This window comes from Rhizobium sp. Pop5 (assembly GCF_024721175.1).
Classification (GTDB): Bacteria; Pseudomonadota; Alphaproteobacteria; order Rhizobiales; family Rhizobiaceae; genus Rhizobium.
Genome location: NZ_CP099402.1, coordinates 743,045 through 799,103, shown reverse-complemented (window position 1 = coordinate 799,103; position 56,059 = coordinate 743,045). Strand labels below are relative to the sequence as shown.

Sequence of the window (56,059 nt, the reverse complement as noted above, 5' to 3'; positions counted from 1 at the left end):
ACTGAAATCTTCAGCTTCGACGTATCCAAGCCGATGAAAGTTACGCTATTCTCTTCCATGGTTCGCCCTCGCTTAAGCGTGGGGCTCGGCTCCGGCCTATCCAGAGCAATCCCCGAATTCAGCTTAGCGCGGGGGCGGGCCACCTTCACCCCACGAACATACGGTCTAGGCACTGTTTATCTACCATGACGTCGAGGGCTGGGGATCTTCAACGATGATCAACCAGTGAAGCATCTTGATCGGCCAGCGCGTGCCCCTAGTGGGGCGCGCGCCGGTGATCTTCTAGAGCCGATAGCGACTGCGCTCGCGCTCAATTTGCTCGGGGCCATAGGGATCGAGCGTGTCATCGAACCTGGTCCAACCTTCCTTCGTATAGGCGGCGCGACGTGCTGCGGGGTCGACCCAGTTGGAACGCTTGAGGATTGCTTCTGCTTCCGCAACACGGGCGTCCGGAACCTTGGCGGTAACGAGTGAACCGCCCCTGCGAACGCCTTCGGCATATACGTTCGCGTCCTCGTCAGAGACGCCGGAACTCGTCATCGCGCCGATGATGCCGCCCGTCGCACCGCCAGCGACCGCACCAGCGGCGGTGCCAGCGGCCGTTGCCGCCAGCCACCCGGCAGCGACGACCGGACCAACGCCCGGGATTGCCATCAGGCCTAGGCCCGTCAGAAGGCCGCCGGCGCCGCCGACGACTGCGCCAATGCCGGCACCTACGCCGGCGCCTTCGCCTGCATTCGAATCCTCACCGTGGCGATTGTCTGCATTGTTGGAAACGATGCTGATGTCATTGGAAGGGATGCCGGCGGCTTCAAGCGCGCTTACTGCAGAGCTTGCGTCGGTATAATCATCGAAAAGTCCAGTTACGGTTCTCATTGTCATTTCTCCTGAAGGAATTGTCGCGTCACTTGGCGACGATGTTGCCTTGATAGTCGAGAGCGATCACGACGGCCTTGCCGTCCTTCATGCCAGATGCCATCCAGATGCCCTTGTCATCCTTCTTGAGGTCTTTGACGTCGGTATAACCAGCCTTTTCGATGCGGTCCTTCGCTTGACCCTCGGTGAAGCTGTTGGCGCCTTCCACCGGGGCCGTTGGATTGTTTGATCCAGGCGTTGCGATGGCCGGCGTCTTGCCGTCGCTTGTCGTTGCGGGCGCCGTCTGGGCCATGGCTGACAATGCCGAAGCGCCCAGGAGCGCTGCAGCTAAAATGAACTTGTTCATGGGAATTTCCTCTCGTGCCGAACCTCTTTGATCCGTGATCACCAAACCCCATGCGACCCTATTCGTTCCACGTTCCAGAACTTAAAGCGCAACTGGGTATTCTGAGTGTTTTGCGTGATTTGCTGTCGAACTCGGCGGAGGCTGGCAAAAAATCGACTGTGCCGCCGACAAGACCGACTGCCGCCGACATGATGAGTGTTTAACGACAGTTCCCTGGCGGCTATTTCGGGAAGAGCAGGCGGCGCCAGCAGCGATCTCGCTCCGTGGGCCGAGGGAACTTCGTGCGAGGAGTGAAGTTTGAGCGGCATCAGCAAAGAGGCGCCGAATGTCCCCAAATCCGTTCATTAGAGAACCCGTCGGGGACTTTGCCTCTCGCTTGGAGGCGATGAACGACGACGAATTGTTCTCAACCATGAGCAACCTCGAAAGGGCCAGCGAAGCAGCCGAGGATGTAGAAGAGATCCTTGCTCGGATCGCATTGACCGAAACCGAGATCGAGCGTCGCTATCCCGGCGAACTGCTCGCGCCTTATCGCAATTGGAAGCAAAGACAACCAATGTTGTGACCGCTTTGGTCACGGATGTTTTAGATGACTATCGATGAACGGAGGTATCAATGACCAGTTCTGAGACAACGACGGACCACAAGACGATCCAGAAATGGGCGGAAAAGAGAGATGGTAAGCCGGCAGTTATCCGCACCGGCGGCAAAGGCGGTGTGCTGCGCATCGATTTCGGGGAAAAGGAAGAGGAGTTCGACGAGATTAGTTGGGACGAATTCTTCAAGATCTTCGACGAAAACAGGCTGGCTTTTCTCTACCAGGACAAGACCAAGGACGGGAAGGCCAGCCGATTCAACAAATTCGTGGAGCGCAACTAACGGTCGGATGGCGACGGACCAGATCAACCGCGTCGCCTGCGCAGCCGCTCTATTTGTTTCCGGAACCGGGCTCTGCCATTTTCGAATGCTGGTTGGCCAGAATGCTTGCCGACGTGACGAGCTGCGAATCCCAGCTGGCGGCGGCCTCGGCTTCGGTTCCGACGGTATCGATGCAAGCGTCGGCACCACGACCATCCCGCCAAGCCTGTCGGCAATGGCTGCTGCGGCAAGTCGAGCAGGCGAGGTGGGATGGCAGGAATTGGCCGGACAGTTAAAACGTCGGAACAGCCGACGAAGGAAGAAGGTTTTGAGTTCTGTCACGCGAGTTCCGATGCAAAAGGACTCATAATCGAGACGTGCTCTGTGTGAAGTGGATATCAGTTCAGGATTGAAAGCCGTCGTTTGGCCATCGAGATAAACGCCTTGAAGTGGGTTTCAATCCTGCCTTCGCGGCTAGCGTCCTCCACTTCCCAACCGAACTTCCACGCGTCGTGACGCGCAAGCCAATCCCCAAGAGCACTGGTATCGCCGGTAGGTATTCGGTGGGGTGCAAGATATGGGTTCTCGTAAGCCTTTAGCCCGAGCACCCGTGCCCTTGAGCCCGCTTCCTGTAAATCGATCAGCTCTTCAATTGTCATACGCGCCCCAACGATGTCGGGCGACGCTAACATCGTGGCTCGCGCATGCAAGTGATTGCTAAATTATGGGTTAATTTGGGACAGTCGTGAGGCGAGAGCGCGTGGTTTCCTGACGCGATGGCGAGGATTGCCGCGTCTCCGGCAGCGCTGTAAAGCATCAGCGCACTCAACCCGCCCGCAGTCGCGGCTTTCGACAAACGTGTCGGCGGAAATCAACTTTGCAGGCCGAGGCGCCATCAACATGTACGATATTATTCTTCTTTTGCTGGCTGGCTTGTTGGCAGGCAGCATGAATGCGTTGGCCGGTGGCGGGTCGTTCGTATCCCTGCCGGCGCTGATATCGGTCGGAGTGCCGTCGGTTGCCGCAAACGCGACGAGCACCTTGGCGTTGTTTCCAGGCGGTATGACGAGCTCGTGGGTCTACCGTGACGGGGTCAGGAGTGTGTGCGGCATCAATGTCATGGCCATTGCTATCGTGACAGTGGTGGGTGGTGTGGCCGGAAGCGTGTTATTGCTTCTCACCCCATCCAGGATTTTCGATGGGATCCTGCCATGGCTCTTGCTGGTGGCGACATTGATGCTGGCTGCAGGTCCGCGGCTCAGCGCAAAGCTCCAAACGCAGGCACGTCCGAATTTTCTGGCCTTCGCAACGGTTCAATTCTTTCTCGGTCTCTATGGCGGTTATTTTGGCGGCGCAGTGGGTCTCATGATGCTTGCGGCGTGGAGCGCGCTCGGGGGCGGGGAGATCAAGAGCCTGAATCCGACAAGAATGGTGATGGTAACTGCCGCAAACGCGGTCGCCGTCGTCGTCTTCGTACTGGCCGGCGCGATCGTATGGCAGGAGTGCATCCCGATGACGATTGGAGCCGTTATCGGCGGGTGGATCGGAGCGCATGTCGGACGTAGGCTGCCGGCATCGATCGTCCGGATGCTAACGCTTGCGGTCGCCGTTTTGACGACAGCGGTATTCTTTTCCCGAGCTTACCTTTGAACGGAGATCCGGCACCCTCGACAAATCTGAGGAACTTTAATCCAACCGACTGAAGCATTCGGGCTGGTCGTTGCGCGGTTCGGGGCGTCAAACGGACCGGCGTCGATCGACTTGGAACCGATTGCCTTTCGGCTGGAACAATCGGCTGGAAAGTGCGTTTGGCGCGCATGAAGCAGCCCTGTGGAAACGTCCCCCGCGTTGGCGAGGTTCTCCGACGGAACCACGACCAGGGGGTCTTCAAAACGCTCCCGGGCGTGGGCCATATGCCGCATCATGTTCGAGCCGAGGTATGCGTCGAACTGCTGAAGCAACTCATCGAAGGCACCGTGTCGACGATGGATAATGAGGGGACACTGGTGGCCTGAGAATGATCGTCTTCAGAAAACTTTCCCCAAGCCCCAAAGTCGCATCAGCTCAAGGGGTAGGGAGATGTCGGAGGGAATGACATAAGGATCGCTCGTTTCAGCCAGTGGTCCCTTGCGGACCGGAAGTCCGTGGCCAAGGTCCTGGACGGAGTATAGAGACACTGATTTTCCTTGAGGCGCCTTCCATGTCTGCAGCCTTCCCCACGCTTTCCGTTCCTCCTTACCGCCGTCTCTCGCGATGCGTAGCACCTCCAGCCATTGATCTACGCAGGCGTGTGCGTTCAACGGATTGACCGTCCGATCCTTGTCACCATGCCAGACGGTTATCCGAGGCCATGATGTGGTATCACCAGAAATCTCCGCGACCGGTCGTCCCCAGCCGCCGGCGGGTTCACGAGCACCCGACTTCATTGCACGCAGCGCCGACATCGCATCGCGAGATGATCCGAACGGCATGCCAGCAATCATGGCGGCGCCTGCAAACAACATCGGATAGTTCGCGACGAGGGCCGCCGTCATTGCACCGCCAGCCGATAGACCCGCGATGAAGATGCGCGATCGATCGATCCGGTGCCGTCGACAGGCCTCGTCGATCATCTGGCGGATGGAGAGCACCTCGCCCCGGTCGCGGGCGACAGCACTCGGTCTGAACCAACTGAAGCACCGATGACCGTTGTTAGCATTTCTCTGTTCCGGATAGAGAAGAACGAAGCCTCTGTCGCTCGCCAGCTTCGAGAAGCTAGACGCAGAATCCAAGCTCTCCGGAGTTTGCCGGCAACCGTGGAGCACGACGACCAAAGCCGGGTTCTTCGGCAGCCGCCGGGACGGAACGAAGGTTTTCATCAACAATCGGCCAGGATTGCTGCCGAACGTGCTGATCTCGGCAAGCTGCGGTCTCTCCGCTACCGGGCGCGTCTTGGAGCGCTTTGGCCTTCTTGCCTTCGGATTGATGACCTTCTCGACGAGCTTGGCAAGTCGTTTCTGGGACTTGAAAGCCCGGGACAGTGCTCTCGCCAGGCCTAACTTCATCGTATGAACCTGATGACGTTATCCCGGCTGGCTTGGAACCGAGAAGCTGCAGGCCGCATGAACAGGGTGAGACATACGTCGAGGCCGCACTCGGCAAACTCATCATCATCGAACAGCATGCGCCACGCCCCGCGGGTAACCCGTTAATCTTCAAATCCAATGGACTTCACTTCTCATTCGTCTGTCGCCCGCCGCACTCTCGGATATCGTGACAACTCGACGTATAGCTCCCCCCGATGACGGCATGGAAACGCGCACATCTGCGGACGGTTCCAGATTTCAGGGTTCGGCTTCGGAGTCCAGCCAGTCCGCGAGCATCATCCTACGTGGATAGTTTCGTCAGGACGCAGATATCTGAACTCGGTCGCTCCTTCGCTCGCCCTGATAATATCTAAGCGTTCGAAGTCTTTTCGCCGCGCGCAGGACAGGGCAATCTCGAGATTGCGGTTGCTATTTCATCGCGGGATGCCCAGCACTTTTAGTTGGCGCGTCTGCTCCAACGGTTTGCCAGGACTGGGGTAAGGCGAGATTTCGCACCGGACTTGCGGAGATTCTTGGACGGGATACAGCGGGTCGATACCGGTCTCGCCCTGAGAGGGGACAAGCGGAGATCGGGGCTACAATCGCCGGCGAGGCGTGCGGCGTCGGAAGAGGTGGCTTTAATCGAGCGTCTGCAGGGTGCTCCCCCGGCAAGTCACTTGCAAGTGCTCGAGATCACGCATGTCAAGCTTGTCCCATGGAACCGCCTTTTTACTGCCGGATCTTGCCGCTCCTATCGCGGTCAACACTGCGCGACCAATGGCAAGGGCGGAAAGCCTCTCGAAAAGACTATAGGCGCCGAGGTGATATTCGACGACGTAGAGATCTGCGCCGCGTGCTTCCGCCCTGATCTCTTCCACCCGGCCAACGGCCTTGCCGTCAACGTCGAAGACCTGTTTGCCCAACAGCAGTTCGAGCCGAACCTCGTTCATGATCATCCTCCCGGGATCCACTTGATCACGTGCCGCCTTAGCCAATCCTGACACCGCTCCAATGGCGTCTCGCGACGATCCACGCTCACTTCGATGTTAATCCCAACGTCTTTCACTTTTGCCCAGGGCACACGGAAAACCTTGGCCGTATCATCCGTGACAGCCCCTCGGTAAAGCCAGAGCAGGAAGCGATGCGGCCGGCGGCCCAGCCGTCGCGATAGCGTTAAACTCCCCATTTCGATGAACGCGACTTTAGGAGCGTCGCCGGCAGAAAGACTGAGGACAACGCCATCTGCCTTGCCGATACGATTTTGCTCCTTGTCGACCATTTGCTTGTCAAGGACGTCGCGGACCAAAAGCATATCATCCTCCGAAGATTTGCAGGGGAAGGGTTATGAGGGCGACGATGAACGACAGGCCGATAATGATCAGGACGGCGGTATTGCTGATCCATCCATTCCGGTGCTTTCCAACGAAATTGCGATCGTTCATTAAAAACAAAAAGGGAACCACGCCGAAGGGCAAGGCTAACGCCGTGATCGCCATTGAAAAAATCGTCAACTGAAGGGGATCGACGCCAAATGCGATCGGCAGAAACGCGATGCCGATGAAGCCTGTATAGACAAGCGCGAAGGCCGGATCGGTTCTGGGCTTGGCATCTTCCGACCAATTCCAACCGAAACCCTGGGCAACCAGGTACGCTTGGCCAAGGCTTGCTTCGAGCGCTGCGCCGAAGCAGGTGATTCCAAGCGATGCCGCGAAAAGGTAAAAGCCCCATTTGCCGAACGCTGGGGTCAATAATGGCGCAATCTGGTCATATCCTTCGATGTCGGTGATGCCTCGCGGCGGAAAGACAACCGCCGCCACAATCAGGATTGAGGCGGCGATGACGGCGCCAAAACTCATCCCCACCGTAGAGATCACGCGATTGGCGCCAAGGAAGCTCTTATCCCACTTTTCCTCGATCGCGCCTGACGAGTAAAACAAGAACAGAAACGGGGCTATGACGGCTCCGAGAATGCTGACGGCAATGAAACCATAGTGCAGCGGCTCTTTGTCCGGCAGCATCGGCACCAGCCCTTTTGCCACCTCCAGCCAAGGAGGTTCCATGACAAACACGCCCACCACGAAACACACCGCCACCAGGCCCATGATGGCTACGCCATCCTCGATCATGCCGAACGTGCCCTTCCAGAGCAGAAGCCATACGATGAAGGCGACTGGCAAGGCCCACCACTGAAAACCGACACCGCTGACGAATTGCAATGCCAGAGTAATACCGCCGATCTCAGACGCGAGGACGAGCAAATTGACGATCGAAATGATCAATAAAGTGAACAGGAAGTAATTCGCTCCGAAGCGTTCCCTCATCCCATCCGCGACGGTGTGCTGGCTCGCAATGGCAAACCGCCCCGACATTTCAATCAGGAAGATGAGACAGACAGTGCCGATGACAATGGGCCAGAGCAGGCTGAATCCATAGGCTGCTCCAGCCTGACTGGACGTTGCGATCTGGCCGGTTTCGATAAATCCCCCGACGCTGGTGACGATCCCCAGCGAAATCTGAAGCATCTTTTTCATCCGGCTGCACCGGAGGTCATACGCTGCTCGGCCTCGTATCGGTGAAGCTCGACAAGATGCTGATGCGCCTGTTCAAAACGGCCAAGACCGATCTCGTCGTGAGCCGCGGCGATCAATCCATTGAGCCTGACGACAGCCGTTCTCGCTTTATCATATCTGGAGGTCTGCGGCAGCTGCGATGAAAGTTCCGACATCTCCTTATCGCATCGCTGCACGGCAAGATCGGTGAAGCGTTCTGGAACACGTCCGCCAAGGCGGGCATCGAGGATCATCTCGGCGCTGGCGCTCCACAGGAGGATTTCCTGCATTCGCTTTTGAGACTTCTCGTCCTCGTTCGAACAGGAAACGAGTGACAGCAGCAGAAGCGCAGATAAGGCTGTTTTCGAAGGCCGTTTCGCCCTTCCTGAAATGATCCGAACGTGGCATTGGCCTGCATGTGCGCGCGGCACCGAGACGTCGTGAGATGTCGATGCTTGTCCGTCAGGGGTAGAGGAGGTGCGGGCCGGAAAACTCTGGGTCAAAATGCGCTCCCTGCGAAGAACGCGCCGAAATGACGGTTTGGGTACCAATCAACCGTTTACCACCAACTTAGTTCCGCCTTCATGCGAAGGCACATGGCGGTCACCCTCGGCGCAGAGCAGCCGTGTCTAACGCCACGGGCATCATTCAAACCGGCAAATTTGACCTTGAGCGCCATCCTGTTCGCGCCAATCCAAAAACCCCAAAGCTTTTCGATCAGCGGCTGAAGCCCTGGCTATTGGCGAAGGAAAGGGTGCCCATCTAGAATCTCTCAAGCAGAGCCTGCCACCGGCTCGGAACGGTCGAGGATGCCATGGTCTTTGATCAAATCTTGGATGAACGAAGCCGTCCTAATCTCGACGACGGCTCCCGTCTCGTCTGATTTAGGATGTCGCCATGCCCAGACTTTTTGCGTAAGCACTCCTCTGAGTTGGAATGGATGGCCAGCGGAACTCGTAGCGCTTTCGCGCATTATCGCGGCACCAAAACCCTCTGGGCGGACCGATGGACGCGCCGACACCTCTTCGTGCGAAGACCCCGAACTTACTCAAGGCCCTAGGGCCTGGTCTCGTCACCGGAGCCGCTGACGACGATCCGAGCGGCATCGCGACCTACAGTCGGGTTGGCGCCCAGTTCGGCTACACTCTCGGCTGGACCATGCTGTTCAGTTATCCTCTGATGACGGCCGTGCAAGGATTGAGCGCGGGCATCGGGGCGGTATCGGGCAAGGGGCTCGCCAAGAACCTGAAGTTCTATTACCACCCATGGCTCGCTTACGCCGCGATGGCGCTTCTGTTTGCCGCCAATTTCATCAACATCGGTGCCGATCTCGCCGCCATGGGAGCCGCGGTCCGTCTCCTCGTCGGTGGTCCAGAAGTCGCCTACGCGCTGTTGTTCGGCATACTTTGCGCCACCATCCAGGTTATCGTGCCTTATCCGGCTTACGTCTCCGTCCTGAAGTGGCTGACATTGTCGCTCTTTGCTTATGTCGCAGTCGTCCTCGTGGCAGGTGTAGCGTGGGGCGAGGCGCTCAGAGCGATTTTGATGCCGACCGTTGCGTTCTCCGGTGACCACTTTACCGCGATCGTCGCGATACTCGGCACCACGATAAGCCCTTACCTCTTCTTCTGGCAGGCTGGAGAAGAGGTTGAGGAGCTGAGACGTAGGAAGCTCGCGCGCCTCCGGCGAAACCCAGACGAGGCAGCGCCTGAACTCGGCCGAATACGCATGGACACGCTCGTCGGTATGGGCTTCTCCAACGTCGTGGCGCTCTGTATCGTCGTTGCGGCGGCCGCCACTCTTCATGTGAACGGCATTGAGAAGATTGAAACGTCCGCCCAGGCAGCCGAAGCCCTCAAGCCGGTGGCTGGCGAATTCGCTTTCGCGGTATTCGCTGTGGGTATGATCGGGACGGGGCTGCTCGCAGTTCCCGTTCTCGCCGGCTCTGCCGCCTATGCCGTCGCCGAAAGCTTTGGATGGCCCGAGGGCCTAGACAAGAAGCTTAGGGAAGCCAAGGCCTTTTATGCCACAATTGTGGTTGCGACGGTCGCAAGTGTCGCGGTTATCATGCTAGGGTTTGACCCTATGCGGGCCCTGTACTGGAGCGCGGTCGTGAACGGGGTGCTCGCCACGCCGATTATCATTCTGATGGTTATGATGGCGCGCAACCCCGCCATCATGGGCGGGCTGAAAGCGCCGCGCTGGATGATCTTTATCTGCGGCTTCACCGCGATTGTGATGGGCCTGAGCACCATCGGCATGTTCGTGTCCTGACCAGCGGCCGGATATATGATCGATCGTTGAATTTGTGGGGCTGCGAGACGAGGCATTCCTGCGGCATAGGTTTTTGGACCTGAGCGGAACAGCGCCAGACTTGTCACTGAAGAGGAAATCCTGCAGCGCTGCCGGCCGGGACAGCCGATGCTGGCGGTCTAAAGCGCCAACCGCAACTGCGGCTCCGTCCGGACGCTGCGCCTCTCTAGCGAAGATAGCGAGACGCCGAGCAGGCGAATGCCCTTTCGAGGCGGAAAGATCGGCGCTAGCAACAGGCTGACGATGTTCTCCAGATCGGTGATCGCTGCCAGAAATGCGGGAACCGTCTTGCTGCGGGTGATCTGGTTGAAGTCGGCATATTTGACCTTGAGCGTCACGGTCTTGGCGCCGATGCCATTGGCCTCGCAATAGCCCCACACCTTTTCGATCAGCGGCTGAAGCCCTTCACTTGCGGGCTCATAGGCATGAAGGTCTTGTGGAAAGGTATCCTCGGCGCCGACGCTTCGGCATCTGGACGTGCGCGCCGAAACAAAAAGAGAACTTAGCAGGCTTCCGAGCGTGACCTTGCCCCCAAGTTTTATCCAGTTTTGAGTTCGCTCCGGCGGTTTTGGGTTGCCGTATTTGGGGCGGTAGCGGCGGGTTGCGGTGCGGAGCCATTCCGGCTGCGCAGCACCGCATCACGTCGCGGGTTGATTGTCTGAGCGAACTCGGCAGGTGTCATCCAGCCGAGTCCAGAGTGTGGTCGATGATCGTTGTAATCGCTGCGCCAGTTTGAAAGCGCTGATCGAGCATGGGGCAGTGACGAGAAGAGAGTTTCGTTCAGGAACTCGTCGCGCAGCCGCCCATTGATGGGGAAGACGGCCCCGCTCCGAACCGGTTGGTCGTATGATGATGCGCCAACTCAAACAGGAGCCACTGATATGATCGCCAGCACGATAGGCCTTGATCTGGCCAAACATAACTTTCACGTCCATGCGGTGGATGCCGACGGTTCAGTGATCAAAACCGCGGCGCTCCGGCGAAGCGAGATGATCAAGTTCTTTCAGCGTGCAAGGCCATGCGTTGTTGGTGTCGAAGCTTGTGCCACGGCGCACTACTGGGCTCGGGAGCTGATGAAGCTCGGTCACGAGGTTAGGTTGATACCGCCTTCGTATGTGAAGCCGTTTGTACGGCGCGGCGCGAAGAATGACGCCGCGGACGCTGCAGCCATCTGTGAGGCTGTTCGGCGACCCGATATGCGCTTCGTTCCGGTAAAGTCTGAGGCTAACCAGAGCTTCCTGATGCTACATCGAGCTAGAGGTCTGCTGGTACGGCAACGGACCATGACGGTATGTGCGATCCGCGCTCATCTCGCCGAATTCGGAATCATCTTCGGCCAAGGTCGACAACGCATCGAGACCATAATGCCGATGATAGAGGAAGTTGCGGCCTCGTTGCCAGAACATGCTCGGTATGCGTTGACCAGCTTGATCGGATCTGTTGGCGAGTTGAACAAGCAGATCGACGGGATTGAGACGAAGCTAGCGGAAATCGGTCGTTCAGATCCGGTCTCAAATCTGCTTTCGTCGATCCCAGGGGTCGGCCCAATCACGTCTACGGCCATCGCCGCCACCATTCCGGACGCTAGGATGTTCCGCTCCGGTCGAGAGTTTGCAGCTTGGCTGGGCCTGACGCCGCGTCAAAACTCCAGTGGCGGCACCACTCGATTGGGAGGGATTACGAAACAAGGAGATGCCTACCTGCGTCATCTGCTCGTAATCGGCGCCAGGAATATAGTTCGGTATCCGAAAGCTCGAGCGAAGGTCGGGGGAGCTTGGATCGAAGCTTTACTACAACGACGACGTCCTATGATCGTGGCCGTCGCCGTGGCTAACAAACTTGCTCGGATCATCTGGGCGATGATGACAAGTGGAGAGATGTTCAGGGAGGCACGCGTCAAGACAGCATAGACAGGAAACCTCAGCGAACCGGCGTAAGGTGCAGAAGCAACAGATGGTCATCCAGCGGAGCTGGGGATCGAGCAAACCCGGAGAGCTTTAGGCGCCGCATTCAAGCGCGACCCGTTGATGAGGCCTCGATCCGCGTACTCCATCAGGGCCAGCGACCATGGTCTCGGTCGCAGACAAAGGCCGAATACATGAACGCACCCGAATGATGACCTAAACTTGCAGAAAGCCTCTTGCGCCCGCGGGGCCGTCTATACATGAAGCTTTCGATGAAGGCATTCTGGATCGGTTTGCCCGGTGCGATGTAGTGCCATTCCACCTTGGTCCGATCTGTCCATTGCAGGATCGCGTTGCTGGTGAACTCGCTGCCATTGTCGCTGACGATCATCTTCGGCTTGCCTCGTCCCTCGATGATCCGGTCCAGCTCACGGGCAACCCGCAGGCCGGAAAGGGACGTATCGGCGACGAGGCCCAGGCATTCCCTGGTGCAATCGTCGACGACGGTCAGCACCCGGAACCTGCGCCCATCGGTGAGCTGATCCGACACGAAGTCCAGCGACCAGCGATCATTGGCGGCAAGCGGGATCAGCATCGGTGCTCGTGTGCCTATCGCTCGTTTCCGACCGCCGCGCTTGCGCACCGTCAGCTTCTCTTCCCGATAGAGCCGGAAGAGCCGCTTGTGGTTCACAAGGTGACCCTCACGCCTGAGCAGCACATGAAGGCGTCGATATCCAAAGCGGCGGCGTTCATCAGCGCCTTCATCCGCTCGCGAAGGTCATGGTCATCGCTGCGCCTGGTTTCGTAACGGATCGTCATCCGGCAAAAGCCGATGGCTTTACACGCCCGCCGTTCGCTCATCTGGTGGTGATCCATCAGATGAGCGACAGCTTTCCGCCTTGTTGCGGGCGTCACCACTTCTTTCCCAAAAGGTCTTTCAAAGCGGCATTGTCGAGCATGGCGTCTGCCAAGAGCCGTTTCAGCTTCGTGTTCTCGTCTTCCAGCGTCTTCAGCCGCTTGGCCTCGGATACATCCATGCCGCCGAATTTGGCCTTCCATTTATAGATGCTGGCATCGCTGACGCCGTGCTTGCGGCAAAGCTCCGAGACCGGCGTGCCAGCCTCGTGCTCCTTCAGAATGCCGATAATCTGTTCGTCCGTAAAACGGTTGCGCTTCATTCTCTGGTCCTCTCAATGGGCCAGAGCTTACTTCAAAATGGATTATTTCAACGGGGCAAGGTCAAGCGATATCAACCATTTCAACGCTTGCGTTGCCACGCCTGCGAAACTACCGGCCGCCGGCAGCGTTCTCACACTGTGAACCGCGATCAGGAGACAACGCCGCTCCTGGTGCTGTGGGAAAAGGACCCGCAAAGCGATGCCCGACAATCTCTCGAAATACCGCGCCAAGCGCGACTTCAAGCAGACTAGTGAACCCAGCGGTGAGGCGCGCGTCAAACCGTGGAACCGCCGGCGGTTCGTGATTCAGAAGCACGACGCCACGCGGCTGCATTATGACCTCAGGCTCGAGCTCGACGGTGTGTTCAAGTCTTGGGCAGTGACTAAGGGGCCCTCGCTCGATCCGCACGACAAGCGATTGGCCGTCGAGGTCGAGGATCATCCGCTCGACTACGGCGACTTCGAAGGCACGATCCCGAAGGGCCAATATGGCGGCGGCACGGTGATGTTGTGGGACCGTGGCTATTGGGAGCCGGAAGGCCGTAAGTCTCCGGAAGAGGCTTTGAGGAAAGGCGACTTCAAGTTTACGCTCGAGGGCAAGCGGCTGCACGGCAGCTTCGTCCTGGTCCGGATGCGCAATGACCGCGACGACGGCAAGCGCACGAATTGGCTGCTGATCAAACATCATGACGAACATTCGGTTGACGAAAACGGTGCAGCGGTCCTGGAAGAAAACGCGACGTCCGTCGCCTCCGGCCGCAGCATGGACGAGATCGCCAAGGGCAAGGGGCGCAAGCCGCGACCGTTCATGATGGTGAGCGCGGATGTCGAGGCAGACGCCGTCTGGGACAGCAAGCATGGTCTGGCCGCCGACGAGCGCACGAAGACGGCTCGCAAGGATATCGCGACCTCCGCTGCGGCCGACCTGCCGGATTTCGTCGAGCCGCAGCTTTGCGACAGGCTCGATCGCCCACCCGCCGGCGATGATTGGCTGCACGAAATCAAGTTCGACGGTTATCGGATCCAGATGCGGATCGCCGACGGAACGGTGACGCTAAAGACGCGCAAGGGCCTCGACTGGACCGCAAAGTATCCGGAGATCGCGGACGCGGCGTCCGGACTGCCCGACGGCATTATCGATGGCGAGATCTGCGCGCTCGATGAGAATGGCGCACCGGATTTTGCCGCACTTCAGGCGGCTCTGTCGGAAGGCAAGAGCGGGGAGCTGGTCTACTTCGCGTTCGACCTGCTGTTCGACGGCGGTGAGGACTTGCGATCGATTCGCCTGGTCGAACGGAAGGAGCGGCTGCAAAACCTGCTTGCTGAGGCGGGCGACGATCCCCGCATCCGCTACGTCGAACATTTTCAATCCGGTGGCGACGCGGTGCTCCGCTCCGCCTGCAAGCTGCATCTCGAGGGCGTCATCTCCAAGCAGATGGATGCACCCTATCAGTCCGGCCGCACCGACACCTGGGCAAAGTCGAAATGCCGTGCCGGGCATGAGGTGGTGATCGGTGGTTACGCCAAGACCAACGGCAGGTTCCGATCCCTTCTGGTCGGCGTTCATCGTGGCGATCATTTTGTCTATGTCGGCCGTGTCGGAACCGGATACGGTGCCAAAAAAGTCGAGACGCTGCTGTCGAAACTGAAGGCGCTCGAGTTAGCAAGATCGCCGTTCACCGGTATCGATGCTCCAAAGAAGCAGGCCGAAGTGGTCTGGGTGAAGCCCGAGCTTGTCGCCGAAATAGAATTTGAAGGCTGGACCGCCGATGGCCTCGTCCGTCAGGCTGCCTTCAAGGGCCTGCGCGAGGATAAGCCGGCGAAAGAGGTCGAGGCCGAAAAGCCGGCGCCGCCGGCCAAGACAGAAACCGCTGAACCTGCCGCGGCTGCCAAACATAAGCCCGTCCGCCGCAAAGGTGCGAAGGCGGAAGTTATGGGTGTACTGATTTCCCATCCCGACAAGCCGCTCTGGCCGGATGCCGGCGACGGCGAACCGGTCACAAAGGAAGATCTGGCGCGGTACCATGAGGCCGTCGGCGCCTGGCTCATCGAGCATATAAGGGGCCGGCCATGTTCGATCATTCGTGCGCCGGATGGCATTAGCGGCGAGCAGTTCTTTCAGCGCCATGCAATGCCTGGCACGTCGAACCTGCTCGAACTGGTGAAGGTCTTCGGCGACAGGAAGCCTTATCTGCAGGTCGATCGGATCGAAGGGCTCGCGGCGATCGCCCAGATCGGCGGTGTGGAACTGCATCCGTGGAATTGCCAGCCCGGCAAGCCGGAAGTGCCCGGCCGTCTGGTGTTCGACCTTGACCCCGGGCCGGACGTGCCCTTTTCGACCGTGGTCGCGGCGGCCCGCGAGATGCGCGACCGTCTCGACGAACTCGGCCTCGTCAGCTTCTGCAAGACCACCGGGGGCAAGGGCCTGCATGTCGTGACGCCGCTCGCCGTCAACAAACGCAAAGCCCTGTCATGGGCCGAAGCCAAGGGGTTTGCGCATGACGTCTGCCAGCAGATGGCGCGTGACTATCCCGACCTCTATCTGATCAACATGACCAAGAGCCTTCGCGGCGGCAGGATTTTCCTCGACTATCTCCGCAGCGATCGCATGGCTACTGCTGTGGCGCCGCTGTCGCCACGCGCGCGCGCCGGTGCGACCGTATCCATGCCGCTTACCTGGACCCAGGTGAAGTCCGACCTCGATCCGAAGCGGTTTACCGTCCGCACCGTGCCGGCGTTGCTTGCGAAAACCCCCGCCTGGCAGGACTATTGTGACGGCGAGCGACCGCTGGAACAGGCGATAAAGCGGCTCCGAAAACCAAGACGCGCAGCGTGATCTTCCGGCCATTCTTGTGACCAGGACGCGAGCAAATCGGTGCTGCCTGTCCCTATGCTGTAAGCCAAGCAATCGTCAACTGTGGAGGGTACTTCTCATCCTGCAGCAGCACAGGAGCGTGCCAAGCGAGAAGCGCAACAATTGTGGTTTGCGACGACCACCAAGGCGACGGACTGGGGCGCCTGTTGGCGGTTACGTCTCTTTCCAGCTAGCAGAGCGCTCGCAGCGGAATACGAGCAACTGCGGGAGGATTTCAACACGTCGCTCAAATAGCTCGATACGGCGATCGGCGCTCTACTGTAAACGGTGCAAAGCATCGACAAAGGAACGCGCGAAATCGCGTCCGGTGCGCAAGACCTTCCAAGCGAACGGAGCAGCAGGCCGCCTCTCTGGAGAAGACGGCAGCAGCTCTCGATGAGATTACCGCCAACGTTGCGACCGCGTCTGAGCGAGGCTCGCAGTGCCGCACTGAATTAAGATCTATTCTCTCGAGAGCAACGCTTTGATTAAAGAATAGGTCGCCTTCACGCGCGCTTCGTTTGGGTAATTCTTATTAGCTAGCACGACCACGCCGATGTCTTCGCTCGGCACTATAGCGATGTAGCCGCCAAACCCGTTCGTTGACCCGGTCTTGTTAAGGATCACATCCTTCTGGGGAGGAAGTGATGGGCTGATCTTTTCGATCGGTTGAGGCTTCATGATGAAATCATAGCCATTGCCAGACACCATTGTCTGCAGGTCGGCGGGCCAGGGGTACTGTTCCCAGATCATATCCTGAGTGAAAAAGGCAGTTTTGTAATGCCCTTCCTGGGTCCGCTCGACCGCCTTGCGCAATTCATCGGAAGCGTTTCCGTGTCCCAACTCCACATCAAGTACCTTGAGCATGTCACGGACGCTCGACTTCACGCCGTACGCTTCCGCATCCAGGACTCCAGGGTTTACCCGAATTGGCGCATTGGTCTTGCGGTCATAGCCGAAAGCATATTGGTTCAGTTCACTCTTTGGAACGTCGATCCAAGTATGGCGTAGGCCAAACGCAGGAAAGAGTACGTCTTGCGCAACCTGCTTGTAGTCGGAGCCCGTAGCCTTGCCAGATATATAGCCGAGCATTCCGATGCTGACGTTAGAGTAGCTACGCGTTCCCGGTTGCGGCGGGTGCCAATCCTTCAGCCAGTTCACCAACCCATTTATGTTTGAGACGCCGTCCGGCACTTGCAACGGCAGCCCGCCCGAGTGATGAGTTGCCAAATCCAGGAGTGTGAGCTTGTCGCCAATGGAACATGCGTCGGCACAGATGTGGCGTGCTACCGTGTCACCGAGGCTGAGGTTTCCGCGTTCCTCAGCCAATGCCGCCAGCGTCACGTTGAAAATCTTGCTTATTGAGCCAAGCTCAAAGAGCGTATCGGGCGTGACCGGGCGGTTGTCGGCACGCGACGCCAACCCGAGCGCATAAAACTCATGTTTCCCGTTCCTTGTTACTCCGACCACGAGTCCAGGAATATCGTATTCCTTCACTAAGGGTTCGAACGAAGTTTGCGCCTTCTCACCAAATTCGTCGGCCCTTGCAATTGAGGCATTTGAGGAAAGCGCCGATATGAAAAGTGCCACCAGATACCAACACTTGTTCATTCTATATGCTCCACATTCCCAAACAGCGTGTCGCGCTAGGATACCGTGATTCTTGGGGCAACGTTGTGGCTATGACTGAGTTGGCGCTTGGCAGGCTGGTAGCGTCTAGCCCGGCGCGTGGGCGTGGTTCGTTCCGTGTTACCCCTCGCGAAAGATCGGAGGTGCCCTCCTGTTGCGACGGCGACAGCATTTGCCAAATCCCCACAAGCTCAGAGGCGCATCCCTATCTGGACTGCTGTTAGCGACAGGATAAGTCCCCCGCAGGTCAGATTGGCACAACGGCCAGTTCGCGTGGCCTCGATAATGACGGCCCGAACTTGGTCGCGGCGACCCGGTTCTCACCCGCGACGGCCGCCGCCGATTTCTTCACCGTCGCCCCGGTCGGCTCGGATAGAGAAATCCGGTTCACATGTCGAGCGCGCTTCTCAAGCCCGCGACTAAGACATCACGAATTTCGGTGGCCGGCATTTGGATCCTCCTTGTTGGGGAGGCCTAACTGCGATCACCCACCTGGGTCCCATGGTTTGGGCCGCAAAATGAAACAAAGTCGAGGATGTTGCCCAGCGCCGGGAACAGTCTGTCGATTTCATTGTTGGAATGCCGCCTGTCGACAATCTGGTGCTTTTTAAGTGCCTACAGCGCGGCGGCGAGCGGATTTCGGTACAGGAGGATTATGGTTTCTCTGCATGGGCTGTTTTCGACCGTTGTTCTTCATCGAGAAGCGCTATCGCGATCCAAATGCGGCGGTCGAGGGGACACTGCACGGTTTCGGTTTTGTGGTGGAGACTCAATTCTGAGCGAGATGTTTATCTTTGCCGAAGAGGCCGACGGTCGTGCATGGTCGCGCTGCCGGCGTCATGAGGCGCCGGTCAAACAATCTGCGGGTTCAAGATGTTGAAAGGCGCCTGGCTATTTTCGATCGCCATCGCTGCGATCCTCATTGTCTTCTCGACGACCTGGCTGCTGACCAGGCCGCATGTTCCCTTCGCTGCCGACGATCCGGGGCTGACACCAGGAGATGCCGAGCGCGGCCGGCTGGTATTTGCTGCGGGCGATTGCGCCTCCTGCCATGCGTCTCCGGGCCAGCCGGATCGCCTGAAACTAGGGGGCGATCTCGCGCTGGCCTCGCCCTACGGAACCTTCAGGACCCCCAATATCTCGCCCGACCGCCAAGCCGGCATCGGATCGTGGTCGGTGGCTGATTTGGCCAACGCTTTGATTGCCGGGGTATCGCCGGCGGGGCAGCATTATTACCCGGTCTTTCCCTACGCCAGCTATACCGGAATGAAACTCGACGACGTCAGGGATCTTTACGCCTTTCTGCATACTCTTGGACCGGTTGCTGATCGGCCGCAACCGCATGACATCGCCCTGCTGTTCCGCATCCGGCGGTTCGTCGGCTTCTGGAAGATTCTGTTCTTTCACGAACGCCGATCCGAGGGGGTCTTGAACGGTGATCCCGTTCATGATCGCGGCGCTTATCTCGTGGAGGTGCTCGGTCATTGCGCCGAATGCCACGCCTCTCGCAACCTCTTTGGCGCAATAGAACCGAAAACTCGGTTTGCTGGCGGAGTGAGTTCTGAGGGCGTCGGTTTCAATCCGAACATCACGCCAGTGGGCATCGGCTCATGGTCGGAGGATGATATCGTGGAGATGCTCAAAAGCGGTAAGACGCCAGATCACGGCTATGTCGGCTGGTCGATGGCTGATGTCGTTAAGAATACGTCGGAACTCCCCGATGCCGACCGCATTGCCATCGCTCTATACCTGAAGTCGCTGCCGCCGCGCCCGACGCCCCATCCCTAAACCGGGGCTGGCTTCCCTGGACGATCGTTCGCGAGCCGGCTGGGCGTTGACGATGAATAGTTGCACGTGCGCAGGCGACCCTAGATTGGCGAATAGGGAAATACCCCTAGTGGGCAAAGAGATAGGCGGCGAGGTCGCGCGCCTCCTTGTCGGATATTCCGGTGGCCGGCATCGCGGTCTTTGGAGAATAGGCCTGCGGCGCGACGATCCAGCCGACGAGGTTGTCGGCGGAATTGTTGAGCACGCCCGCAATATAGACCCGCTCGCGCAGACCAGACAGATCGCCGCCCACCTTGCCGTCGGCACCTTCTATGCCGGGAATAGTATGACACCCGCTGCATCCGTATCGACGAAAAATCATCGGCGCGTGCGAAGGGTCGCCTTTTGTCATCGCGATCGCACTGGCTTGCCTTTCGGATCGCCCACGATAGATGTCGCTCAAAGCGAATGCCGCGGTCAGGCTCAGCGCACACGCGCCGATGATGATGATTGGGCGAAGCGATCTAACGGGCGACGATGCGTGTTCCACCTGCGCCTCCCTTTCCAGAATCCCTGATCCAAAGGGCTGTCAACGCTAGAGCCACAGCGGCGTAGATGATCCCTGCGGGTACCCACATCACCAGGCCTGCCATTTGCTGATCTTCCAGCGGTAAGAGCCCCCATTGCACCGAGGCTCGTGTCTGTAGGGCATAAAGCACCGTCGGTGAAAGCGCGATGAGGGCGCCGAGAATGCTCATGTGCAGCATGGTCAGGAAGAGATGCCAGGCGGCAAGCCCCCTGTTGGTCTTCCAGATGACCGACCACCAGAACAGGATGGCGCTTGCAAAAAAGCAAAGATGCTGCAGTCGATGGAGGGGAACACTTTCGACGGCAGCGTCGAACAGGACCGGCGCGTGCCATGCCCAGATCATCATGCCGTGCACCAACGTCGCAACCGTGCCGCTAGTGAGGAAGATCCATGCCCGGCGCACTGTCTTGTTGGCCAGGGCCTTTCCTGTCTGGAGCCTGATGGTTTTTGGAAGGCCCCAGAGCAGCATCGCTGACGGGCGCGCAAGCACAATGAGCGGTGCGGAAACCGCCATGACAAGTTCATGCTCGATCATATGGACACTAAAGAGCCGTTCTCCCAGCCAATGCAGCGGGGAGGCAAGCGCGCCGGCAAGAACGAGCCAGCCAGACCAGAAGGTCAGGGTCTGACGCACAACGGAACGGCGGCTTGCAGGTGATCGCGCCCGGAAGCGAAGGCTGCCCCAGCCGTAAAGGATTGCGCTGAAACCAAGCGGCGCGAGTATCCAGGGATCGGCAGTCCATGGGAGCGAACTCGAATGCGCATGGTCATGTGCGATTGCCGGTTGGCTTGCCGCAATGGCAGCAAGAAAAATGAATGCTGTCCCGGTTCTCATAGCCGCGGCACCCAGTAGATGCATCCGTAAATGGGAAGCCAGATCAGGACGACAAAGTTCCAGTAGAGCGCGTTGTCCTCGACGTCGCCATAGCGCCGCGCATTGTCTCCATGCTTTGAAAACATCAGGCAGGCAAGAACGATGGTATCGACGATGTCGGTGACGATGTGGGTCGTATGCAGGCCTAGAAGGGTCCAGACGATCGATCCATAGGCGTCGTCGTCCCAGCCGATATGGAGGGCCGAAAATTCGAAGGCACGGAGTACGAGGGGAAGAAGGCCGAGAATCGCCATGACGACCAGTCCCGCGCGTACCTTTCGGAGGTCCCTCTGCTTCGCCCATCGCGATATGAAAATGTTCGGTACCGCGCTGACAAGTAGCAGCAGGGTGAGGATCGTGCCGGCAAGAAGATCGGGAGGAGGGGCTTCGATCGGCCACTGGGGCGCCAGGCTCATCAGGTAAAAATAGACAGCGATCGCCAGAGCGAAGCCCGTACCTTCTATCAGCATGAAGGCACTGGTGCCCCAGAAGGTCAGGCTCGCAGTGCCCATACCATGCGGTGGAAGTTTCGACAGATCGAGCGCTATGCGTTCTTTCACGACTCGTCCTCCGGCGTCTGCTTTGGCCAGAACCACCCGGTCAGCGTAATGGCCACGGGGATAGCGCCCCAGATGACCGCCCAAGGGCTGAAGATCGAGGCGATCAGCATGATACTCGTGGCAATGGCTGCCAGAAATGGCCAAATGGAATCTGCTGGCGAGGATTCCCGGGCTTCCGGATCGCCTGACGTGACGCTACTGACGATCAGTTCGCGTCGGTCAAGTCGCAATCCGGTTGCCACCGGCAGCGTCTCACCCGGCGTCCAGAGCGGTTCCCGGGATTCGACCACGGGAATGTGCCGGAAATTATAAGGAGGCGGGGGCGAGGGCATTGCCCATTCCAGTGTTGAGGCATTCCAGGGATTTGCGCCCGCTGGCGGCCCATCCCGGAAACTGCGCAGAACGTCGATGAAAAAGACCAGAAAACCCGCCGCCAGGATGGCGGAACTAAGGCTGACGAAGAGGTTCAGGCCCGCCCAGGGCAATTCAGGCGGATAGGTATAGACACGCCGCGGCATGCCTTGCAGGCCGAGGATGTGCATTGGGAAGAAGGTCAGGTGGAAACCGATGAAGATTAGGCCGAAGGCCCAACGGCCGAGCCTTTCGCTCATCATCCGGCCGGTCATTTTCGGGAACCAGTAGTATATAGCGCCGATGAGAGGAAAGACGGATCCGCCGATCAGCACATAGTGGAAATGGGCGACTACGAAATAGGTGTCGTGAACCTGGGTATCGAAAGGCACCGACGCCACCATGACGCCAGTCAGCCCGCCGATGACAAAGGTAATCAGGAAGCCGATAATGAAAAGCATCGGTACTTTGAAGACGGGACGGCCATCCCACAGCGTTGCCAGCCAACAGAAGATCTGGGTCCCGGCCGGGATCGCGATCGCCATGCTCGATGCGGTGAAGAAACTGCTGCCTACGCGGGGCAGTCCGGCCACGAACATGTGGTGTACCCACAGACCGAAAGCGAGAACCCCTGTCGCAATCATCGCCAGCACCAGCGGCAAATAGCCGAAGGTCGGGCGCTGCGTGAATGTTGAGATCATTGCGGAGACCATGCCGACAGCAGGCAGGAAAATGATATAAACCTCGGGATGACCAAAGAACCAGAACAGATGTTGCCAGAGGAGGACATCTCCGCCTTCCGCCGGATTGAAGAATTGCGTGCCGACCAGCCGGTCGAGAATGAGCGACGAACTGGCAAGCATGATCGCCGGCATCGCCATGATGACCAGGAAGGCAGTGACGAGCATCGACCAGACGAAGATCGGAATGCGGTCGAGCCACATGCCAGGGGCGCGCAGCTTGAAGACGGTCACAACGATCTCGACGGCGACGGCAAGGGCGGAGACTTCCGTGAAAGTTATCATCTGTGCCCAGATGTCGGCCCGCTTACCCGGTCCGTATTGCGGGCCTGAAAGAGGCACGTAGGCGAACCATCCGACATCGGGGGCCGTATCGAGGGCTAGAGAAATCCACAGAAGCAGCCCGCCAGCGAGGAAGATCCAGTAGGAGAAGGCGTTCAGCCGAGGAAAGGCGATGTTGCGGGTTCCGACCATCAGCGGAACAAGATAGACCGCCATTGCCTCCATCACCGGTACGGCAAAGAGGAACATCATGTTGCTCCCATGCACGGTGAAGATCTCGTTATAGCGGTCCGCGCTGATGAAACGGGACTCAGGGAAGGCGAGTTGGATGCGCATTGCCAGCGCCAGCACCCCCCCAAGCATCATGAAGACGAAAGCTGTCGCGATATAGCGTCGCCCAATGATCTTGTGATCGACGGTGGAGAGTGCCGCCAGCAACCCTGATGGCGTCGCCCATGTGCGCCGGAGAACGGCTTCGGCCTCTTCATTGCCGGCAGCCAGATCGGCGGGGGAGGGACCTTTCCTGTCCCCGGTCATCGCAACGCACTCATATAGGCGCTCAGTTGCCGCAGCTCTTCGCTGGTGACGGGGACCAGCGGCATGTTGTTTCCTGGTTTCTGCGTCTGGGGATCGGCAATCCATGCGGCCATCGATCCGCGCGTATTCGCCATCAATCCCGCGCCGATCGTGCTTCGCCTGGCGACATGGGTAAGGTCAGGGCCTGACGTGCCCGATGCCGCGGTGCCGCGGATCGTGTGACAGGCGGCGCAGGGCTTGCTCATGAAGACGAGCTTTCCCGCCGCGGCATCACCTTCCATCGGGGCGGCTGCCGCGCCCCTTTGCGCTTCAATCCATCGGACATAGTCCTCCGGTTCCTCGGCGACGATCAGCAATGCCATATGGCTGTGCTGCAGGCCGCAGAATTCGGCGCACTGACCGCGGTAGACGCCGGGTTTGCTGGCATTCAGGGTCAGCGCATTTTCGCGTCCTGGAACAAGATCCTGCTTTCCTGTGAGGTTCGGCACCCAAAAGGAATGGATGACGTCGCTCGCCTCCAGCCGAAGGCGGACGTCGGTGCCGACGGGGATATGCAGCTCGTTGGCTGTCTGGAAGCTCTTTGTAGGATCGGGATCGAGGTAGGTGAACTGCCACCACCATTGCTGCCCGCGAACGACGATCGTCGGTGGATTGGCTTGCCCGCGTTCGAGGCTGGGCGTTGCATAGAAGCTGGCGGCGGTCAGGAAGGTTGTGACGACGACAGTTGCCACGATTGCGCCGGCTACGACCCACCCCATGGATCGCTCTGTCTGCGGCCTGCCAGGCGGGTGGTTCCTCCGACGAACCAAAGCCCATGCCATGACGCCCATGACAAGCACGAAGACGATGCCGCAGACGGTGACGAATAGAAACATGAGGTTCTCGAGCGCCAATGCGGACGGCCCGCCCGCATCCAGCGCCGATTGCCTACCGGCACAACCCGAGAGAAACAACATGCATGCCGGGACAATTTTCAAGGCTGGACACCCCGATCGGAGCGGAAGCCGGCCGGCCCCATCTCGAAAAGACTCGCGGCCGGTGCGCGGTTCTCCGACGGTCTCGTATGCTTATCGTCGTTCCGGCTCGGCGCCGTATAGAGAGCCGAATAAGCGCCGATCGTCCTGACATAACCGGCAAGCTGCCAGATCTGGTCGCTCGTCATCCTGGTCGCGAAAGACGGCATGCCGTGAGGCCGTCCGTCGCGAATAGATGCCACGACCGATACCATTTCGGAACCATAGAACCACCAGCCATCAAGAAACGAGGGACCAGTTCCACCGCGTCCATCTCCATGGCAACTAGAGCAGCCGAACCAGGAATAAAGCCGCTTGCCCTGGCTGAGGTCGAGGGCCGTCGTCTCGTAAGGTTTGCCGAGGGCAAAATAGACGTCCGGCGGCGTTCCCGCGATCCGGTCAGGCATCAGCCGGAACTGGTCGAGGGCTGATGTGACGGGCGGATCGGCGCGATATTGTCTGGGATGCCTTATCCAACCCAGTGCCGCCCCGATCCCAAGCATGCAGAGGAGCGCCCCCGCGATGAACCAGATGCTCGACTTCCTCTCGCTTATGCCAATAGGAGCTGTCAGCGGGAACTGCTCGACCGCCAAGGTGACGTGGCAATCTCGCTGCTGATGCGTTGCCCACCAGACGACGAGCATGCAGAAGAGCGTTCCTGCCGCAAACCAATTGAAATGTCTTGTCGCGCCCATCGCCGCCGCTCCTTGATCAGGATGGCGACGGGCCGCCGGAGAGGCGGAGGCTCACCGGCAACAGCTTGTAAGATGGAGTCTTGGCTTTGGCGTCATGGTGGGTCAGCGGAAAAAGCGGGTTGGCCTCGGGGTAATAGGCCGCGCAACATCCCTTTGGTATATCATGCCGGGCGACTCTGAAGCCGGCGATACGACGCCTTATGGAGACATCGATTGCGGTCGTCAGATCCACGAAGTCGCCGTCCTTCAAACCCAACCGTTGGATGTCCTCCTCGTTCATGAAGACGACCTTTCTCGTGCCGTCCACACCGCGGTAGCGGTCACCATAGCCGTAGATTGTCGTGTTGAACTGGTCATTCGAACGCAACGTGGCGAGGTTGAGAACCTCGTCGGCCGCCGGGTCGATGTCGAGCTCTGGAAAGAGCCGTGACGGCGTTATGAAATTGGCCTTCTTGTTGGACGTGGCAAATTTGCGCTGCCGCGCCGGAACCGGCCGTGGGAAGCCGCCAGGCTGGAACATGCGTTGGTTGAAATCTCTGAAGGTTTCGGGATAGGTCCTTTCAATCGCATCGCGGATTTTCGAATAATCGCCGACCCATTCGTCCCAGGGAACACTGCCTTTCGTCAGTGTTGCCTTGGCAATGCCGGCGATGATCGCGGGCTCCGAAAGGAGTTCCTTGCTGGCGGGCCTTGCCCTCCCGCGTGATCCGTGGAAATGCGCCACAGAGCTTTCGACAGAGACAGCTTGCGGACCGCTTGCTTGTTCGTCGATTTCTAGGCGGCCGAGACAGGGCAAGAGATAGGCGATCTCGCCATGAATGACATGGCTGCGGTTGAGCTTGGTGGCGATCTGGACGCTCAGGCGCATCTTTCGCCAACCCTCTTCCATTGCTTCCGTTTCGGGAACGGCGCGCAGGAAATTGCCGCCCAGGCTGACGAAGGCCTTCGCTTCGCCTTGTATGATCGCCTTGCAGGTATCGACGGTCGAGCGCCCCTCCCAGGTTGGCGGCTGGAACTGGAATAGCTCCGAGAGCTTGTCGAGGGGCGCCAGCCCCGGCTTTTCCGTTATCCCGACCGTGCGCTGCCCCTGAACGTTCGAGTGGCCTCGCACAGCGCAGATATTGGCGCCGGGTTTTCCGATATTGCCGCGCAAAAGGGCGAGGTTGACCACCATATGAACGTTCTGAACGCCCATCACATGCTGGGTCAGCCCCATACCGTAAATCATCAGTACGGCTTCGGCCTTGGCATAGGTGCTTGCCGCCTGGGCCATCTGTTCGCGAGTCAGACCCGACACCCGCTCCAGCTCGGCCCAGTCATGTCCGCGTGCTGCACTGGCGAATTCTTCGAAGCCGGATGTGTGTGTCTGGATGAAATCATGGTCCAGCACATGCCTGGTGTCGGCTGCCGCCAACGAGGCGGCAAAGGCGACCGCTGCAGCGTTCGACGGATCTTTTGGCACAGCGTCGGTGCCAGCGACCTTGCTCTTTCCCAATGCCTTCAGCGCATCGTCGGCTTCGATCAGCGCCTTACAGACGCCAAACAGCGCTGCAATGTCACCGCCGTTTCTCACCTGGTAATATTCCGAGGAGATCGGCGTCGAGCGGCCAGTCAGCATCTGCCCTGGCATTTGCGGATTGATGAAATGTTCGAGGCCGGGTTCACGCAACGGATTGAAGGTGACGATCTTCACGCCTCTGTTGACGGCATCCTGGAGGTCGTGAAGCATTCTCGGCGACGAGGTAGCAACGTTCTGGGCCATATAGAAAATGCAGTCGCAATTCTCGAAATCGGAAAGGATCGCCGTACCCACAGAGGAGCCGATACTTTCCGGCAGCGCGACCGAGGAGCTTTCGTGACACATGTTGGAAGAGTCGGGCAGGTTGTTGCTGCCGAAGATGCGGGCGAAAAGCTGATACATATAGGCCGCTTCCAGGGAGGCCCGCCCCGAGGTGTAAAAATCGACCTGCCGGGGAGCGACGGCCCGTAGCTCCTGGCCGATTTCCGCGAAGGCCTCCTGCCAGCTCACCAGTTCGTATTTATCGGTTTCGCTGTTCCAGCGCATAGGGTGGGTCAGACGGCCTTGCTCTTCAAGATCGTGATCGCTCCACTCTTCCAACTCCTGCAAGGTATGGGTGGCGAAAAAGGCGTGATCAGCCCGCCGGCTGGTGATTTCCCAGGCGGTTGCCTTCGCACCGTTTTCGCAGAATTCCATCGGATGAGGCTTGGCAGGCTTGGCCCAGGCGCAGCTGACACACATATAGCCGTCGGCCTTGTTTTGATGGGCAAGCAGCGACGGTCCGGATCGCGGCACGTGCTCGCGCAGCAGGATCTCTCCCGTGGACCTAGCTGCTCCCCATCCGCCTGCTACATCGCTGCCTTTGCCGATTTTGGGACGATTTTTCGATCTCGCTGACATTTTCGCGTCTCGACAATTTCTGCGTAGGAATTCCCGACCCAGTTTCCGTCATGCCGAACTCCGCGAGAGACCAAACTGTTCCATGTGGAGGCGTCAGAGCGCTATGCGCGTTGGCATGCCCGGCGGGGAGATGACGAGTGGAGGCGAGCGGCAGTAATTCTGGCGGCCGGTTGCTTCACGTCACAGTAGATGTCGGGAAACTTTCATGCGGCGCTACGGGTATTCTTCTACTGGCCGCCGGCCCAGGTCGATCAGTCGATGAAGTACTAATCACCAAACGAGGAGACCGCCATTACGCCTAGCCAGACTCTCCCTCTGTCAGGCGACGCTCCGTGGTATTCTGCAGTGGACATCAGGGGTTGGGCAACACGATCCAGCAACTGGCCCGCATTGGCGGCCGCCCAGATTGTCGACGTTACCCCCACTTAGCAAAGCTCACATGAGGATTTCACCGTCAAGATCAATCATGGTTTCATAGCGTGCCCTTTCGATTTTGTATCGAACCCATGGTCTGAGCCATCTTGCTTGACGCGGCACGTTTCCGTCACCGGTTCAAACTCACATACGGTCGCCGTCTTCCCGGCAGCACCACTATCCCGCTTGCGTAGCGGCAAGGCTCAGGAGAACGGGACCAATCTAAAGCGCGGCATTTCAAGCCCGACTTTGCGGCGGTTCGCTCACCTGGATCCGCCAGGAATGATCAGTCCTGGAAGATTTGTGTTCGACATTTCTTGGTCGTCAGATCGTCTTCATGACAGCCCCTTCGATGAGAACCCCCGCAGTAACAAACTTCCACAGCGCGATAAGAAGCTTGCGCGCCAGAGCAACTATCGCGGCTTTCTTTAAACGTCCCCCGTTCAACTGAACCCGATCCACAACCAACGACTGAGCGCTGACGCTGGCTGATTGCGCAGCCACAGCCACGACAGTTGAATCATCGTGGTGCGTAGCCGGGGATTCCCTGCCTTTGAGACACCTTGTTCGTGGTCAATCGTCCCGCTCATCCATGGGGTCGGTGTCAAACCTGCATAGGCGGCAATCTGCCGCCGATTATCAAAATGTCGGGACAGTGCTTCGGTCCAAAGAACGGCGGCAAATTCAGCGCCAACACCCCTTAAGGACAGCAGCATCGCTGCGGGCGAGGTTGCCTCAACCGCAGGCTGCTCGTACGTCGATAGGAGAGAATTGCGCTCGCTCTCCACTGTAGCAATCTGTTCTAGCAGCAACTCGAGACGGTCGAGTTCGCGATTGATTTGAGCCTTTAGGTGTTTCGGTAACTCGCGCCCATCTCCCGTCTGGAGCTCCTCCAGCCGCTGACGGCGATCCTTACGGAGCGGTTGATAGCCGCTGACGCCTTGAGCGAAGAGTAGCCCCTTCACTCGATTGACATGCCTGACCCGTTCAGCAATCAAAACTTTGCGTTCCCGGCAAATCCGACGCCGATCTTCGTCCTCCGGATCTGGCGCTCTGACCATCGCACATACGCGTGGCTCGCCACGCTTGAACGCTAGCAACGTGCGCGTCAAAGCCTCTCCATCAATTTTGTCCGTCTTCGCACGCCGACGTCGACGGGAGGTCGCGATCGAAGCTGCGTCGACGACGTAACTCTCGATGCCGTGAGCCTCCAGCACGCGGTGTATCCAGAAGCCGTCCAATCCGGCCTCTTGGATGGTCACGATGGGAAATGACCTCCCTGTTCTCAACCGCGCCTTCTGTTGTAGCTGCTTAAACCGATCCAGCAGCTCGGCCACATTGCCACCGGCCACTACATGCTTCGACATCTTCTCGCCACTGCCCGGCGACAACGAAGTGATCAACCAGATGGATCGGCTCAGTTCCAATGACACAAAAATTGCGCCAAGATCAGTGCGGACAGCGGTCGGATGAATGGATGCAGGTTCCATAAACTGCTCCTCCTGAGCGAGTGTTTTGATGCAACCTCACTCTGCCAGAGCGGCGGCCGCTGTTCACTCCTCATGGGATCTAAAACTTTCCGCGCACTCGTCAAACGAACGATTGATGTAGACGAGGCGGCACATGCGGAACCCCCGTACATATTCCTAAGGCGACATGGGCAGTCGGTGCACCACGTCAATTCATCGTGGTTTTGAGCATTTTCCCGATCCCCGCGGTCATTCAGGCATTGCCGCAGATCATGGTCGCCCAAGGACCTAAGTCGGGCTGGCAACCTCAGGTCCCGTTGCACATATTGTTTTCGAGACAACATTAGGTCCGTGGGAGGGGCGGGCGGAACAGGAACAAGAAATGAAGTTCGGCCCCAACAATCATGAGGAGCGCTGTCCTGAAGGCCACAGTACGGCGGCGACCATCGCAACCATCACGGCAACTCTTGCCGCCGATCCGGACGTTGACAGCAGCGCTCGAAGAGCAGCACGCAGAATGCCAAGCCCGCTGAGGGAACGGGCAGCGGCAGCACCACGCAAAGCGGTGATGCATCGAAGCGGTCGACAGATCGGAACGCGTCGACGACCACCAAGACCTTCTCCGAAACCAACGTCAACGTCTCGGTCGAGCAGAAGACCGAAATTCGAACCGTGGTGAAGGAAGTTCACGTTGCGCCGGTGAAGGAAGTCGATTTCACGGTCTCCGTGGGAATGACAATACCGAAGAAGGTCCGCCTTGAACGGCTCCCGCCGAGGGTCGTGAAGATCGTCCCGCAATACAAAGGCTATCGCTTCTTTATCCTTGCGGATGGCCGGATCGTAATTGTCGATCCTGATGCGTTGACGATTGTCTACATCATCGAGGCCTAACCAGATGTTCGCCGCCGGGACGCAGGAGTCGTCAGTGATCTATCGTGAAGAAAAACGGTCTGGCATCGCCTTTCCGATCGTGGTCATCTTGATCGCGATGGTGTCCATCGTGGGTAGTCGGGTTCCCGTACGCCAGCACGGGTCTGGGTTCCCCAGAGTTCGGCGGGGCATTGATCCCATCTCCCCGGGCCCGACACTTTGAATCTGGATGCAATAACCGGGGTGTTACTTGAGGTGTGAACCTCCGTTTTACTCGTCACCGAGGAACTCCCGTCACTCGTCATGAAAAGCCGATTACAGATTAGAACGACGAGGCAATGTGAGACTGGAATAGCGATTTGCGGGCCTGTCTGCCGCGCGGGGTCTTCCAGGTCGGGTCAGGGCGCTCCCCGCAAACGTCGAGCGCCCTGTCCATTTTTAGCCAATTGGCATGTCTTTGATGTCGAAGACCGCGGCATTGTCCTGGACTTCGCGGAGGCCCTTATAGGATGCATGACGCAAACTGCCGTCATGGGTCCATCCGCGAAACTCGATCTCAGCGATCAATGTCGGCTGCGCAAAGACCAGGTTCTTGCCCTTGAGCGGCACGGCCGGCCGCCTGGTCTTCAGTTTATCGAGCATGCTGCGCAATACTTCGGCATCCTTGGCGTTGAAGCCGGTGCCGACCGAGCCGACATAAACCCAGTCATGCCCCTTGCGCGCGGCCAGCAGCAGGCTGCCGATCCCACTGCGCGCAACGGTCGACTGCTCGTAACCGACGACCATGAAGCTTTCGCTCTGGACGCATTTGATCTTCAGCCAGTCGCCGGTGCGGCCGGAGCGATAGGGCTGATCCCGATGCTTGGCGATGATGCCTTCGAGCCCCGTCGAGCAGGCATTCGCCAGAAGCACGGCACCATCGCCGTAGACTTCCTCCGACAACTGGATCGCACCGATGGCGCCGTCGAGAAAATCTTCCAGCAGATGACGGCGGACCGAGAGTTCGGTTCTGGTCAGATCATGGCCGTCGAAATAGAGAAGATCGAATGCCATGAACACGGACTCCGTCGACGTGCGCTTGCCGCCGCGTCCGCCAAGCGATCGCTGCAGCGCCCCAAAGTCCGAGCGTCCCTGCTTGTCCAGCACGACCGCCTCGCCATCAAGGATCGCGGTGCCGACGCCGAGCTTCCTGGCCGCCTCGGCGATCTTTGGGAACCGGTGCGTCCAATCGTGACCGCCGCGGGTGATAATCTTGACACGTTTGGGTTCGATGTGAATGGCCAGGCGATAGCCGTCCCATTTCACCTCGAATAACCAGTCCGGGCCTTTTGGCGGCACTTTCTTCAGCAGCGCGAGGCACGGCTCCACCCGTTCGGGCATCGGGTCGAACGGAAGACGCGGTTGCGCGGGATCGCGTGGCCGGGCCGGCTTCGACTTGGCGACCTGGTCATCCTGTAGCAGGGGCTTGGCGCTGCGGCTCATCTACCGGCCCGCTGTTCGGCCGCGACCGATTTCTTCAGGGCATCCATGATATTGACCACGTTGTTCGGCGGCGCCGATGGGGCGGGTTTGCCCTTTGCCTTGGCGGGTTTCTTTAGGGACTTCTTCTTCTCGGCAATGATATCGAGCAGGCGCTCCTGCACAGGGTCCGCCACCATGTCAGGGCTCCAGTCCTTCGTCTGCTTTTTGATCAGCTGCTGTACGAGCGGCATCATCTCGGAATCTGCCTTCTCGTCGCCGATCGCCTCGAAATAGCTGTCTTCATCGCGGACCTCGTCGCCGTAGCGTAGCGTCCACAACACGATACCCTTGCCGCGTGGCTCGAGCATGACGGCATGCTCGCGGCGAGAGATCACCAGCCGGGATATGCCAACCATGTTCTGGGCATGCATCGCGTCGCGGATGACGGAAAAGGCTTCCTGCCCGACCGGATCGTTCGGCGAGAGATAATAGGGCGTGTCGAGCCAGATCCATTCGATGCTGTCGCGCGGCGTGAAGGTGGAAATGTCGATCGTCTTTGTGCTTTCGAGCGCGACATTCTCGAGCTCCTCGTCTTCGAGAATGACATATTCGTTCTCTCCGCGCTGATAACCTTTGACCTCGTCTTCCTTGACCTCCTTGCCGGTGACGGAGTCGACATAATGGCTGACGACGCGGTTCCGGGTCTGGCGATTGAGCGTGTGAAAGCGAACCTTCTCACTCTCGGAGGTCGCCGGCATCATCTGCACCGGGCAGGTAACGAGCGAGAGTTTGAGATAGCCTCTCCAATAGGGACGCAGGGCCATGGCGCCTTCCTCCTATCAGCCGGCCCGTCGCGTGGGCGCCACCGCCTGCTTGGATTTTGCGGCAGCCTTGGCTGCTTTTGGACGACCGGCGGTCCGGTTGGCATTCGCCGCGGTGCGCTTTGGCTTCATCTCCTTCGCGCCGAGACCGGCGCTCTCGCGCAGGGCCTGAAGCAGGTCACTCGGCTTGGACGCCACCGGTGCCTTCTTCTTCGGCAGGGTACGGCCCTCGATCTTGGCTTTGACGAGCTCGGCGACGGCGGCTTCATAGCGGTCATCGAAGGTGCTGGCGTCGAAGCTGCCCTTCTTGGTGCCGATGATGTGTTCGGCGAGCTTGAGCATTTCGCCTTCGATCTTCAGGTCCGGCATCTCTTCGAACGCCTTGTCCGACGAGCGGACCTCATAATCGAAGCTCAGCGTCGAGGCGATCAGGCCTTTGCCATGCGGCCGAATGAGCACCGTGCGCAATCGGCGGAAAAGCACCGTCCGTGCTATGCCGGCGACCTTCTCCTGTTTCATGCCGTCACGCAGCAGACGGAAGGCATCCGTGCCCATCTTGTCGGGCGCCAGATAATAAGGCTTGTCGAAATAAGTGGTGTCGATCTGCGAGCACGGAATGAAGGCGTCGATCTTCAGCGTCTTGTCGCTGTCCGGCACGGCGGCTGCGACCTCCTCGGGCTCGAGCACCACATACTGACCGTTCTCGACTTCATAGCCCTTGACCTGGTCCTCGCGCTCGACCGGATCACCGGTTTCGCTGTCGATGAACTCCCGCCTGACCCGATTGCCGGTTTTTCGATTGAGGGTATTGAAGGCGATGCGCTCCGACGAGGAGGCCGCTGTATAAAGCGCCACGGGGCAGGAGACCTCCCCGAACTTGATGTAGCCCTTCCAATTGGCTCTTGGACCCGCCATGACCTGGGACCCTCCGCACAAAACTCACGCGATTCAAGTGATTCGGCGGCGAATCGTTCCGAGTCGAAACGAATCATTTTTCAAGGACTTAGCTCCACTTGGCTGCGGGTATTGCGAATCCCGTCTAGCCTTATGATTCCATGCATCTTTTAGCGGCGGCGAGCGTTTGTCTCGATGGAACAACCCCAAGGGAGTCCTGCCATGAGCAAGCGCGAACTGATCGATACCGGAACCGATAAACGCTATGTCCGTCGCGATAAGAAGGGCCGGTTTAAGGAGAGCGACGATGTCTCGCGATCGCTGTCCAGCGATGCCCGCCATGAGGCTCGGCGCGAGGCCAAGCCTGGCCAGGGCGACAAGGGCGATCGCAAGCACTGAAGGCGGTTGAGGCTGTCCATCAGCATCGATAGTCGGAGCGCAGCCGAGATGCCCCAAAGCCTATGGCCGAAGTTGTCGGTCCTTCGGCAACGCTATCGCTATGAGCGCTGAGATCAAAGCCATGACCGCCACGGCGAGATAGATGCCCTCAAAGCTTTGGGTCGATGTCTTGATCACCCCGCCAAAGAAGTTGCCGGTGGTGCCGCCGATTCCCTGGAGCACGGTGCAAATTCCCAGGACAGTCACTGCAAGGCGTGGCTGGGCGCGGTGGGAGACGTAGACCGGCAGCAGGCCATAAATAGGATAGAAGCCAAGCGAAAAGAAGATCGCCGACGCCAGAGCTAGTTCCATCGAGGGGTCGATGACGAAAAGAGCGCCGGCAATGAGGAAGCTCGAATAGCAGGCAAGCATGGCATGGCGTGATCCGAGGCGTGACGAGATCGTCCCCACGATGAAACCCGCGCCGATCCCCACTGCTCCGACGGTTGCCCAGAGCCAGGAGGCGAAACCGACCGAATAGCCCAGCTCCTCCCGCAAGAACGGAGAGAGATAGGTGAGATAGGGATACGGCATCATGCCATTGATAAAGCCGAGCACGAAAATCAGCCCGCCCCACGGCATGATCGCACGCAGGCTTGGCGACCCATCCCCAACTGCGGTTGTTGTTTGTCCTGTTGTCTCCTGAAAGAGGCCCGCTCGACCAAAGAGGATGGCAACGGCGATAGCCAGCGTGATGGTGAGTCCGGCCGTGACGTACCAGGCTATCCGCCAGTGACCGCTGCCGGCGAACGCCGACGCAAGCGCGCTGTTGATCAGAACTCCATAAGCCGGAGCACTGGAGATCAGACTCATGGCAAAACCGCGCTGTCCAGCGTTCACGACGCGCGTGGCAAGATCAATCATCGGAACGAAGGTCGACGCGCCGGTCCCGCCGGCGATCATGAGAAGGCAGGCGGTGACATAGATATTGCCGGTGGCAGGAATGGACACGAGGCAAAGCCCGCAAAGCGACACGGAGGCCACCACTGTCCAGGCGGCGCCGATCCGATGGACGAGCCAGGTGCCGAGCAAGGCGAAAGCGACCGTCGAAAGTTGGACCATGCCGGTGACGAAGCCCACGAATCCATAGTCGAAGCCAAGGTCACGCCGCATGTCGGGGATGATCTGGGGAAAGAAGCTGAGACCAAAACCATAGCACGTGGCAACGCAGGCGATCATGAGGCCGACAAGAATCTCACCTCTGAGGCGTAGGCTGGTCACGATGATCGGTCCCCTCGACAAACATTCGCGCATTTGCCGCGATTATCAGTTACCGATCCCAGGGCAAAGGCGATTCTGACTGTTTGATCCCAGGCATCGCAACAGTCTTGTGCCGATCACTTTTCGAGGCGGTGGGTCGTTGGTCTCATTCTTCATCTTGATCGGGCGGAAATTCCAGCATTTCCAGCTCGTATTCGAGGCTGCCGATCTTATCGAACAGCGCCTGTTCGTAATTGGAGAGAACGCTACCGAGATGCGCGAGGGCCTCCGGCTCTGATCGCGTACCGTCGTTCATCGTGACGACGACGTCTCCGTCATAAGCGAGATCGATGTAGTTTTGAACAAGCGCCAGCTCATTCCTGGCAAACTCGATGTTCGAGCGGATTGCTGCCAGGTTCCGTTCTTCGGCCGTCGATCCGAAGATCGTACCAGATAACACCTCGAGGCGCTTTTCCTCGAACGACACGACGTTTTCCGTCATGGGGTATCCTCCTTGCTAAGCGAAAAGCCATTGGCGGTCAGGCCGGGGAAACGGGTCTGGCAGCGGTCGACGCCATCTTCCGAAAACATTCGAGAGCAGCCGAGGCTCACCCGCCGGCGAAGCTGCTGGAACGTGAAACTCGCGCCATACTGCTTGACCAGAGTCTTTCGATCGAGCTCCGTTTTCCGATCACAGGCCGTGCACTCGACGGTGACGACCGATCCACGGAAGTCGCGAAGCGTTGTTGGATCGTCATAGGTATTTTTTCTTATCGATGACATTTTAGAGCCCGTCGGTCGGTAGGCGATTGAATTCACTGGTTCTTCCGTGGCGCAGCAAAGGGGCAGGTTGCAGCCTGGCGATTACTCGCCTGTATATGCACATTGACTCACATGCCGCATGTGAACAAATAGGGAACATACTCGCTTTCGAGCGGGATGAAAACCCATTTTGACGAAGGCTTCCGAATGGCGCAGACCAGCGCAAACCCGATCATCTCCGATCTTCGAGACCGCATCCGCATCTGGAAGGGGCTGCAGCGCGACGAACATCTGTCCTTCCGTTCGGGCTGGCCGAGATCGATGCGCAGCTGCCGGGAGGTGGCCTGGCCTTTGGTGCGCTGCATGAAGTCGCCGGCGGCGGAAACGGCGCGATCGACGGCGTGACGCTGTCGGTTTCGACAGGGCTGGTCAGTGCAGGCCAGAGCATTGCCGGTGCTGCGCAGAAAATCGCCGGTATCTCGGACGGCTACACGGCAGCCAACGCTGCCTTCGCCTCGCTGAAAGCCTATGATGCCCTCCAGCAACTCTCCAGCATCGCCAAGGACGGCGGCAGCATCGCTTCTGTCTCGTTGACGGCAGGCTTCAACTACGAAAAGAGCAGTGCCTCTGCGTCCACCTCTACGCCGGTCGTCACCAGCGTGGAGGCTGGACGATCGGTCACCATCGAAGCGACTTCCGGTGATCTAACAGGGCACGGCGCGCAGATAACGGCGGGGTATGATTACGGCGTTGCTGCTGTAGTCGGCGACGACAAGATCGGCGACATCACGCTGAAAGCCGGTCATGATATCAAGCTTGAAAGCGCCCAGGCGACCAGCGAGACGGGCAGCGACAGCAAGTCGGCGAACGCCAGCTTCGGCGTCAGCGCGGGCATCGGCCTGCAAGGCGTAGGCGTAGGTGTCACCGGTGGCGCCGGCGCGGGAGTGTCGAAATCCGATGCGAGTTCGGTCGCACAAGTCAACAGCCATGTTGCCGGCAGCGGCGACATCACGATCAGTTCCGGCAACGATACGACCCTCAAGGGCGCTGTGGTTTCCGGCGACACGATCACGGCCGATGTCGGAGGTGATCTCAGTATTATCTCTACGCCGGATACCGGCACCAGCGCCAACAGCTCTGCTTCCGCCGGGTTCTCCTTGAGCGGTGCGGTAGGTGGTAATTTCTGCCTTTGACCACCCAGCTTTCAGGTTTACAATTCGGCGGTGGCCTCGGCTCGGGCGCAACGAACTGGATTAACGAGCAATCCGGTCTGCTCTCCACTGGCAAGATGGATATCCAAGTCGGTGGCAATACCGATTTACAGGCGGGGAAGATCATTTCCGATAGCGGCGATCTGTCGCTGTCGACCGATACGCTGACCTACAGCGATTTCCTCGGACAGAAGGGCTATGAGGGCTTCAGTGCCCAAATCGGTATCGAGATTCCGGGCAACGAACTGCCTGGCGCGCCGCCTGCAAACAACACGCTTGAGGGTACTTATCAGCTCGACGACACGCGCCAGACCGTCCGCGCCACTGTCGGCCCTGGCTCGATCACCGTCCGCAACGAGGAGAAGCAGGCGGCCTTGGAGCAATCCGCCGCCACCGCACCACTCGCTGACCTCAACCGAGACCCTGGTAAGGCCTATGAGATCACACGTGATAAGCATATTGATCTGGAAATCTACCTTTCAACCAGAAGCGTCAATGCGCTTGCAGAGGGCATCAAGAATGCGTTTGCCCCAGGCGGACTTATCGACCGATACCTTCTTGGTAAGCGGCTTACGGCAGGGGAGATCGCCGATGTCAAAGCTGGCGTGGATGCGCTGGTAAACGGCGGAGAGTTTGTAGGCTGCGGGCAGAAGCAGGGCTTTAATCTTCTCGACCTTTTCTTCACGCCGGCCTATGCCGATGATTACCTGACAGATTGCACCATCAGGCAGAAGAACGGCGAGTTTATCCATCTGGGCATTCAGACTTACCAAGCCTGCCAGGACGCCATCTACGCTTATCTTAACTCGCTTGGCACCGAGGAACGATTGAACGTTATCAAAGCTGCCGCTTTTGCATCTTATACCGACCATCCCAACGATGGTGAAAGCGGGGTAAAGAATGGTTGGCTATTAAACGCAATTGCTAAGCTTGACGGCGGGTCCAACGGCGCGGCTTATAACGCTTATCTTCAAGCAACGTACGATGCGGCTCAGATCCAAGAGCAACTGGACCGAGAGCAATGGGCGATTTGGAACGACCCCTCAACGACGCTCTCAGAAAAATTCCAGAAGTTGGAAGATACCGGCCTCGACATGAATGCTGTGATCGCGATGGCCGTCGCAGGAGGGGTGATTGGAAGTCCGGCCCTCATTGGCAATCCCTATCATCCTCAAGCAGTCAACAACCGCATAAGGCCACCGTACAAGGCAAACGCCGCACATGACGTCAACTCTCCTCTATACAACCCAAGTAAAACACCTGAGCCGCCCGATGCGAAATTTGCTTATGAAAATAGTACCCTGGTCCGAGCTGATTTCGGAACATGGTATGCTCGAGGTGATGGTGGATATTATAGGTACTTCTCGGATAACGCGGGAACGGCCCATTTTAGTGGGACGATCTCTGCCTCACAGGTTCTGGAGTGCCCCCCATTTCGCCGGACAGATCAGCTATTGAGACAATGCTTTGATGAACTCCCTTGGGGAGGCCATTTTCAGCGCTGAGTGTGGATGGATTTCATTATAGTCTTCGATCCATCCGTCGATCTTCCGGAGAGCTGTATCGGCGTCCGGAATGGGTGAGATGCGTATATAGTCCCGCTTCAAGGTTTTGACGAAGGCTTCAGACATGCCGTTCGATTGTGGGCTGGCAACGGGCGTGAAGCATGGGATCAGGTTGAGGGCTTGGGCAAACAGCCTGGTCTCCCGCGCGGTGTATGCACTGCCGTTATCAGATAGATGTTCTATTGCATGCGGGGCGCTGGTTGCGCCGAAGCGCTTTTCGACGGCCTCCAACATCATGTCTCGAATGTCGCAGCCGGATATCCCGGCATTGGCGACGGCTGCCCATGAGATAATTTCCCGGTCAAACGCATCGATGATGAACGCGAGACGGACCACCTCGCCATTCCAGCAAGTGAACTCAAGGCCATCCGAGCACCAGCGCAGGTTAGACCGCATCACCATGACCTTGCCGTCGTGGACACGGCCTATTCGCACCGCCGTGTGTTTCTCAAGGATCATAGCGTGATTGGCCATGATGCGATGAACTCGCTTGCGATTGACGACGGGCAGATCAGCAGCTCGCCGCTGCCTGTTGAGAAGGGCAGCGATCCGCCGATAGCCATAGGTCGGCCGAGCATCCACGAGTTTACGAATGGCAGGCAGCAGCTCGGCATCGTCCGCTTTGAGGTATGATCCACGCGGCTTGCACTTGCCTTTAAGGCGCTCCACGAGATTGGACCGCGATACGCCCAGGACGTCAGCCACGGTCTTCATCGGGAACCGTCCTTCGGCAACAAGATCGGCCGCGATATCGGTTTTTTTGAGTGGGCTTTAGAAAGAGCTTCGCGGAGAATCTCGTTCTCCAACGTCTTGCGCCCGAGGATGCGCTCAAGCTCGCGCACTCGATCTTCCAGCTTCTTCACCTCGGAATTGCCGATCACTGGCTCGTCAGAATCCACGGCCACCGCACCTCCCTCGCTCAGGAGCCTACGCCAGCGATACAGAAGATTTGGCGCAACTCCATGCCGCCGCGCCGCGGAGGAAACGGTCTCCCCGGCGGCATAGCTTTCCTCGATGATCTGCAGTTTGCGTTCCGTTGTCCAGCGTCGCCGCCGGACGTCACCGATCATCAAGTCAACCTGTCGAAACTCGTTAGACATAAGCTTATCCTCAAGCCTGTGCTTGAGCCTTCCTGCTTATGCTGAGTGTCCGGTCGAAAGTGGGGGCAGTTCAGGTTCCAAACAGCGTTCGAAAGCTTCTAGGAGAATAGATATGGAGTTCGGAGATAGGACTCGCTTCGCAATAACTGTTGAACTCAATGAGAAACATGGCGGCCTATGGATGTACGGACGCTTTTGTTATTGGATCGCAGGCGAATCTATAGGAAATTATAATGAGGTAACTTCATTACGAGATATACTTTTTCGAATGCGATACCTCCATAGCGATAGGGGACAGCGCGCATGCCCAGAGCTTATGAAGCTATCAACTGAAAAGATGTTTTCGGTTATTTCAGCTGCGCTGAGAGATGACGATGATGAAATATATAATTATATATCTGAAGAATTTCCATTCGCTCGGTTTGATGTTTCTGTCCATGTCGATGTTATGGATAATTATGAGATATATCTGGTAGAGAATAGATATGCGGCAAAAATTTTGTATTTTAACCTAGAAAGAAAAGAATTAAAGAATTTTCTTTTAGATATAGGTGAGTTCGACAAAGTGGCGCTCGCTGCATATGGTTATCTTGATAAGATATATGATGCGGCGGAACGGTCGGAAGGTGAGGTAAGCTGACCTGCGTTGCGCCGACTTTGCGAGAGGTCGTCTGTTTTAGAGCACGTCCATTGAACGCGGAATCGGAATTTTGGTGACATGCTTTGTTTGCTGTGATTCCCTGCCTTCGAATCAGGAGGTATGAATGTCACGAGCGCTCAGTGATGATCTTCGCATTCGAGTTCTGGCGGCGTCTTCGTCGAGCGGCTCTGGCGGTCGATCAAATATGAGGAGATCTATCTCCATGCCTACAAAAGCGTGCCGGAGGCTCGTGCCGGAATTGGTCGTTATATAAGCTTTTACAACCAACGACGCCCACATTCATCGCTTGACCGGCAGACGCCGGATCGGGCTTACTTCAACGCGCTGACACCGATGATGGTGGGTAAGCGGCAAGCTGAGGCCGTTCAGGCCGTGTAGTTCCATGGCATGAGGGCATCTATCTCGCTGCTGGGCCATCCGTTTGCGAGACGCTCAAGCGTTTGGGTCAGCCAAGCCTGAGGATCGACGGTATTCATTTTTGCCGTTTGCAACAGGGTCGCGATCGTCGCCCATGTCCTGCCGCCGCCGTCGCTACCAGCGAAGAGGCTATTTTTTCTGGTGATGGCTTGAGGCCTGATTGCCCGCTCAACAATGTTGGAGTCAATCTCGATGCGCCCATCCGTCAGAAAGCGCTCGAAGATGTCTCGACGCGAGATGGCATACCGGAGAGCCTCGGCGAGTTTGGATTTTCCCGAGACCCGCGGAAGGGTCGCCTGCCAAAGTGTGAAGAGGTCACGGACGATCACCGCCGAACTCTTCTGTCGCGCCGCGACACGAGCTTCAGGGCTTTGGCCTCGAACGGTTTCCTCGATCTCCCAAAGCTTTGCCATGCGCTCGACCGTCTCTGTGGCGACCTTCGAGCTCTTGGCAACATGCAATTCATAGAACTTCCGGCGGCTATGTGACCAGCAGCCAGCCAGGACAACGCCGTCGTTGCCTCCATCCTTGCGGACCAGTTTGCTGTAGGCACCGTATCCATCGACCTGCAGGATCCCGTGATAGCCGCTGAGGTGCCGCGCAACGCATTCGGTCGCTCGGCTGTCCTCGAAGCGATAGGCCACCATCGGCGGACCGCTGCCTCCAAAGGTCCGATCGTCCCTCGCGTAGGCCCATAGCCACGCCGTCTTTGCCGATCCGGATCCAGGTGCAAGCGTCGGCAAGGTCGTTTCGTCGGCAAAGATCCGCTCTGCCTTCTTGATCTCGTTCAGGATGTAATCAGCAAGAATATCGAGCTCGAACCCCAGCTTGCCCATCCATTGAGCCATGAGCTTGCGGTCGAGTTCGACCTTGTCCCGCGCGTAGATCGCTTCCTGGCGATAGAGGGGTAGACCATCGGCATATTTGGAAACGGCGATCTGCGCCAGAAGTGCTTCTGTTGGAATGCCGCCTTCAATGATGTGTGGCGGGGCCGCAGCCTGGATGACGCCGTCTTCGTTCTTAAAAGCGTATTTGGGACGGCGCGTGACGATGACACGGAACTTCGCCGCCACGACATCTAGCCGTTCGGAGACGTCTTCTCCGATCAGGATTCTTTGCTTGCCCGCGTGTTCCGGTAACTCTTCCGGCTCAATCACCACCTCGACGCGCTCAAGATGCGGTGCAAAGCCCTTGCGTGGCCGCGGTGCGCGTTTGCCATCCGTATTCGAGCTGCCTTTCGTGACCTGGGCTTTAATCGCGGCTATGCCGGTCTCGATCTCCTCGAAGACAAAGGCTTGCTGCTCATCGTCGATAGCCGATGCGCCGAGCTTTTCCGAGCGCCGTCCGAAGCGAGCCCGATCGAAGGCCTTGAGGATCTGCGTCAGCCTCTCGATACGCTCGTCGGCGTCAGCATTGCGGGCCTCCAGGTCATCGACCTGCTTTTCCAAAGCATCGACACGGGCTGCCTTTTCGGCCATGGCAAGGACCATGGCCTTTAGGGCCTCAACATCATCCGGGAGCTCGATCTCGGGTCGCGTCATGGATCTGATCAGAGCATATTTTGCCGTGATCCGCCCGTAGTTTCAGGCCCCTGATTCACTTCGCCGCAGTGGTTTTACCCAACAATCTCAGGCGGTTTGACGGGCGTAAAGCGAACCCGCTTCCAGTCCATTCCATCGACCAATGCCAAGAGCTGGGCATGGTTGAGCTGGACCCGGCTGTGGCCAATGCGCGGCCAGCAGAACTGCGCTTTTTCCAACCGCTTGGCATAAAGGCAAACCCCGGATCCATCCCACCATACAATCTTGATCCGGTCCGCTCGCTTCGCCCGGAAGACATAGAGAGATCCGCTGAACGGATCGCTGCCGGCATCTCGAACCAGCGATAGCAAGCTATCTGGCCCCTTGCGGAAGTCTATTGGATGGCTCGCGAGAAAGACCTTTACGTTCGACGGGATCATGCCGAGCGCACCGCTCGGATAACCCGTTGCAGGTGTGCTTCATCGATCCCAGCGCCAGCCCGGATCACAACGTCGCCGATGATCACGTCGATCACCGCAAGCGCACCACTTGACGTCGTTCTCGATACCGTAGCCTGATCCTGCCGCGCAGATCGGCGTCCGTCACGAGCATCACGGCGCCAACCAAATAGCTGTGAGGGATGTATCTCTAGGCGATGTGCGATCGCCGAAACACTGGCGCCGGGCTCCATCGCCTCGGCCACTGCCCGTTCTTTGAATTCGTCGGACCAGCGCCGCCGAAACTGTCGCGGCGCACCTTCAAGCCGTTCCGGAACGGCCTCGATCATATGGAAGTTTCTAGTTCCAGAGCTAGGCGCAGACATAGAAGCTCACAGTTCGTGAATCGTCTCACCGCAATACCGGAATCGCCGCCATCAATGCCAGACGGGGGCTGCTTGTCGCTTACGATGGTGGCAGGATAATCGAGGCGGAAATCCACTTAGCGTAACGCCCGGAACTGTTCAGACCAAACCGAGCCACCTCTGACCATGCATACGCGAGATCGAAGCAGTCCAGATCGCTCGAATTTGCTCGAACGGCAGGCGTGAGGAAAACGATCGGATAGCAGAGGAGGGAACTGAACTCTGGAAGGTGAATCGGTCCCTGAATACTTGCTGGGGCGTCCTCGAAGGCGGAACCAAGCTGTTCATGAGAAGAATGAGCGATACCCTTCAGTTGCTACTGCAACCAATCAATCTCGCGGGATATGGAGCATCAGCTCGCTTCCTCGGTTTTTTCGAAAAAGACAGCCGATACAAGCCAGGCATGGAAGAATCTGCCGCCGACTTCTTCATGCGATATTTCAGAAACGATCTGGAGCATTTTGTGATTGCATCCTCGGTGCACGCAAACTCTGACGAAGTTGGGCAATACGGCGATGCTGCGGATGACCAGCGAGACGGCAATTTAATAAGGGGCCTTGTGGAGACTGGGCTTATCAAAGAATTTGGTTACAAAGAACGATTTGGACGTGATCCTAGTTCGCAGGAATATACTGAATCGGTCGAAACGGAATGGGCGAATATTGCCCTCATGAATGTGCATGGCTTCCCTATCGAAAGTGTAAGATCTTTACTTATCGCAAAGATGGTTGTGCATGGGCTGTACGGTCATTGCTTCATACTCTCACGCGAATGGAATCTGGCTTTTTACCCACACGATGATTTTGGTTTTGGCGTGATAGGTTTAGGCGACAACGCAAATGTACAAGTCGCACACGATTTTTTGGCGCAGGCGGATCAATTGCCAGGCATGCATTCGATCATCAGGACGCCGCCCAACAATTGAGTCCAGCTCCGAAAGTAAAAGAAGGCGGTCTCCAATGTGTCAGCATCAATGGCGGGTTCCTCTGCAAGGGCTAGAAGACGACCTGGACGGTGGTGAACAGGACGTTTTCTACGTTTATTGAGAGGTATATCGACGAGATACTGCTGGCGCCCTCTCCGGCCCAACCGAAAAGCATATTCAAATTCCACCGGATAAGCGCTGAGTTTCGCGGTGTCGGAGGGCCGCCGAAAAGCTTCTATTCGGACAGGAAGCAAATTATGGATCGAGAATATGCAATGATAATGGTAGGCCACCTCTACGATGAAGGATAGGGATATAATATTCTTCGGGTTCATCATCGGTGTCGTTAGCTTCGACAGATCGCCCACGTGCGCTGTCTGCTGGCGGTGACCAAGCAGAGCCCGCTGTCCTGCAAGAGCGAGATCGATTTGTCGGATCTGAGGAATGAGGAAATCATCTCATTGTCCCGCCAGAACCTCTTATACGCCGGATCTGCATATATAGACCGGCCAGCAAATCAGGAGACCCCATGTGAGGTGAACACGGGATCTTAGTCGGTAGCGGGGTCTCGATGCGGCGCAGGATGTCGAAGCTGGCAACCGACCGCGGGACGCCCTCGCCCTGGATCCAGGACAGAAGTGTCTTGCTGTCGAAGGTCTCGGTCAAGCGGACCACAGCACGATAGAGCTGCCAGTAGCTGTCGCCAAAACGGCGCATATGGTAGATCAACGCATCCTGGAAACTCGCCGGATCGTAGGTTGCCTCGAATAACGGATCCGGGAATGGGCTAATTGGCTTTGGCGCAGGACCGCGTTGCGCAGATGTGTTCCGGGCAAAAACTCCGTCGGCCGCAGCGCGTTGCGGTTTTCTGGTCGAGGAAACTGGCGTTGTCTTTTTAACCGCTTCAGCTTTGCTTGCGGCGACAGGCAACTTTTTCGGCGCAACGTCTTCGCTGACGGGAGGTGCCTTCAGCCAACGGATGATCGCATCCAAGGCCGGCCGCAGTTGTTTCTTCAGTTCGACCGTCATTTCGTCTTCAATCCCGCAAGCTTCTCCGATCGCTGTCCAGTCGAGATGGCCGTTCAGGATCGGCGGCCGCTTGCGGTAAATGATCAGGCTGGTCAGATAGGGGCGGACATTTTCCAACACCCGCTTTGAAGATATCGGTGCAATGCGCACCTCGCAGAATTCCGAGATTTTTCGCTGAAAATGACGTGATGAAAGATCGTGTTTGGGCATGCTCATTCCATTTCTCTCTGGCACCAGTACCGAGGGCGAGCGGGAACAGGAGCGTGCCTTTAACAAAGCATGTAAGATGGGTACCGCTCGCAGGCTCTGGCACTACCATTCAGAAAACAACATGAATGATATATAAACAGATCAATTATTAGCTAATGATCCGTATTTACGTCTTTTGTATTGACCGTGCTCAAAATGTTTGAGATAGCTTGTCCTACTCACGTAGAATGGTTGGGTAGGTAGGATGGCACGGTCCGAGTCAGAACCCTTGCTGGAAATCGGGCAGTTGCTGAAGGCTACGCGTAAAGGCCGGCATTTGACTCAAGAGCAGGTTGCCGACATGGCGGGTATATCGCGTCCCCGCTATCGTGAGATAGAAACCGGAAGCAGTGCTGCGCGAACGACGACACTGATCAATATCGCCCGCGCTCTGGGGCTTGAATTGATGCTTATACCGCAGGCGATGGTCCCGGCCGTCGATGCGTTGCTGCGGCCTCATGACGATGTCGATGATCTCCCGGCATTCATGGCGCGTCCAGACGGGGATGAGAATGTCTGAAGTTTCATCCGATCCGAGATCCATTTCGTCGCTCGACGTGCTGCTGAACGATGTGAAGGTCGGCACGATCGTCAGGACGCCCGGCGATTTTAACGCTTTCAGCTTCGAGGACAGTTATCGCGCAACCGGCGGCTTTCCTGTGCTTAGTCTGTCTTTTCGCGCAGCCACTGGCGGCTTGCGTAAGGACCCGAAACCCGTCGCCAGAGCGTTGCCGGCGTTCTTTGCCAATCTGCTTCCCGAAGACAAGCTGCGCGAGGCGATGGAAAAACACCACGCGGGGAGTGTTCGCGCAGGAAACGATTTCGACCTGCTTGTCGCTCTCGGTTCGGATCTGCCTGGCGCAGTCCGCGTCGTGCCGAGTGACAGAACGGTTGTGCGTTTCGACAACCTGCCTGCTCCTAAGCCGAAGGCCCGGTTCTCGCTTGCCGGCGTCCAGATGAAGCTTTCGGTCATCAAGAATACGGGGAAGGGCGGTGGACTGACACTGCCGCTCGGCGACGACCAGGGATCCTACATCGCCAAGTTTCCATCCACCTCGTTTCCCGGGGTGTCGGAAAACGAATATGCCAATCTCGCATTAGCTGAAGCGATCGGGATGGAGGTGCCGGAACGCGAACTTGTCGAGCAATCGGAGTTCGAGGGTATACCAAAGGAATTCGAGACGCTGTCAGATGGAAAGGTCCTGCTCGTCAGACGCTTCGATCGCGGCGCAAACGGCGAGCGCATCCATATTGAGGATTTTGCGCAGGTATTCGGCGTTTATCCCTCGCGGAAATACGAAGGGGGTGCCTATCATGATATCGCCGCAGCCTTGAACGTTGCCGTATCGTCCACCGCTGCTCTTGAGTTCGTCCGCCGACTGGCTCTGGCAGCCATCACCGGCAATGGCGACATGCACCTGAAGAACTGGTCGTTGATCTATAGCGGGGAAGATGACAAACCGCAGCTCGCACCCGTCTATGACGTGCTCTCGACAATCCCTTACATCCCCGCGGATGCCATGGCTCTGTCGCTCGCCGGCGAGCGGCCCTTCAGGGCGCTGAATGTGCAGCGGTGGAAAGCTTTCGCCAATCGTGCACGGCTACCGGAAGCGGCCGTGCTCAAAGCGGCGGGCGATACTGTTGAACAGGTGAACGGATTTTGGTGGTCGCTGCCGGAACGTAATGTCGTTCCGGCGAAAGTTCTCGAGCGTATCGATACGCATGTAAGGCTGATGACGCCGGTCCTTGGCACGTGCGCGGAGTGAAGCCATCCGGCCGAGCGGTAGCCAAGCCCTGTCCTAGCTCGTGCGCCAGTTCTCCTGCCGCATTTTCACCCTTTGCCAGAGGGCGTCCTCAACGATCCTGAGCGATGGCACCTCCTGGACAACATGGTGCTCGGCCCGCATTCTCCCGTGAGACCCGACGTTCTGTCGCGGGATTCTTCCGATAGGCGAGGCGGTTGAAGACGATCAGTCCGATATAGGTCTGATTGTTCAGAATGCCGCTGCCGCGATTTCGATGACCGCGAATTGCGGTCCCCTGCCAAAGTCGGCCGCGCGGACCGGGTACACCGCCAGCATTGAGTTCTTCTGCGATCCTGACAGGGCTCATGCCGTTCGCGTACTGCTCATAAATCCAGACGATGGTTGCCGCCTCTTCAATGTCGATCGAACGCAGGCCGCGCACCGGCTTCCCGCTATCATCGAACTCACGTCGCACTCTGTAGCCATAACAAATACCGCCTGGCACCCGGCCATGCTTGGCGACAGTCTTCAGGCCTTCGCGCGTGCGGTAGCGAACTTGTTCTAGCACTTTCTGACTGAGAACCGCCCTCAGCCCCAGTTCCATTGTCGACACCGCCGCGGCGCCGTGAACCGTCCACAGTTCGACATCATGAAACTGCAGTATCTTGAGAATGCGAGCGCTGTGCTCAAGGTCGCGAGAAAGGCGATCGAGGGTGAGGCAGAGAAAGACGTCATATGCGCCGATGTTCGACCTCGCCAACGCGGCCTGGAGGCCGGGCCGCGTCTCAAATGACAAGCCGCTGACACCGGCATCGACGAAAGTGTCGGCCAAATGCCAACCTTGTCGCAGGACGAATTCCTTTCCTAGATCGAGCTGAGTTTCGATCGACGCGGGGCTTTGTTGATCTGTTGAATAACGCGCGTAGAGTACGACGCGCTTGAGGGCATACATATGCCCGATCTCCCTGGTTTGAATCGCGGTCACCATGGTAGAGATCGAGTATGGGATTCGGGGTTTTCATTCACCGCACAGATTCGATCTACGACGACAGTCCGGCTGAGCAATATCAGTTTCCGAGCCAGTATCTAGGCCGCGTCCAAGCCTGCGTTGGAGACTGGGTCATTTACTATGAGCCGCGAAAGGTGGCGGCGACGCGCGGATATTTCGCGGTCGCCAAGGTCGCACAGATCATTCCGGATCCCAAAGCGTCCGGAATGTATTTGGCTCTGATCGAGCCTGGCAGCTATCTCGATTTCGTCAACGCTGTTCCCTTCAGCGGGCCAGATGGCGTGATCGAGCGCGGAGTGCTCAACGACGCGGGGCGAATTTCGGGAAGGGCGCAAGCAGCCGTGCGGCCGATCCCAGCGGTAGACTTCAATCGTATTTTGTCGATTGGCCTGGCGGAGGATCAACCGGAACTGCCGCGATCGGGCGAGGCGATAGACACGCCAACGGGCGCCGGATTCTCGGACGGCATTCAAGCTCCTTTTATGTTCGAAGAGGAAAGGGTGCGGGTCACACGGCTTTCATCGCGTATCGTTCGCGATCGGCTGTTTCGCCGATTGATCTTGCAGGCCTACGACAAACGATGCGCGATAACAGGCTTGAAGCTGATCAATGGTGGCGGCCGCGCCGAGGTCGATGCCGCCCATTCGCCCCGTTGAAGCGGACGGCCCGGACATTCTGTCGAATGGCATCGCGCTCTCTGGCACGGCACACTGGATGTTCGATCGCGGCCTTATCGGCTTGTCGGACGATCTCGAGGTTCTGGTTTCGCGTCACGCAAACGACCGCGACAGCATCCAAGGTCTTATCAACAAGACCGGAAGAGCGATCGTGCCGGCAGGTGTTCACGAACGCCCGCATCCACAGTTTCTGAGATGGCATCGCGAGAATACCTTTAAACAATAGTGCGCCGACGGTTCAGATCCTTTCAAGGCAGCCATATCCCAGATGAGTCGAGGGGAACGCGATTACTCATCACGGACACGGCGCGGCATTATCTTGTTAACATCCACCTTAAGCGACCATTCAGGTGACATAAATTGCAATCTCACCGACGTTGCGATCATCTTCAGATGAAACCGGTTTGGCGAGATGCAGTGACGCGAGGTGGATTATGGTGAGCCTACGGGAAAACCAGTTTTATATTGGCGGAGAATGGCAAGAATTCGCCGATATAATCCATTTGCCTGTGGTGGATCCGGCCTCGGAAGAAGTCGTGGGGCATATTGCTGCGGGCGATGCTCATCATGTCGACCAAGCAGTTGCCGCGGCACGCGAGGCCTTCCCTGCGTTTTCTCAATCATCTGTGTCAGAAAGACTCGCTCTGCTTGGCAGGATGCATTCGCTCCTCCTGGAAAGATCCGATTTGTTCGCGGATACCCTCGTCAAGGAGATGGGGGCAGCGATTACGTTCGCGCGGGCTTCCCAGGTTCCTTTCGCTGCCGAGCACATCCGCGTCCAGATGGAGGTTCTGGAGAAGTACCGGTTTCTGACAGTCGATCAGCACACCGCGACCGCCAAAGAGGCGATCGGAGTTTGTGCGCTAATTACCCCCTGGAACTGGCCACTTTACCAGATCACCGCCAAAGTCGCACCCGCGATCGCGGCAGGCTGCACTATCGTTCTCAAGCCCAGTGAACTTTCACCTTATAGCGCCCTGCTCTTTGCCGAGTTGATGCACGACGCCGGCATTCCGGCCGGAGTATTCAATCTGGTCAACGGTACAGGTGAGAGCGTTGGTGGAGCGCTCGCCAGCCATCCGGACGTCGACATGATCTCGATCACTGGCTCCACCCGCGCAGGGGTACTCGTTGCGCAGGCTGCCGCACCGACCGTGAAGCGCGTGGTGCAGGAACTCGGCGGCAAGTCGCCGAACATTTTGCTCGACGATGCCGACTTCCGCGAGGCGGTCGCGAAGGGCGTGCTCGCCGGCATGCGCAATGTGGGCCAGTCGTGCAGTGCGCCGACGCGCATGCTCGTGCCCGCACATCGGCTGGGCGAAGTGGAAGGACTTGCAAGCGCCACTGCACGCGCCATTCGAGTCGGCGCTCCGCTTGATCCGTTGACGGATATGGGGCCGATCGCCAATCGTGCTCAGTTCGAGCGGGTGCAGATCATGATCCAAGCCGGCATCGATGATGGAGCGAAGCTGCTATGCGGCGGCTTGGGCCGGCCGGCCGGGCTCAATAGGGGCTTTTTCACACAGCCGACGATCTTTTCCGAGGTGACCTCGGACATGCGCATAGCTCGTGAGGAAATCTTCGGCCCAGTGATTTCAATCATCCCCTACAAGGATGAGGATGAGGCAATCGCGATCGCTAACGACACTGTCTATGGATTGGGCGCCCATGTCCAGTCATCAGATCCGGAGCGCGCACGGCGGGTCGCCGCACGCGTCCGTGCCGGCCAGGTTCATATCAATTATCCGGCTTGGGACGGAGCGGCCGCCTTCGGTGGCTACAAGCGCTCGGGTAACGGCCGCGAGTATGGCGTCTGCGGGCTCGAAGAATATCTCGAGACGAAGTCCATCCTGGGTTACTGACGGCAGGTCTATGGATGGTCGGCTCTCCAAGGGAGCGGTTTCAGCGACTGGCGTAGCATCGTCAGGAACGCCGCAGTCCTTGCGCTTCGTCCGTGCCGCGATCCGAGGATTGCGAGAATATCGGCCGGCGGTAGCTTCCAGTTGGGAAGAACCTGCTTCAGCTGTCCCTTAGCGAGGTCTTCAGCAACGGCCCATTCGGACCGCATCATGATTCCCTGACCAGCTAATGCCCAATCACGAATGACGGCGCCATCGTTGCTCGACATGATGGGGTTAACGCGCACTGTCGCACTTTCCTGCCGTGATCCACTGAACCGCCAGAGCGTCACGTCCTCCTCGTTCTCGCGAACAACTAGGCACCGATGCCGAGCAAGATCGGCGGGCGTAGAAATAGGCGGAGCCGAAGCGAGGTATTTTGGACTTGCGCACAGAATTCGATTGTTCGGCGCAAGTGTGGTCACGACCTGGTCCAGATGCGTGGATGCCCCGATGTGAACAACGACTTCATAGCTCTCAACGAGCAGAGCCGAGGGATGGTCGGAAAGTTGCAGGGTAGCACTGGCATTGCCATGCTCTCGCGCAAACGCCTCCACGACCGGCGCAACGTAGACCCTTCCAAATCCGTGAGGTGCTGCGACCCTGAGGTGCCCGCGAACGACACCCTTGCGGTCAGCCAGCGCCTCGGCAAGCGAATCTATGGCATCGCTGACGATAACGCTGTGAGAAGCGACCAATGAGCCCTCCTCGGTAAGGCGCAGGCGACGGCCGGACCGGTCGATCAGCCTTACTCCGGCTTTCTCTTCAAGCGCGCGCAGGCGCTGGGTCACCGCTGGAGGCGTTACGTTCAGCTTTCTCGCGCTTTCCGCGAGAGATTTCGAGCTTGTGAGAACCGAAAAAAAGGCGAGATCGTCGGACGTCAACATTAATCCAGACCTGAAGCGGATATTCACTATTCATTAATTGCCATCTTTATGGCTCGGCGACAATGTAAATTTAAGCTAGGGGGCGGATTCCAGGACCCGCCGACGTCTATGGGACGGGACGGGCCGGGGGTCCGCCTGCTTGATCGGCGGACAGAGACTGGGAAGGGTTCGTCCCGAGCGATGAATGTGCACCGGTGCTCAGAACGCAGCCTATATGTGAATGGCGGTCTCCTTCTGGGGCCCGGAAGTGACGGAGAAACGGCGATGAATGCTAAAGACATACTCGAGCAGTTGGTCGCCTTTCCGTCCGTCGTCGGGACTCCGAACGGCGATATCGTTGCATGGGTGAAGGACTATCTCGAAAGTCATGGCGCCCAAGTGACTGTCTTGCCCGGACCGGAAGGAGACAGAGCAAATCTATTCGCCACCATCGGCCCGAAAGACATGCCCGGTTACATTCTTTCCGGCCATATGGACGTTGTCTCCGCGTCCGAACGGACATGGACGTCGGATCCTTTCCGCCTGCGGGCTGAAGGCGATCGACTTTTCGGCAGGGGGGCGTGCGACATGAAGGGCTTTCTTGCTGCCGCCCTGGCGGGACTTCCCGCGATGGCAAAGATGCCATTGGCCCGTCCGATCCACTTCGCCTTCTCGTATGATGAGGAAGCCGGCTGTCGCGGTGTACCGCACATGCTACGGCAGATACGGAACCTGTGCGCCCCACCTTCGGGAGCAATTATCGGCGAGCCGAGCAGCATGTTGGCGATCCGAGGTCACAAGGGAAAAGCGGCCGCCCGCATCGAGATCCATGGTATAACCGGCCATTCGTCGCGCCCCGACAAGGGTCTGAATGCCATTCACGCTGTAACTGCGGTGATGTCTGCGACCCAGAACATCGTCGACAAACTACCAAACAGCGCCTTAGATCAGAACTTCGAGCCGCCTTATTCCACTCTACAAATCGGAACGATCACGGGCGGACGCAGCGTCAACGTCATCCCCGATCACTGCGTTTTGGAACTGGAAGCCCGCGCCGTTCCCGGCGTATCGCCAGCGGATCTTCTGGAACCTATTAAGGTGACTGCCGAGGCTTTGGAGGCGGACGGTTTCCGCACCGTATGGGAAATCAGTAGCACCTATCCCGCACTCTCACTTGATGCCGACGCGCCTCTCGCCCGGCTGATGGAGGAGCTAAGCGGCGCGTCGACCTTGGCAGCCGTCAGCTTCGGCACCGAGGCTGGCCTCTACCAGGCCGCCGGCATCGACGCGATCATCTGCGGCCCCGGGGACATCTCCCGCGCCCATCGCGCCGACGAATTCATCCGCACTGATGAACTCGCTGCCTGCGAGCAAATGCTCGTGCGGCTTGCCGAAACCCTGCAAGACTGAGAGGGCACCCATGGCTTTCTGGTTCAATTCGGATCGAGAAAGAGGCCTCGTCTTCGCCGAGGCTTTTGCACGCGACCTACCCGATCTGCCGTTCGCGATGGATATTTCCGAGTATGACCCGGATGAGATCCGCTACATCCTCACGTGGACTGCGCCGCCTGATCTTTATCGCTTCAGGAATTTGGAGGTGGTCTTCTCGATCGGCGCCGGCGTCGACCAGTTCAAACCAGGGACCCTGCCCCCTGGCGCTATCCTCGTCAGAATGGTCGAGGACGGCATCGTCCGGATGATGCAGGAGTATGTGACGCTCGCCGTGCTCGCCTTGCACCGCAAGTTGAAGGCCTATATTGGTCAGCAGGCCGACGCCGCCTGGCTCCCGCTTCCCGTGCGTCAGGCAGCCCAGCAGCGGATCGGTATCCTGGGCCTTGGCATGCTCGCTCAGGCCGTCATGGAGCGACTGAAACCCTTCGGCTTTCCGCTTGCCGCATGGAGCCGCTCGGAACGACAGGTGGATGGTGTTGACTGCTATCATGGGTCGGACGGGCTCACGCCGTTTCTGGCGCGCACCGACATCCTGATCTGTCTCCTGCCGCTGACGCAAGGGACGCATGGGCTGCTTGATGCCAGGCTCTTCGCGACCCTTCCGGCCGGCGCGGCGCTCGTCCATGTGGGGCGCGGCGCGCAACTCGATCATGACGCGCTCATTGCGGCTCTCGACGAGGGACATCTGTCCGGCGCGTTCATTGATGTCACCGAGCCTGAGCCCTTGCCCCCAGAACATGGTTTCTGGCGACATCCAAAGATCATTCTGACGCCACACGTTGCAAGCGTTACGCAACCGGAGACGGCAGCTCGCGCTGTTATCGACAACATCAAACGTCATCGCGACGGCCTCGACCCGATCGGGCTTGTCGATCGCGACCGCGGTTATTGAGCTGCAACCAGGAGAGCAAGGAGAAAATATGTCCCTCCTCAAGACCATCGTACCCAACAGCACCGAAACACCGCGTGAGGCTAGGCCCGGCCCCGAACGCCTGATCGCCGGCGATCCCTTATTCAAGACCTGGGCTCAGGACGTGGCGCGAGACGATATGATTCATACCGGCGTCTGGGAAGCGACGCCTGGCCTGACGCGCTCCGTCAAGGGTGAGACATTCGAATTCTGCCACATCCTTGCAGGCGTCGTGGAAATCACTCCGGACGGCGGGGAACCGGTTACCTACAAAGCGGGCGATAGTTTCGTGATGAAACCCGGATTCATCGGCACCTGGCGGACCGTGGAAACCGTCCGGAAGATCTACGTCACAGTCATGTAAACAGCGGCCGTCCTGCGTGCGCTGACGGTTCGGCCCGGACAAACAAATATACCACAAGGCGGCGGAACCAATGTCTTTTCGCCGCCCTTCACGGCGTGGCGACGCAAACCCGGGGCCGAGCCGCGGACTTCATCGTTGAAAAGGGCAGGAAAATGGCTGTTTTTACTGAACTTTCTGACGAAGATCGCCAAACCATTGCCGCGGCCTACGGGTTTACATCACTTCTGTCGGTGATTGGGATTGCGGACGGCGACTCCGAGACGACGTACCTGTTTCGGACCAGGGAAGGCGAATTCATCGTTACACTTTTCGAGAATGGAGCCCAGCCAATAGACTTGGAAAGGGCTTTCGAAACCATGGAGGCGCTTCATCGACATGGCGTCCCCTGTCCCATCCCACTACGCACTGTCGACGGCCACGCCACGTCCCTGGCCGCAGGTCGGTTGGTTGCCACTGTCAGCTTCGTCCCAGGCGCATCGCCGACGTTTGCAGGTCCGGCAAAATGTATAAGCCTGGGTCGCGTTACGGCTCAAATCCACTCTATCTTGGAACGGGGGGCGAAATGCGCATCAACGGCTCTTCCCATTGGGACAGTTCACGGTGCATTGGTCCAGGAGAACGTCTTTTTCCTCGGCGAGAATGTCAGCGGGGTCATCAACTTCAGGCTACGGCACGAGGATGCGCTTGTGTCGGAACTTGCTGATGTGCTTGTCGGTTGGGCGGGCGAAACCAACGGAAACCTCAACAAAGAGCGCGCTTGCGCGCTACTGCAAGGTTACCAGGAAGTCCGATGCCTGACTGATAAAGAAAGGCAGGCGCTGCCAGGTTTCATAATGGCTTCGACATCGAAGCGATTTGCCAGTCGGAAGGAAAGAGCCTACCTACCGGAGATCGCCGTGTCAGCCTATCGGTCGGTAACGTCCGACATTCTCGCTTAAGAGACGCGGCTGAGGCTTTATGAAATATCTCCTCGATCGCACTGACGAACAGATACTCGTCGAATTGAAGGCGAATGCCCGAATTTCCCATGCGGAGTTGTCGGCGAAGGTGAACCTTTCTCGAAATGCCGTGCGTGTGCGGATCGAACGACTTGAGCGAGAAGGCTTCATCAGGGGATATACGATCGTCACCTGCGATGGGGGAAATAGCCAACACATCACAACCGCACTGATTTTCGTCTACCGTCACGATCGCATGAGGGGCGGCGACGTCATTCAGGCGCTACGGAAAATCTCGGAAGTCGTGGCTTGCGACGTTATGACCGGTGATTTCGATCTCCTTGTGAGGGTCGAGTCACATGAGGCTGACCGCATCCGGCAGATTTGGCAGTTGATTGCCGAGATGCCCGGCGTGCGCGATACGCTGACTGCGTTCGCTCTCTCCTCGGTAATTCGAAAATAGCCCCGAGTCATTGATTGGCGCGGCTGAGTAAACTCAAACAATAAACGGCAGGCCCGAACTTGATTTAATGGCAAGCGGCTTCTCCCATATATCCGCGATACCGCGCCAACACTCCGCTCTACCGCGATCGTTGATAAGCGGATTGGTCATTCCTCACGGGAGGTGTCTGGATCCTGAAGGCGCTCTGAAACGGGTTCGCGGCTCCCTAGAGCGAGTCGCGATCTTTCAGATTCTGCTCGTTGCGCTTTATGCCTTTGTATTACGCATGTCGGTATCGCAAAGCCACTGTACACTTTTGCGCGACATGCGCTAGCTTACCAGTTCTTTCAGCTCCCATGCCTGACGTCCGAATATGCGAACGCCGCGCCGGCTTCAAAGAGCTCTTTAATTTGATCGGGCGCTAGGATGCCTTCCTCTTCGACCACCTGCCGCAGCCCCCGCTTCTCTGCCAGCGCCTTCTTGGAAAGATG

51 protein-coding genes and 11 pseudogenes (2 of these 62 cut by a window edge) are annotated in these 56,059 nt (G+C 58.1%); 26 read left to right on the top strand and 36 right to left on the bottom strand.

The annotated features are described in order from the left end of the window. From NE852_RS31790 to NE852_RS31780, 3 genes are all read right to left on the bottom strand, one after another. A protein-coding gene (locus NE852_RS31790; protein WP_008536701.1) for an IS110 family transposase crosses the window boundary here: on the bottom strand, positions 1-59 show its 5' end (the start). Its footprint begins 1,060 nt before the window's first position; only the first 59 of its 1,119 coding nucleotides appear in the window; the start codon lies at positions 57-59; its stop codon lies off the left edge, out of view. Positions 60-282: 223 nt separating this feature from the next. Continuing rightward, positions 283-876 (bottom strand): general stress protein, encoded by a 594-nt coding sequence (locus NE852_RS31785; protein ID WP_008532988.1) that lies wholly within the window; start codon positions 874-876, stop codon positions 283-285. Positions 877-904: 28 nt separating this feature from the next. Beyond that, positions 905-1,222 (bottom strand): hypothetical protein, encoded by a 318-nt coding sequence (locus NE852_RS31780; RefSeq protein ID WP_008532989.1) that lies wholly within the window; start codon positions 1,220-1,222, stop codon positions 905-907. A 325-nt stretch (positions 1,223-1,547) separates the two neighbouring features. Between NE852_RS31780 and NE852_RS31775 the strand changes: the two genes are divergently transcribed. Continuing rightward, complete coding sequence (locus tag NE852_RS31775; RefSeq protein ID WP_037174348.1) at positions 1,548-1,787, top strand: hypothetical protein; 240 nt, start codon at positions 1,548-1,550, stop codon at positions 1,785-1,787. Positions 1,788-1,837: 50 nt separating this feature from the next. Continuing rightward, positions 1,838-2,101, top strand: a complete 264-nt coding sequence (locus NE852_RS31770) for a hypothetical protein (protein WP_008532991.1) — start codon at positions 1,838-1,840, stop codon at positions 2,099-2,101. 118 nt (positions 2,102-2,219) lie between these two features. On the opposite strand, the pseudogene NE852_RS32660 reads toward NE852_RS31770, so the two are convergent. Both NE852_RS32660 and NE852_RS31765 read right to left on the bottom strand, forming a co-directional pair. Next, a pseudogene (locus NE852_RS32660) lies at positions 2,220-2,297 on the bottom strand (alcohol dehydrogenase); the annotation flags it as partial. Between the two features lie 181 nt (positions 2,298-2,478). Next, positions 2,479-2,739 (bottom strand): CrpP-related protein, encoded by a 261-nt coding sequence (locus tag NE852_RS31765; RefSeq protein ID WP_037174363.1) that lies wholly within the window; start codon positions 2,737-2,739, stop codon positions 2,479-2,481. Positions 2,740-2,980: 241 nt separating this feature from the next. Between NE852_RS31765 and NE852_RS31760 the strand changes: the two genes are divergently transcribed. Beyond that, positions 2,981-3,730, top strand: a complete 750-nt coding sequence (locus NE852_RS31760) for a sulfite exporter TauE/SafE family protein (protein WP_037174350.1) — start codon at positions 2,981-2,983, stop codon at positions 3,728-3,730. A gap of 377 nt (positions 3,731-4,107) precedes the next feature. Here the strand turns inward: NE852_RS31760 and NE852_RS31755 are convergent, their stop codons facing one another. The 5 genes from NE852_RS31755 to NE852_RS31735 form a co-directional block, all read right to left on the bottom strand. Next, positions 4,108-5,124 (bottom strand): PHB depolymerase family esterase, encoded by a 1,017-nt coding sequence (locus tag NE852_RS31755; RefSeq protein ID WP_008532997.1) that lies wholly within the window; start codon positions 5,122-5,124, stop codon positions 4,108-4,110. A 659-nt stretch (positions 5,125-5,783) separates the two neighbouring features. Beyond that, a complete protein-coding gene (locus NE852_RS31750) occupies positions 5,784-6,095 on the bottom strand; it encodes a PRC-barrel domain-containing protein (RefSeq protein ID WP_008532998.1) in 312 nt (103 codons plus the stop codon). A 2-nt stretch (positions 6,096-6,097) separates the two neighbouring features. After that, a complete protein-coding gene (locus tag NE852_RS31745; protein ID WP_008532999.1) occupies positions 6,098-6,457 on the bottom strand; it encodes a hypothetical protein in 360 nt (119 codons plus the stop codon). 1 nt (position 6,458) lies between these two features. After that, positions 6,459-7,676, bottom strand: a complete 1,218-nt coding sequence (locus tag NE852_RS31740; RefSeq protein ID WP_008533000.1) for an Nramp family divalent metal transporter — start codon at positions 7,674-7,676, stop codon at positions 6,459-6,461. Beyond that, the gene (locus NE852_RS31735) at positions 7,673-7,948 is read right to left on the bottom strand and encodes a hypothetical protein (protein ID WP_245270719.1); all 276 of its coding nucleotides are present in this window, start codon (positions 7,946-7,948) and stop codon (positions 7,673-7,675) included. The genes NE852_RS31740 and NE852_RS31735 overlap by 4 nt, the downstream gene beginning before the upstream one ends. Positions 7,949-8,699: 751 nt before the next feature. On the opposite strand from NE852_RS31735, the gene NE852_RS31730 reads away from it, so the two are divergent. Continuing rightward, a complete protein-coding gene (locus NE852_RS31730; RefSeq protein ID WP_008533002.1) occupies positions 8,700-9,968 on the top strand; it encodes an NRAMP family divalent metal transporter in 1,269 nt (422 codons plus the stop codon). Between the two features lie 158 nt (positions 9,969-10,126). On the opposite strand, the pseudogene NE852_RS31725 reads toward NE852_RS31730, so the two are convergent. Together NE852_RS31725 and NE852_RS31720 are read right to left on the bottom strand one after the other, a co-directional pair. After that, positions 10,127-10,474 (bottom strand): annotated as a pseudogene (locus NE852_RS31725) (DNA polymerase IV); the annotation flags it as partial. A gap of 71 nt (positions 10,475-10,545) precedes the next feature. Further along, a pseudogene (locus NE852_RS31720) lies at positions 10,546-10,818 on the bottom strand (transposase); the annotation flags it as partial. A gap of 70 nt (positions 10,819-10,888) precedes the next feature. On the opposite strand from NE852_RS31720, the gene NE852_RS31715 reads away from it, so the two are divergent. Further along, positions 10,889-11,917: an IS110 family transposase gene (locus NE852_RS31715; RefSeq protein ID WP_037175911.1), complete on the top strand. Its 1,029-nt coding sequence runs from the start codon at positions 10,889-10,891 to the stop codon at positions 11,915-11,917. Positions 11,918-12,173: 256 nt separating this feature from the next. On the opposite strand, the pseudogene NE852_RS31710 reads toward NE852_RS31715, so the two are convergent. Then, positions 12,174-13,089: pseudogene (locus NE852_RS31710) on the bottom strand (IS3 family transposase); the annotation flags it as partial. Positions 13,090-13,288: 199 nt separating this feature from the next. Between NE852_RS31710 and ligD (NE852_RS31705) the strand changes: the two are divergent. After that, entirely contained in the window at positions 13,289-15,925 is a 2,637-nt protein-coding gene (gene ligD, locus NE852_RS31705; protein ID WP_008533011.1) for a DNA ligase D, read from the top strand. Between the two features lie 99 nt (positions 15,926-16,024). Beyond that, positions 16,025-16,392: pseudogene (locus NE852_RS31700) on the top strand (methyl-accepting chemotaxis protein); the annotation flags it as partial. A 13-nt stretch (positions 16,393-16,405) separates the two neighbouring features. On the opposite strand, the gene ampC reads toward NE852_RS31700, so the two are convergent. Next, positions 16,406-17,554: a class C beta-lactamase gene (ampC, locus tag NE852_RS31695; RefSeq protein WP_008533012.1), complete on the bottom strand. Its 1,149-nt coding sequence runs from the start codon at positions 17,552-17,554 to the stop codon at positions 16,406-16,408. Between the two features lie 891 nt (positions 17,555-18,445). On the opposite strand from ampC, the gene NE852_RS31690 reads away from it, so the two are divergent. After that, on the top strand, positions 18,446-19,360 hold the full coding sequence (locus tag NE852_RS31690; RefSeq protein ID WP_008533013.1) for a cytochrome c: 915 nt from the start codon (positions 18,446-18,448) through the stop codon (positions 19,358-19,360). Between the two features lie 106 nt (positions 19,361-19,466). On the opposite strand, the gene NE852_RS31685 is transcribed toward NE852_RS31690, so the two are convergent. The 8 genes and pseudogenes from NE852_RS31685 to NE852_RS31650 all read right to left on the bottom strand — a co-directional run bounded on the left by NE852_RS31685 (position 19,467) and on the right by NE852_RS31650 (position 29,303). Next, on the bottom strand, positions 19,467-19,889 hold the full coding sequence (locus NE852_RS31685; RefSeq protein WP_008533015.1) for a cytochrome c family protein: 423 nt from the start codon (positions 19,887-19,889) through the stop codon (positions 19,467-19,469). Then, positions 19,864-20,763, bottom strand: coding sequence for a cytochrome c oxidase assembly protein (locus NE852_RS31680; protein ID WP_008533017.1), 900 nt, complete (start codon positions 20,761-20,763; stop codon positions 19,864-19,866). Before NE852_RS31680 ends, NE852_RS31685 begins: the two co-directional genes overlap by 26 nt. Then, on the bottom strand, positions 20,760-21,362 hold the full coding sequence (locus NE852_RS31675; protein ID WP_008533018.1) for a cytochrome c oxidase subunit 3: 603 nt from the start codon (positions 21,360-21,362) through the stop codon (positions 20,760-20,762). The genes NE852_RS31680 and NE852_RS31675 overlap by 4 nt, the downstream gene beginning before the upstream one ends. After that, positions 21,359-23,272 carry a cytochrome c oxidase subunit I gene (gene ctaD / locus NE852_RS31670; protein WP_008533019.1) on the bottom strand — a complete coding sequence of 638 codons (1,914 nt, stop codon included), beginning with the start codon at positions 23,270-23,272 and terminating at the stop codon, positions 21,359-21,361. The genes NE852_RS31675 and ctaD overlap by 4 nt, the downstream gene beginning before the upstream one ends. After that, positions 23,269-24,249, bottom strand: coding sequence for a cytochrome c oxidase subunit II (coxB, locus tag NE852_RS31665; protein WP_037174377.1), 981 nt, complete (start codon positions 24,247-24,249; stop codon positions 23,269-23,271). Before coxB ends, ctaD begins: the two co-directional genes overlap by 4 nt. Then, positions 24,246-24,788, bottom strand: coding sequence for a c-type cytochrome (locus tag NE852_RS31660; RefSeq protein ID WP_052034585.1), 543 nt, complete (start codon positions 24,786-24,788; stop codon positions 24,246-24,248). The genes coxB and NE852_RS31660 overlap by 4 nt, the downstream gene beginning before the upstream one ends. 208 nt (positions 24,789-24,996) lie before the next feature. Beyond that, complete coding sequence (locus NE852_RS31655) at positions 24,997-27,399, bottom strand: FdhF/YdeP family oxidoreductase (protein ID WP_037174380.1); 2,403 nt, start codon at positions 27,397-27,399, stop codon at positions 24,997-24,999. 738 nt (positions 27,400-28,137) lie between these two features. Beyond that, positions 28,138-29,303: pseudogene (locus NE852_RS31650) on the bottom strand (IS110 family transposase). Positions 29,304-29,607: 304 nt separating this feature from the next. On the opposite strand from NE852_RS31650, the pseudogene NE852_RS31645 reads away from it, so the two are divergent. Beyond that, positions 29,608-29,781 (top strand): annotated as a pseudogene (locus NE852_RS31645) (transport-associated protein); the annotation flags it as partial. Further along, positions 29,781-30,173, top strand: a pseudogene (locus NE852_RS31640) (DUF1236 domain-containing protein); the annotation flags it as partial. The pseudogenes NE852_RS31645 and NE852_RS31640, both read left to right, overlap by 1 nt. 417 nt (positions 30,174-30,590) lie before the next feature. Here the strand turns inward: NE852_RS31640 and ligD (NE852_RS31635) are convergent. From ligD (NE852_RS31635) to NE852_RS31625, 3 genes are read right to left on the bottom strand one after another with little or no spacing between them, the layout of a single operon-like run. Further along, positions 30,591-31,634: a non-homologous end-joining DNA ligase gene (gene ligD / locus NE852_RS31635; RefSeq protein ID WP_008533028.1), complete on the bottom strand. Its 1,044-nt coding sequence runs from the start codon at positions 31,632-31,634 to the stop codon at positions 30,591-30,593. Beyond that, positions 31,631-32,437, bottom strand: a complete 807-nt coding sequence (locus NE852_RS31630; protein WP_008533029.1) for a Ku protein — start codon at positions 32,435-32,437, stop codon at positions 31,631-31,633. Before NE852_RS31630 ends, ligD (NE852_RS31635) begins: the two co-directional genes overlap by 4 nt. A 15-nt stretch (positions 32,438-32,452) precedes the next feature. Further along, positions 32,453-33,349, bottom strand: coding sequence for a Ku protein (locus tag NE852_RS31625; protein ID WP_008533030.1), 897 nt, complete (start codon positions 33,347-33,349; stop codon positions 32,453-32,455). A 201-nt stretch (positions 33,350-33,550) separates the two neighbouring features. Here NE852_RS31625 and NE852_RS31620 point away from each other — a divergent pair, with 201 nt between their 5' ends. After that, positions 33,551-33,727, top strand: coding sequence for a hypothetical protein (locus tag NE852_RS31620; protein WP_008533031.1), 177 nt, complete (start codon positions 33,551-33,553; stop codon positions 33,725-33,727). 60 nt (positions 33,728-33,787) lie between these two features. Here NE852_RS31620 and NE852_RS31615 read toward each other — a convergent pair whose 3' ends face one another. The 3 genes from NE852_RS31615 to NE852_RS31605 all read right to left on the bottom strand — a co-directional run bounded on the left by NE852_RS31615 (position 33,788) and on the right by NE852_RS31605 (position 35,785). Beyond that, positions 33,788-35,020: an MFS transporter gene (locus tag NE852_RS31615; RefSeq protein ID WP_008533032.1), complete on the bottom strand. Its 1,233-nt coding sequence runs from the start codon at positions 35,018-35,020 to the stop codon at positions 33,788-33,790. Positions 35,021-35,132: 112 nt separating this feature from the next. Next, positions 35,133-35,468: a hypothetical protein gene (locus NE852_RS31610; RefSeq protein ID WP_008533034.1), complete on the bottom strand. Its 336-nt coding sequence runs from the start codon at positions 35,466-35,468 to the stop codon at positions 35,133-35,135. Continuing rightward, positions 35,465-35,785 carry a hypothetical protein gene (locus NE852_RS31605; RefSeq protein WP_245270727.1) on the bottom strand — a complete coding sequence of 107 codons (321 nt, stop codon included), beginning with the start codon at positions 35,783-35,785 and terminating at the stop codon, positions 35,465-35,467. The genes NE852_RS31610 and NE852_RS31605 overlap by 4 nt, the downstream gene beginning before the upstream one ends. A gap of 150 nt (positions 35,786-35,935) precedes the next feature. On the opposite strand from NE852_RS31605, the gene NE852_RS31600 reads away from it, so the two are divergent. Genes NE852_RS31600 through NE852_RS31590 form a run of 3 tightly spaced genes read left to right on the top strand, consistent with a single transcriptional unit; the run spans position 35,936 to position 38,444 of the window. After that, positions 35,936-36,133 carry a hypothetical protein gene (locus NE852_RS31600; protein WP_258157042.1) on the top strand — a complete coding sequence of 66 codons (198 nt, stop codon included), beginning with the start codon at positions 35,936-35,938 and terminating at the stop codon, positions 36,131-36,133. Continuing rightward, a complete protein-coding gene (locus NE852_RS31595; RefSeq protein WP_258157041.1) occupies positions 36,130-36,921 on the top strand; it encodes a hemagglutinin repeat-containing protein in 792 nt (263 codons plus the stop codon). The genes NE852_RS31600 and NE852_RS31595 overlap by 4 nt, the downstream gene beginning before the upstream one ends. Further along, complete coding sequence (locus NE852_RS31590; RefSeq protein WP_258157040.1) at positions 36,918-38,444, top strand: hypothetical protein; 1,527 nt, start codon at positions 36,918-36,920, stop codon at positions 38,442-38,444. The genes NE852_RS31595 and NE852_RS31590 overlap by 4 nt, the downstream gene beginning before the upstream one ends. On the opposite strand, the gene NE852_RS31585 is transcribed toward NE852_RS31590, so the two are convergent. After that, positions 38,391-39,604, bottom strand: a protein-coding gene (locus NE852_RS31585; RefSeq protein WP_128623700.1) for an IS3 family transposase whose coding sequence is annotated in 2 segments (ribosomal slippage) — positions 38,391-39,268 and positions 39,268-39,604 — 1,215 coding nt in all. Because the reading frame shifts where the segments join, the coding sequence is not laid out codon by codon here. The genes NE852_RS31590 and NE852_RS31585 overlap by 54 nt on opposite strands. Before the next feature lie 112 nt (positions 39,605-39,716). Here NE852_RS31585 and NE852_RS31580 point away from each other — a divergent pair. Both NE852_RS31580 and NE852_RS31575 read left to right on the top strand, forming a co-directional pair. Further along, the gene (locus NE852_RS31580; protein ID WP_008536972.1) at positions 39,717-40,244 is read left to right on the top strand and encodes an Imm42 family immunity protein; all 528 of its coding nucleotides are present in this window, start codon (positions 39,717-39,719) and stop codon (positions 40,242-40,244) included. Between the two features lie 171 nt (positions 40,245-40,415). Continuing rightward, positions 40,416-40,643: pseudogene (locus NE852_RS31575) on the top strand (integrase core domain-containing protein); the annotation flags it as partial. Here the strand turns inward: NE852_RS31575 and NE852_RS31570 are convergent. From NE852_RS31570 to NE852_RS31560, 3 genes are all read right to left on the bottom strand, one after another. Then, a complete protein-coding gene (locus tag NE852_RS31570) occupies positions 40,631-42,223 on the bottom strand; it encodes an IS66 family transposase (protein WP_008536638.1) in 1,593 nt (530 codons plus the stop codon). The pseudogene NE852_RS31575 and the gene NE852_RS31570 sit on opposite strands and share 13 nt — an antisense overlap. Positions 42,224-42,297: 74 nt before the next feature. Beyond that, complete coding sequence (gene tnpB, locus NE852_RS31565; protein ID WP_008536637.1) at positions 42,298-42,642, bottom strand: IS66 family insertion sequence element accessory protein TnpB; 345 nt, start codon at positions 42,640-42,642, stop codon at positions 42,298-42,300. Beyond that, complete coding sequence (locus tag NE852_RS31560) at positions 42,639-42,989, bottom strand: transposase (protein ID WP_225897245.1); 351 nt, start codon at positions 42,987-42,989, stop codon at positions 42,639-42,641. Before NE852_RS31560 ends, tnpB begins: the two co-directional genes overlap by 4 nt. Positions 42,990-43,359: 370 nt before the next feature. Between NE852_RS31560 and NE852_RS31555 the strand changes: the two genes are divergently transcribed. Beyond that, entirely contained in the window at positions 43,360-43,989 is a 630-nt protein-coding gene (locus tag NE852_RS31555; protein WP_258157039.1) for a hypothetical protein, read from the top strand. 567 nt (positions 43,990-44,556) lie between these two features. Here the strand turns inward: NE852_RS31555 and NE852_RS31550 are convergent. Further along, positions 44,557-45,234, bottom strand: a pseudogene (locus tag NE852_RS31550) (hypothetical protein); the annotation flags it as partial. A 238-nt stretch (positions 45,235-45,472) separates the two neighbouring features. On the opposite strand from NE852_RS31550, the gene NE852_RS31545 reads away from it, so the two are divergent. Further along, complete coding sequence (locus NE852_RS31545; RefSeq protein ID WP_008523517.1) at positions 45,473-45,787, top strand: helix-turn-helix domain-containing protein; 315 nt, start codon at positions 45,473-45,475, stop codon at positions 45,785-45,787. Beyond that, the gene (locus tag NE852_RS31540) at positions 45,780-47,033 is read left to right on the top strand and encodes a type II toxin-antitoxin system HipA family toxin (RefSeq protein WP_008523514.1); all 1,254 of its coding nucleotides are present in this window, start codon (positions 45,780-45,782) and stop codon (positions 47,031-47,033) included. The genes NE852_RS31545 and NE852_RS31540 overlap by 8 nt, the downstream gene beginning before the upstream one ends. Positions 47,034-47,121: 88 nt before the next feature. On the opposite strand, the gene NE852_RS31535 is transcribed toward NE852_RS31540, so the two are convergent. Continuing rightward, positions 47,122-48,000 carry a recombinase family protein gene (locus tag NE852_RS31535; RefSeq protein ID WP_128623499.1) on the bottom strand — a complete coding sequence of 293 codons (879 nt, stop codon included), beginning with the start codon at positions 47,998-48,000 and terminating at the stop codon, positions 47,122-47,124. 14 nt (positions 48,001-48,014) lie between these two features. Here NE852_RS31535 and NE852_RS31530 point away from each other — a divergent pair. Both NE852_RS31530 and NE852_RS31525 read left to right on the top strand, forming a co-directional pair. Further along, positions 48,015-48,924 (top strand): annotated as a pseudogene (locus tag NE852_RS31530) (HNH endonuclease). 208 nt (positions 48,925-49,132) lie between these two features. Further along, positions 49,133-50,560: an aldehyde dehydrogenase family protein gene (locus tag NE852_RS31525; RefSeq protein WP_258157038.1), complete on the top strand. Its 1,428-nt coding sequence runs from the start codon at positions 49,133-49,135 to the stop codon at positions 50,558-50,560. Between the two features lie 8 nt (positions 50,561-50,568). Here the strand turns inward: NE852_RS31525 and NE852_RS31520 are convergent, their stop codons facing one another. Further along, a complete protein-coding gene (locus NE852_RS31520) occupies positions 50,569-51,483 on the bottom strand; it encodes a LysR family transcriptional regulator (RefSeq protein ID WP_008523501.1) in 915 nt (304 codons plus the stop codon). Between the two features lie 264 nt (positions 51,484-51,747). On the opposite strand from NE852_RS31520, the gene argE reads away from it, so the two are divergent. From argE to NE852_RS31495, 5 genes are all read left to right on the top strand, one after another. Beyond that, positions 51,748-52,872: an acetylornithine deacetylase gene (gene argE / locus NE852_RS31515; protein ID WP_008523500.1), complete on the top strand. Its 1,125-nt coding sequence runs from the start codon at positions 51,748-51,750 to the stop codon at positions 52,870-52,872. Positions 52,873-52,882: 10 nt separating this feature from the next. Further along, positions 52,883-53,806: a glyoxylate/hydroxypyruvate reductase A gene (locus NE852_RS31510; protein WP_008523499.1), complete on the top strand. Its 924-nt coding sequence runs from the start codon at positions 52,883-52,885 to the stop codon at positions 53,804-53,806. 28 nt (positions 53,807-53,834) lie between these two features. Then, positions 53,835-54,188 carry a cupin domain-containing protein gene (locus NE852_RS31505; RefSeq protein WP_008523498.1) on the top strand — a complete coding sequence of 118 codons (354 nt, stop codon included), beginning with the start codon at positions 53,835-53,837 and terminating at the stop codon, positions 54,186-54,188. A gap of 152 nt (positions 54,189-54,340) precedes the next feature. Further along, positions 54,341-55,126, top strand: a complete 786-nt coding sequence (locus NE852_RS31500) for a phosphotransferase (RefSeq protein ID WP_008523497.1) — start codon at positions 54,341-54,343, stop codon at positions 55,124-55,126. Between the two features lie 19 nt (positions 55,127-55,145). Further along, the gene (locus NE852_RS31495) at positions 55,146-55,589 is read left to right on the top strand and encodes an Lrp/AsnC family transcriptional regulator (RefSeq protein ID WP_008523496.1); all 444 of its coding nucleotides are present in this window, start codon (positions 55,146-55,148) and stop codon (positions 55,587-55,589) included. A 326-nt stretch (positions 55,590-55,915) separates the two neighbouring features. Here NE852_RS31495 and NE852_RS31490 read toward each other — a convergent pair whose 3' ends face one another. Then, on the bottom strand, positions 55,916-56,059 hold the 3' end of the coding sequence (locus NE852_RS31490) for an aspartate ammonia-lyase (protein ID WP_008523495.1). It continues 1,272 nt past the right edge of the window; 144 of the gene's 1,416 nt are visible here — the last part of the coding sequence; its start codon lies beyond the right edge, outside the window; the stop codon is at positions 55,916-55,918.

What these genes read in the sequence shown, in the direction of transcription:
- NE852_RS31610 (WP_008533034.1), bottom strand. Translation starts at nt 35,468, where the DNA reads ATGACGGAAAACGTCGTGTCGTTCGAGGAAAAGCGCCTCGAGGTGTTA.
- NE852_RS31765 (WP_037174363.1), bottom strand. Translation starts at nt 2,739, where the DNA reads ATGACAATTGAAGAGCTGATCGATTTACAGGAAGCGGGCTCAAGGGCA.
- NE852_RS31615 (WP_008533032.1), bottom strand. Translation starts at nt 35,020, where the DNA reads ATGCGCGAATGTTTGTCGAGGGGACCGATCATCGTGACCAGCCTACGC.
- NE852_RS31600 (WP_258157042.1), top strand. Translation starts at nt 35,936, where the DNA reads ATGGCGCAGACCAGCGCAAACCCGATCATCTCCGATCTTCGAGACCGC.
- NE852_RS31735 (WP_245270719.1), bottom strand. Translation starts at nt 7,948, where the DNA reads ATGATCCTCGATGCCCGCCTTGGCGGACGTGTTCCAGAACGCTTCACC.
- ctaD (WP_008533019.1), bottom strand. Translation starts at nt 23,272, where the DNA reads ATGACCGGGGACAGGAAAGGTCCCTCCCCCGCCGATCTGGCTGCCGGC.
- NE852_RS31660 (WP_052034585.1), bottom strand. Translation starts at nt 24,788, where the DNA reads ATGCTTGGGATCGGGGCGGCACTGGGTTGGATAAGGCATCCCAGACAA.
- ampC (WP_008533012.1), bottom strand. Translation starts at nt 17,554, where the DNA reads ATGAACAAGTGTTGGTATCTGGTGGCACTTTTCATATCGGCGCTTTCC.
- NE852_RS31510 (WP_008523499.1), top strand. Translation starts at nt 52,883, where the DNA reads ATGGCTTTCTGGTTCAATTCGGATCGAGAAAGAGGCCTCGTCTTCGCC.
- NE852_RS31715 (WP_037175911.1), top strand. Translation starts at nt 10,889, where the DNA reads ATGATCGCCAGCACGATAGGCCTTGATCTGGCCAAACATAACTTTCAC.
- NE852_RS31555 (WP_258157039.1), top strand. Translation starts at nt 43,360, where the DNA reads ATGAGCGATACCCTTCAGTTGCTACTGCAACCAATCAATCTCGCGGGA.
- NE852_RS31540 (WP_008523514.1), top strand. Translation starts at nt 45,780, where the DNA reads ATGTCTGAAGTTTCATCCGATCCGAGATCCATTTCGTCGCTCGACGTG.
- NE852_RS31520 (WP_008523501.1), bottom strand. Translation starts at nt 51,483, where the DNA reads ATGTTGACGTCCGACGATCTCGCCTTTTTTTCGGTTCTCACAAGCTCG.
- NE852_RS31745 (WP_008532999.1), bottom strand. Translation starts at nt 6,457, where the DNA reads ATGCTTTTGGTCCGCGACGTCCTTGACAAGCAAATGGTCGACAAGGAG.
- NE852_RS31750 (WP_008532998.1), bottom strand. Translation starts at nt 6,095, where the DNA reads ATGAACGAGGTTCGGCTCGAACTGCTGTTGGGCAAACAGGTCTTCGAC.
- NE852_RS31570 (WP_008536638.1), bottom strand. Translation starts at nt 42,223, where the DNA reads ATGACGCGACCCGAGATCGAGCTCCCGGATGATGTTGAGGCCCTAAAG.
- NE852_RS31535 (WP_128623499.1), bottom strand. Translation starts at nt 48,000, where the DNA reads ATGGTGACCGCGATTCAAACCAGGGAGATCGGGCATATGTATGCCCTC.
- NE852_RS31545 (WP_008523517.1), top strand. Translation starts at nt 45,473, where the DNA reads ATGGCACGGTCCGAGTCAGAACCCTTGCTGGAAATCGGGCAGTTGCTG.
- ligD (WP_008533028.1), bottom strand. Translation starts at nt 31,634, where the DNA reads ATGAGCCGCAGCGCCAAGCCCCTGCTACAGGATGACCAGGTCGCCAAG.
- NE852_RS31505 (WP_008523498.1), top strand. Translation starts at nt 53,835, where the DNA reads ATGTCCCTCCTCAAGACCATCGTACCCAACAGCACCGAAACACCGCGT.
- NE852_RS31525 (WP_258157038.1), top strand. Translation starts at nt 49,133, where the DNA reads ATGGTGAGCCTACGGGAAAACCAGTTTTATATTGGCGGAGAATGGCAA.
- NE852_RS31680 (WP_008533017.1), bottom strand. Translation starts at nt 20,763, where the DNA reads ATGAGAACCGGGACAGCATTCATTTTTCTTGCTGCCATTGCGGCAAGC.
- NE852_RS31780 (WP_008532989.1), bottom strand. Translation starts at nt 1,222, where the DNA reads ATGAACAAGTTCATTTTAGCTGCAGCGCTCCTGGGCGCTTCGGCATTG.
- NE852_RS31620 (WP_008533031.1), top strand. Translation starts at nt 33,551, where the DNA reads ATGAGCAAGCGCGAACTGATCGATACCGGAACCGATAAACGCTATGTC.
- NE852_RS31580 (WP_008536972.1), top strand. Translation starts at nt 39,717, where the DNA reads ATGGAGTTCGGAGATAGGACTCGCTTCGCAATAACTGTTGAACTCAAT.
- NE852_RS31760 (WP_037174350.1), top strand. Translation starts at nt 2,981, where the DNA reads ATGTACGATATTATTCTTCTTTTGCTGGCTGGCTTGTTGGCAGGCAGC.
- NE852_RS31730 (WP_008533002.1), top strand. Translation starts at nt 8,700, where the DNA reads ATGGACGCGCCGACACCTCTTCGTGCGAAGACCCCGAACTTACTCAAG.
- NE852_RS31560 (WP_225897245.1), bottom strand. Translation starts at nt 42,989, where the DNA reads ATGATCGAGGCCGTTCCGGAACGGCTTGAAGGTGCGCCGCGACAGTTT.
- NE852_RS31775 (WP_037174348.1), top strand. Translation starts at nt 1,548, where the DNA reads ATGTCCCCAAATCCGTTCATTAGAGAACCCGTCGGGGACTTTGCCTCT.
- NE852_RS31755 (WP_008532997.1), bottom strand. Translation starts at nt 5,124, where the DNA reads ATGAAGTTAGGCCTGGCGAGAGCACTGTCCCGGGCTTTCAAGTCCCAG.
- tnpB (WP_008536637.1), bottom strand. Translation starts at nt 42,642, where the DNA reads ATGATCCCGTCGAACGTAAAGGTCTTTCTCGCGAGCCATCCAATAGAC.
- NE852_RS31500 (WP_008523497.1), top strand. Translation starts at nt 54,341, where the DNA reads ATGGCTGTTTTTACTGAACTTTCTGACGAAGATCGCCAAACCATTGCC.
- NE852_RS31495 (WP_008523496.1), top strand. Translation starts at nt 55,146, where the DNA reads ATGAAATATCTCCTCGATCGCACTGACGAACAGATACTCGTCGAATTG.
- argE (WP_008523500.1), top strand. Translation starts at nt 51,748, where the DNA reads ATGAATGCTAAAGACATACTCGAGCAGTTGGTCGCCTTTCCGTCCGTC.
- NE852_RS31770 (WP_008532991.1), top strand. Translation starts at nt 1,838, where the DNA reads ATGACCAGTTCTGAGACAACGACGGACCACAAGACGATCCAGAAATGG.
- NE852_RS31630 (WP_008533029.1), bottom strand. Translation starts at nt 32,437, where the DNA reads ATGGCCCTGCGTCCCTATTGGAGAGGCTATCTCAAACTCTCGCTCGTT.
- ligD (WP_008533011.1), top strand. Translation starts at nt 13,289, where the DNA reads ATGCCCGACAATCTCTCGAAATACCGCGCCAAGCGCGACTTCAAGCAG.
- NE852_RS31655 (WP_037174380.1), bottom strand. Translation starts at nt 27,399, where the DNA reads ATGTCAGCGAGATCGAAAAATCGTCCCAAAATCGGCAAAGGCAGCGAT.
- NE852_RS31785 (WP_008532988.1), bottom strand. Translation starts at nt 876, where the DNA reads ATGAGAACCGTAACTGGACTTTTCGATGATTATACCGACGCAAGCTCT.
- NE852_RS31740 (WP_008533000.1), bottom strand. Translation starts at nt 7,676, where the DNA reads ATGAAAAAGATGCTTCAGATTTCGCTGGGGATCGTCACCAGCGTCGGG.
- NE852_RS31625 (WP_008533030.1), bottom strand. Translation starts at nt 33,349, where the DNA reads ATGGCGGGTCCAAGAGCCAATTGGAAGGGCTACATCAAGTTCGGGGAG.
- NE852_RS31690 (WP_008533013.1), top strand. Translation starts at nt 18,446, where the DNA reads ATGTTGAAAGGCGCCTGGCTATTTTCGATCGCCATCGCTGCGATCCTC.